At 55.5% G+C, this 56,509-nt stretch carries 56 protein-coding genes (2 of these 56 only partly in view); 38 read left to right on the top strand and 18 right to left on the bottom strand.

The window, feature by feature from the left end; genetic code table 11:
* The 4 genes in view from J2125_RS04495 to mlaA are tightly spaced (at most 34 nt apart) and all read left to right on the top strand, a layout consistent with a single transcriptional unit that may run on beyond the window.
* A protein-coding gene (locus tag J2125_RS04495; RefSeq protein WP_017803366.1) for a DsbE family thiol:disulfide interchange protein crosses the window boundary here: on the top strand, nt 1-355 show its 3' portion. It extends 203 nt beyond the left edge of the window; the window shows 355 of its 558 coding nt (coding positions 204-558); its start codon lies beyond the left edge, outside the window; the stop codon is at nt 353-355.
* A complete protein-coding gene (locus J2125_RS04490; protein ID WP_017803367.1) occupies nt 352-816 on the top strand; it encodes a cytochrome c-type biogenesis protein in 465 nt (154 codons plus the stop codon). The genes J2125_RS04495 and J2125_RS04490 overlap by 4 nt, the downstream gene beginning before the upstream one ends.
* On the top strand, nt 813-2,024 hold the full coding sequence (gene ccmI, locus J2125_RS04485) for a c-type cytochrome biogenesis protein CcmI (protein ID WP_017803368.1): 1,212 nt from the start codon (nt 813-815) through the stop codon (nt 2,022-2,024). Before J2125_RS04490 ends, ccmI begins: the two co-directional genes overlap by 4 nt.
* A gap of 34 nt (nt 2,025-2,058) precedes the next feature.
* Entirely contained in the window at nt 2,059-2,820 is a 762-nt protein-coding gene (gene mlaA / locus J2125_RS04480; protein WP_017803369.1) for a phospholipid-binding lipoprotein MlaA, read from the top strand.
* A 68-nt stretch (nt 2,821-2,888) separates the two neighbouring features.
* Here the strand turns inward: mlaA and fadL are convergent, their stop codons facing one another.
* The gene (fadL, locus tag J2125_RS04475) at nt 2,889-4,172 is read right to left on the bottom strand and encodes a long-chain fatty acid transporter FadL (protein ID WP_209499468.1); all 1,284 of its coding nucleotides are present in this window, start codon (nt 4,170-4,172) and stop codon (nt 2,889-2,891) included.
* Nucleotides 4,173-4,569: 397 nt separating this feature from the next.
* Here fadL and J2125_RS04470 point away from each other — a divergent pair, with 397 nt between their 5' ends.
* The 4 genes from J2125_RS04470 to sixA all read left to right on the top strand — a co-directional run bounded on the left by J2125_RS04470 (nt 4,570) and on the right by sixA (nt 9,141).
* The gene (locus J2125_RS04470) at nt 4,570-4,854 is read left to right on the top strand and encodes a YfcZ/YiiS family protein (RefSeq protein WP_026112022.1); all 285 of its coding nucleotides are present in this window, start codon (nt 4,570-4,572) and stop codon (nt 4,852-4,854) included.
* A gap of 165 nt (nt 4,855-5,019) precedes the next feature.
* Nucleotides 5,020-6,330, top strand: coding sequence for an acetyl-CoA C-acyltransferase FadI (gene fadI, locus J2125_RS04465; protein ID WP_017803372.1), 1,311 nt, complete (start codon nt 5,020-5,022; stop codon nt 6,328-6,330).
* Entirely contained in the window at nt 6,330-8,489 is a 2,160-nt protein-coding gene (gene fadJ / locus J2125_RS04460) for a fatty acid oxidation complex subunit alpha FadJ (RefSeq protein ID WP_017803373.1), read from the top strand. The genes fadI and fadJ overlap by 1 nt, the downstream gene beginning before the upstream one ends.
* Nucleotides 8,490-8,658: 169 nt before the next feature.
* A complete protein-coding gene (gene sixA, locus J2125_RS04455) occupies nt 8,659-9,141 on the top strand; it encodes a phosphohistidine phosphatase SixA (RefSeq protein WP_017803374.1) in 483 nt (160 codons plus the stop codon).
* A gap of 87 nt (nt 9,142-9,228) precedes the next feature.
* Here sixA and smrB read toward each other — a convergent pair whose 3' ends face one another.
* Entirely contained in the window at nt 9,229-9,780 is a 552-nt protein-coding gene (gene smrB / locus J2125_RS04450) for an endonuclease SmrB (RefSeq protein WP_017803375.1), read from the bottom strand.
* Between the two features lie 178 nt (nt 9,781-9,958).
* On the opposite strand from smrB, the gene prmB reads away from it, so the two are divergent.
* From prmB to J2125_RS04420, 6 genes are read left to right on the top strand one after another with little or no spacing between them, the layout of a single operon-like run.
* Complete coding sequence (gene prmB / locus J2125_RS04445; RefSeq protein WP_017803376.1) at nt 9,959-10,891, top strand: 50S ribosomal protein L3 N(5)-glutamine methyltransferase; 933 nt, start codon at nt 9,959-9,961, stop codon at nt 10,889-10,891.
* A 3-nt stretch (nt 10,892-10,894) separates the two neighbouring features.
* The gene (gene aroC / locus J2125_RS04440) at nt 10,895-11,980 is read left to right on the top strand and encodes a chorismate synthase (RefSeq protein ID WP_017803377.1); all 1,086 of its coding nucleotides are present in this window, start codon (nt 10,895-10,897) and stop codon (nt 11,978-11,980) included.
* A 4-nt stretch (nt 11,981-11,984) separates the two neighbouring features.
* Nucleotides 11,985-12,809, top strand: a complete 825-nt coding sequence (gene mepA, locus J2125_RS04435; RefSeq protein WP_017803378.1) for a penicillin-insensitive murein endopeptidase — start codon at nt 11,985-11,987, stop codon at nt 12,807-12,809.
* An 8-nt stretch (nt 12,810-12,817) separates the two neighbouring features.
* On the top strand, nt 12,818-13,621 hold the full coding sequence (locus J2125_RS04430; RefSeq protein ID WP_017803379.1) for a sulfite exporter TauE/SafE family protein: 804 nt from the start codon (nt 12,818-12,820) through the stop codon (nt 13,619-13,621).
* An 11-nt stretch (nt 13,622-13,632) separates the two neighbouring features.
* The gene (locus tag J2125_RS04425; protein ID WP_017803380.1) at nt 13,633-14,181 is read left to right on the top strand and encodes an elongation factor P hydroxylase; all 549 of its coding nucleotides are present in this window, start codon (nt 13,633-13,635) and stop codon (nt 14,179-14,181) included.
* 34 nt (nt 14,182-14,215) lie between these two features.
* Entirely contained in the window at nt 14,216-14,497 is a 282-nt protein-coding gene (locus J2125_RS04420) for a YfcL family protein (protein ID WP_017803381.1), read from the top strand.
* Nucleotides 14,498-14,564: 67 nt separating this feature from the next.
* On the opposite strand, the gene mnmC is transcribed toward J2125_RS04420, so the two are convergent.
* Nucleotides 14,565-16,574, bottom strand: a complete 2,010-nt coding sequence (mnmC, locus tag J2125_RS04415; RefSeq protein ID WP_017803382.1) for a bifunctional tRNA (5-methylaminomethyl-2-thiouridine)(34)-methyltransferase MnmC2/FAD-dependent 5-carboxymethylaminomethyl-2-thiouridine(34) oxidoreductase MnmC1 — start codon at nt 16,572-16,574, stop codon at nt 14,565-14,567.
* Nucleotides 16,575-16,730: 156 nt separating this feature from the next.
* Here mnmC and fabB point away from each other — a divergent pair, with 156 nt between their 5' ends.
* Nucleotides 16,731-17,951: a beta-ketoacyl-ACP synthase I gene (gene fabB / locus J2125_RS04410; protein ID WP_017803383.1), complete on the top strand. Its 1,221-nt coding sequence runs from the start codon at nt 16,731-16,733 to the stop codon at nt 17,949-17,951.
* A 57-nt stretch (nt 17,952-18,008) separates the two neighbouring features.
* Here fabB and J2125_RS04405 read toward each other — a convergent pair whose 3' ends face one another.
* The 6 genes from J2125_RS04405 to J2125_RS04380 form a co-directional block, all read right to left on the bottom strand.
* Nucleotides 18,009-18,623 (bottom strand): KpsF/GutQ family sugar-phosphate isomerase, encoded by a 615-nt coding sequence (locus tag J2125_RS04405; RefSeq protein WP_017803384.1) that lies wholly within the window; start codon nt 18,621-18,623, stop codon nt 18,009-18,011.
* A complete protein-coding gene (locus J2125_RS04400) occupies nt 18,620-20,257 on the bottom strand; it encodes an FGGY-family carbohydrate kinase (RefSeq protein WP_017803385.1) in 1,638 nt (545 codons plus the stop codon). The genes J2125_RS04405 and J2125_RS04400 overlap by 4 nt, the downstream gene beginning before the upstream one ends.
* 18 nt (nt 20,258-20,275) lie before the next feature.
* A complete protein-coding gene (locus J2125_RS04395) occupies nt 20,276-21,229 on the bottom strand; it encodes an ABC transporter permease (RefSeq protein ID WP_017803386.1) in 954 nt (317 codons plus the stop codon).
* A 1-nt stretch (nt 21,230) separates the two neighbouring features.
* The gene (locus J2125_RS04390; RefSeq protein WP_017803387.1) at nt 21,231-22,217 is read right to left on the bottom strand and encodes an ABC transporter permease; all 987 of its coding nucleotides are present in this window, start codon (nt 22,215-22,217) and stop codon (nt 21,231-21,233) included.
* Nucleotides 22,210-23,709, bottom strand: a complete 1,500-nt coding sequence (locus J2125_RS04385; protein WP_017803388.1) for a sugar ABC transporter ATP-binding protein — start codon at nt 23,707-23,709, stop codon at nt 22,210-22,212. Before J2125_RS04385 ends, J2125_RS04390 begins: the two co-directional genes overlap by 8 nt.
* Before the next feature lie 115 nt (nt 23,710-23,824).
* Nucleotides 23,825-24,811, bottom strand: coding sequence for an autoinducer 2 ABC transporter substrate-binding protein (locus J2125_RS04380; RefSeq protein WP_026112023.1), 987 nt, complete (start codon nt 24,809-24,811; stop codon nt 23,825-23,827).
* A 565-nt stretch (nt 24,812-25,376) separates the two neighbouring features.
* On the opposite strand from J2125_RS04380, the gene J2125_RS04375 reads away from it, so the two are divergent.
* Nucleotides 25,377-26,555 (top strand): MFS transporter, encoded by a 1,179-nt coding sequence (locus tag J2125_RS04375; RefSeq protein WP_017803390.1) that lies wholly within the window; start codon nt 25,377-25,379, stop codon nt 26,553-26,555.
* 91 nt (nt 26,556-26,646) lie between these two features.
* On the opposite strand, the gene flk is transcribed toward J2125_RS04375, so the two are convergent.
* Both flk and J2125_RS04365 read right to left on the bottom strand, forming a co-directional pair.
* Nucleotides 26,647-27,687: a flagella biosynthesis regulator Flk gene (flk, locus tag J2125_RS04370; protein ID WP_017803391.1), complete on the bottom strand. Its 1,041-nt coding sequence runs from the start codon at nt 27,685-27,687 to the stop codon at nt 26,647-26,649.
* A gap of 102 nt (nt 27,688-27,789) precedes the next feature.
* Nucleotides 27,790-28,701 carry a DMT family transporter gene (locus J2125_RS04365; protein WP_017803392.1) on the bottom strand — a complete coding sequence of 304 codons (912 nt, stop codon included), beginning with the start codon at nt 28,699-28,701 and terminating at the stop codon, nt 27,790-27,792.
* A gap of 112 nt (nt 28,702-28,813) precedes the next feature.
* On the opposite strand from J2125_RS04365, the gene J2125_RS04360 reads away from it, so the two are divergent.
* The 15 genes from J2125_RS04360 to hisP all read left to right on the top strand — a co-directional run bounded on the left by J2125_RS04360 (nt 28,814) and on the right by hisP (nt 42,861).
* On the top strand, nt 28,814-29,599 hold the full coding sequence (locus J2125_RS04360) for an AraC family transcriptional regulator (protein WP_017803393.1): 786 nt from the start codon (nt 28,814-28,816) through the stop codon (nt 29,597-29,599).
* A 22-nt stretch (nt 29,600-29,621) separates the two neighbouring features.
* On the top strand, nt 29,622-30,833 hold the full coding sequence (pdxB, locus tag J2125_RS04355) for a 4-phosphoerythronate dehydrogenase PdxB (protein WP_198510915.1): 1,212 nt from the start codon (nt 29,622-29,624) through the stop codon (nt 30,831-30,833).
* A gap of 107 nt (nt 30,834-30,940) precedes the next feature.
* Nucleotides 30,941-31,951: an aspartate-semialdehyde dehydrogenase gene (locus J2125_RS04350; RefSeq protein ID WP_017803395.1), complete on the top strand. Its 1,011-nt coding sequence runs from the start codon at nt 30,941-30,943 to the stop codon at nt 31,949-31,951.
* Nucleotides 31,951-32,772 (top strand): tRNA pseudouridine(38-40) synthase TruA, encoded by an 822-nt coding sequence (gene truA / locus J2125_RS04345; protein WP_017803396.1) that lies wholly within the window; start codon nt 31,951-31,953, stop codon nt 32,770-32,772. Before J2125_RS04350 ends, truA begins: the two co-directional genes overlap by 1 nt.
* Nucleotides 32,773-32,799: 27 nt before the next feature.
* Nucleotides 32,800-33,459: a DedA family protein gene (locus J2125_RS04340; RefSeq protein WP_017803397.1), complete on the top strand. Its 660-nt coding sequence runs from the start codon at nt 32,800-32,802 to the stop codon at nt 33,457-33,459.
* Between the two features lie 154 nt (nt 33,460-33,613).
* The gene (accD, locus tag J2125_RS04335; RefSeq protein WP_017803398.1) at nt 33,614-34,525 is read left to right on the top strand and encodes an acetyl-CoA carboxylase, carboxyltransferase subunit beta; all 912 of its coding nucleotides are present in this window, start codon (nt 33,614-33,616) and stop codon (nt 34,523-34,525) included.
* Nucleotides 34,526-34,608: 83 nt separating this feature from the next.
* Nucleotides 34,609-35,877, top strand: a complete 1,269-nt coding sequence (gene folC / locus J2125_RS04330) for a bifunctional tetrahydrofolate synthase/dihydrofolate synthase (protein WP_026112024.1) — start codon at nt 34,609-34,611, stop codon at nt 35,875-35,877.
* The gene (gene dedD, locus J2125_RS04325) at nt 35,867-36,601 is read left to right on the top strand and encodes a cell division protein DedD (RefSeq protein ID WP_017803400.1); all 735 of its coding nucleotides are present in this window, start codon (nt 35,867-35,869) and stop codon (nt 36,599-36,601) included. The genes folC and dedD overlap by 11 nt, the downstream gene beginning before the upstream one ends.
* A 215-nt stretch (nt 36,602-36,816) precedes the next feature.
* Nucleotides 36,817-37,302, top strand: coding sequence for a colicin V production protein (cvpA, locus tag J2125_RS04320; protein ID WP_017803401.1), 486 nt, complete (start codon nt 36,817-36,819; stop codon nt 37,300-37,302).
* A gap of 36 nt (nt 37,303-37,338) precedes the next feature.
* Nucleotides 37,339-38,856: an amidophosphoribosyltransferase gene (purF, locus tag J2125_RS04315; RefSeq protein WP_017803402.1), complete on the top strand. Its 1,518-nt coding sequence runs from the start codon at nt 37,339-37,341 to the stop codon at nt 38,854-38,856.
* Between the two features lie 111 nt (nt 38,857-38,967).
* Nucleotides 38,968-39,537: a UbiX family flavin prenyltransferase gene (locus J2125_RS04310; protein WP_017803403.1), complete on the top strand. Its 570-nt coding sequence runs from the start codon at nt 38,968-38,970 to the stop codon at nt 39,535-39,537.
* Nucleotides 39,538-39,813: 276 nt separating this feature from the next.
* Nucleotides 39,814-40,596 (top strand): histidine ABC transporter substrate-binding protein HisJ, encoded by a 783-nt coding sequence (hisJ, locus tag J2125_RS04305; protein ID WP_017803404.1) that lies wholly within the window; start codon nt 39,814-39,816, stop codon nt 40,594-40,596.
* Between the two features lie 79 nt (nt 40,597-40,675).
* A complete protein-coding gene (locus J2125_RS04300) occupies nt 40,676-41,362 on the top strand; it encodes a histidine ABC transporter permease HisQ (protein ID WP_017803405.1) in 687 nt (228 codons plus the stop codon).
* On the top strand, nt 41,359-42,075 hold the full coding sequence (locus J2125_RS04295) for an ABC transporter permease (RefSeq protein ID WP_017803406.1): 717 nt from the start codon (nt 41,359-41,361) through the stop codon (nt 42,073-42,075). The genes J2125_RS04300 and J2125_RS04295 overlap by 4 nt, the downstream gene beginning before the upstream one ends.
* Nucleotides 42,076-42,087: 12 nt before the next feature.
* Nucleotides 42,088-42,861: a histidine ABC transporter ATP-binding protein HisP gene (hisP, locus tag J2125_RS04290; RefSeq protein WP_017803407.1), complete on the top strand. Its 774-nt coding sequence runs from the start codon at nt 42,088-42,090 to the stop codon at nt 42,859-42,861.
* Nucleotides 42,862-42,885: 24 nt separating this feature from the next.
* Here the strand turns inward: hisP and J2125_RS04285 are convergent, their stop codons facing one another.
* A complete protein-coding gene (locus J2125_RS04285) occupies nt 42,886-43,779 on the bottom strand; it encodes a TIGR01777 family oxidoreductase (protein WP_017803408.1) in 894 nt (297 codons plus the stop codon).
* 88 nt (nt 43,780-43,867) lie between these two features.
* On the bottom strand, nt 43,868-44,494 hold the full coding sequence (gene yfcG / locus J2125_RS04280; RefSeq protein WP_017803409.1) for a GSH-dependent disulfide bond oxidoreductase: 627 nt from the start codon (nt 44,492-44,494) through the stop codon (nt 43,868-43,870).
* Nucleotides 44,495-44,696: 202 nt separating this feature from the next.
* Between yfcG and yfcF the strand changes: the two genes are divergently transcribed.
* From yfcF to J2125_RS04265, 3 genes are all read left to right on the top strand, one after another.
* A complete protein-coding gene (gene yfcF, locus J2125_RS04275; RefSeq protein ID WP_026112025.1) occupies nt 44,697-45,338 on the top strand; it encodes a glutathione transferase in 642 nt (213 codons plus the stop codon).
* Between the two features lie 100 nt (nt 45,339-45,438).
* Nucleotides 45,439-45,960: an NUDIX hydrolase YfcD gene (gene yfcD, locus J2125_RS04270; RefSeq protein ID WP_017803411.1), complete on the top strand. Its 522-nt coding sequence runs from the start codon at nt 45,439-45,441 to the stop codon at nt 45,958-45,960.
* A gap of 523 nt (nt 45,961-46,483) precedes the next feature.
* Nucleotides 46,484-46,669 carry a hypothetical protein gene (locus J2125_RS04265; protein WP_017803413.1) on the top strand — a complete coding sequence of 62 codons (186 nt, stop codon included), beginning with the start codon at nt 46,484-46,486 and terminating at the stop codon, nt 46,667-46,669.
* Between the two features lie 63 nt (nt 46,670-46,732).
* Here J2125_RS04265 and pta read toward each other — a convergent pair whose 3' ends face one another.
* Both pta and ackA read right to left on the bottom strand, forming a co-directional pair.
* Entirely contained in the window at nt 46,733-48,862 is a 2,130-nt protein-coding gene (gene pta / locus J2125_RS04260; RefSeq protein WP_017803414.1) for a phosphate acetyltransferase, read from the bottom strand.
* A gap of 84 nt (nt 48,863-48,946) precedes the next feature.
* Nucleotides 48,947-50,149: an acetate kinase gene (ackA, locus tag J2125_RS04255; RefSeq protein ID WP_026112027.1), complete on the bottom strand. Its 1,203-nt coding sequence runs from the start codon at nt 50,147-50,149 to the stop codon at nt 48,947-48,949.
* Nucleotides 50,150-50,489: 340 nt separating this feature from the next.
* Between ackA and yfbV the strand changes: the two genes are divergently transcribed.
* The 4 genes from yfbV to J2125_RS04235 all read left to right on the top strand — a co-directional run bounded on the left by yfbV (nt 50,490) and on the right by J2125_RS04235 (nt 54,176).
* Entirely contained in the window at nt 50,490-50,942 is a 453-nt protein-coding gene (gene yfbV / locus J2125_RS04250; RefSeq protein WP_017803416.1) for a terminus macrodomain insulation protein YfbV, read from the top strand.
* A 153-nt stretch (nt 50,943-51,095) separates the two neighbouring features.
* On the top strand, nt 51,096-51,590 hold the full coding sequence (locus tag J2125_RS04245) for a YfbU family protein (RefSeq protein ID WP_017803417.1): 495 nt from the start codon (nt 51,096-51,098) through the stop codon (nt 51,588-51,590).
* A gap of 13 nt (nt 51,591-51,603) precedes the next feature.
* A complete protein-coding gene (locus tag J2125_RS04240) occupies nt 51,604-52,263 on the top strand; it encodes a sugar phosphatase (protein ID WP_017803418.1) in 660 nt (219 codons plus the stop codon).
* Between the two features lie 77 nt (nt 52,264-52,340).
* Nucleotides 52,341-54,176 (top strand): SLC13 family permease, encoded by a 1,836-nt coding sequence (locus J2125_RS04235; protein ID WP_209499467.1) that lies wholly within the window; start codon nt 52,341-52,343, stop codon nt 54,174-54,176.
* 36 nt (nt 54,177-54,212) lie between these two features.
* On the opposite strand, the gene yfbR is transcribed toward J2125_RS04235, so the two are convergent.
* From yfbR to J2125_RS04220, 3 genes are all read right to left on the bottom strand, one after another.
* Nucleotides 54,213-54,812 carry a 5'-deoxynucleotidase gene (gene yfbR / locus J2125_RS04230; protein WP_017803420.1) on the bottom strand — a complete coding sequence of 200 codons (600 nt, stop codon included), beginning with the start codon at nt 54,810-54,812 and terminating at the stop codon, nt 54,213-54,215.
* Nucleotides 54,813-54,910: 98 nt separating this feature from the next.
* Nucleotides 54,911-56,128 (bottom strand): pyridoxal phosphate-dependent aminotransferase, encoded by a 1,218-nt coding sequence (locus J2125_RS04225; protein WP_017803421.1) that lies wholly within the window; start codon nt 56,126-56,128, stop codon nt 54,911-54,913.
* Nucleotides 56,129-56,442: 314 nt separating this feature from the next.
* Nucleotides 56,443-56,509, bottom strand: partial view of a hypothetical protein gene (locus J2125_RS04220; protein ID WP_017803422.1) — the 3' end only. 95 nt of this gene lie beyond the right edge of the window; only the last 67 of its 162 coding nucleotides appear in the window; its start codon lies beyond the right edge, outside the window; it ends in the stop codon at nt 56,443-56,445.

The raw sequence follows: 56,509 nt of genomic DNA, 5'->3' as shown, positions 1-56,509 counted from the left end.
CCAGCCGATTCTGCTGAATGTCTGGGCGACCTGGTGCCCGACCTGCCGCGCTGAGCACCAATATCTTAATACGCTGGCGCAACAGGGGATCCGCGTGGTGGGGCTTAACTATAAAGATAACCGGCAAAAAGCGGTGAACTGGCTGAACACGCTGGGGAATCCGTATGCGCTGAGTCTGTATGACGGCAACGGTATGCTGGGGCTGGATCTCGGCGTCTATGGTGCACCGGAAACCTTTCTGATCGATGGCAACGGCATTATCCGCTATCGCCATGCGGGCGATATGAATGAGCGCGTCTGGCAGCAGGAAGTCAAACCGCTATGGGATAAATATCGCCAGGAGTCAGTTAAATGAAAGCCATAATGACCCTGCTGGTGGCGATGGTGTTGAGCTTCAGCGCCTTTGCCGCTATCGATACCCTGCAGTTTGATTCGGTGGAGCAGGAGCAGCAGTATCGCCAGCTGACCGAATCGCTGCGCTGCCCGAAATGCCAGAACAACAGTATTGCCGATTCCAATGCGATGATCGCTGGTGACATGCGCCTGAAAGTCTATCAGCTAATGAAGCAGGGACAGAGCAAGCAGCAGATCACCGACTATATGGTGGCGCGCTATGGCAATTTTGTTACTTATCAGCCGCCGCTGACCGCGTCCACCCTGATTCTGTGGGCCGGCCCGGTGCTGTTTGTGCTGCTGGGCGCGCTGGTGATTATTTTGCGCAGCCGCAGACCGCAACCGACGCAACAAGCGCAGTTTGATGCTGCAGAACAGCAGCGTCTGGACAGATTACTGAAGAACAACAGGAAGCAATCATGAGCGGGTTTTGGCTAACTCTTATCGCGCTGTTACTGGCTGCCAGCGCGCTGCTGCTGATCGCCGGCTGGCGCAGCCGTAACGCCAGTGCAGCAGAGCGCGATAAGCTGAATACCGCTTTCTACCATCAGCGTTTACAGGAGCTGGAACAGGATGAAGCGCAGGGCGTGGTAGCGGAACGGCCTGAGATGGTGCGGGAACTGCAACAGACGCTGTTAACCGATATTCCGGATGGCGCTTATCCGCAGGCGCGCAGCGTCAGCCGCTGGGTGTTGTTGCCAGGCGTGCTGCTGATTTTTATCGTCAGCCTTGCACTCTATTTTAACGTTGGCGGCCTGCCGCAGTTAATGGCCTGGCAGCAGGTGAAAAACGATTTGCCGGCGCTGCGTGGGCGGGTGATGGATCCTGATGGCAGGCCGTTATCAATGGAAGAGCTGGCGCGCCTCGGTCTGGGTATTCGCAGCGAACTGCAAACCGATCCCACGAATCTTGATGACTGGATGATGCTGGGACGCATCGGCATGGTGCTGAATAACCCCACCACTGCAGGCCAGGCATTTCAGCACGCATTGCAACTGTCGCCGGGCAATCAGGAAGTTAAACTCAGCTATGCTGAAGTACTGACGCGTTCCGGCGATGCGCAGGACAATCGTGAAGCTGAAGTGATGCTGCTGGCGATGCAGAAAGAGGATAGCCAGAATCTGCGGGTGCTGGGCCTGTTAGCTTTCAATGCTTACCAGCAACAGCATTACGATCGCGCTATCGCCGGATGGCAGCAGATGCTGACGCTGTTGCCAGCCGGAGACCGTCGCATTGAGATGATCCAGCGCAGCATTGAGCAGGCGAAAACTGATTCAGGTGAGCAAAATAGCAAGCTGGCGCTGACCGTTAAGCTGTCAGCGGCGGCAGAAAAAATGTTACCCGAAGGCGGAGTATTGTATATTTCTGTTTCTGACGGGGTTTCACCGGTACCGGTGGCGGTGAAAAAACTGCCGCTGAGTCATTTTCCGTTATCGCTGACGCTGGATGACAGCAACGCCATGATGCCGGATCGCCTGCTTTCGGCGCAGCATCAGGTCAGGGTACGGGTTCGCATTTCGCGCAATGGCAGCGCCAATCCTCAGTCGGGCGACTGGCTGGGTGAAAGTGCAGCGACGCCATACGATGGTCATCAGCAGCTGTCTGTTGCCATCGATCGGCAGCAGCCCTGAAGCGCCTTAAAATAGAGAATACAGGGAGAACAACATGAATTACCGCCTGACGGGGTTGGCACTGGCAAGTGTGCTGTTAATGGGTTGCGCCAGTTCCAATGATGCGAACGAGCCACAAGGGCGTTCCGATCCGCTGGAAGGTTTTAACCGCACCATGTTTAATTTCAACTATAACCTGTTGGATCCCTATGTTTTGCGTCCTGTGGCGGTGGCCTGGCGTGATTATGTGCCGACGCCTGCGCGTACCGGACTGGGCAACTTCCTTGGTAACCTGGATGAACCGGCGGCGATGGTGAACTCCTTCCTGCGTGGCGACCCGTATCGCGGGGCGATCCACTTTAACCGCTTCTTCCTGAATACCCTGTTAGGGATGGGCGGCTTTATTGATGTCGCCGGAATGGCGAACCCGAAACTGGCGCGTGAAGAGCCGCAACGCTTTGGTGGCACACTGGGTTCTTACGGTGTTGGTTATGGCCCTTATGTGGTGTTGCCTGCCTATGGTAGCGTCACGCCGCGTGAAGATGGCGGCGACTATGTGGATAATCTCTATCCGGCGCTGAGCTGGCTGACCTTCTGGATGTCGGCAGGGAAATGGGTGTTTGAAGGGGTTGAAACGCGCGCCCAGCTGCTGGATTCCGATGCGATGCTGCGTAATACCAAAGATCCTTACGCCTTTGTGCGTAATGCTTATTTCCAGCGCCATGACTTCCTGGCGAACGGCGGTAAGCTGCAGCCGCAAGAGAACCCGAATGCTTCGGCGATTCAGGGTGAGCTGAACGATATCGACGCTGAGTAAATAAAAATGGCGGCGAGAACGCCGCCACTACAGGGCCGGTAGCGGCGGCGTTCCCGCCGCCATTAAACTCAGAACTTGTAGTTAAAGCCTGCGCCGTACAGCCAGGCTTTGCCCTCAGATTCAAAGGTATAATCCCCTTCCTGCACCGTCACATGCTGACCATGCATATAAGAGATCCCCACATCCACAGATGCATCCTGGTTCAGCGCGTAAGAAGCCCCGGCGCTCAGCCACAGACGATCCTGATCCGGAATTGAGATGGAGCGTTTATCCGCAGGCACCGGGCTGTCATCAAAGGCGATACCGCCACGGAAAGTCCAGTTATCGTCATAGTAGTAGCTGGCGCCAAGCGCGATGCGGTATGCATCTTTAAAGCCTTCATCTTTATAGAACAGCGTCTGGCCGTTGCTGCCCGTCGCTTTCAGCTCCTGGAACTGACTCCAGCTGGTGTAAGCCATGCTGTAATGCACCGCCCACTGTGGCGCCACCTTATGATAACCGGACACTTCCCACATTTCCGGCAAGTTCAGGGTCAGCGCGCCCGGAATGGTATTGCCGTCGGTGCCGTAAGGCAGGCCAAAGGCGCTGGAGGCTGGCGTACCGTTAAGTGCTGAAGGCAGGCTGCTCTTATAGTCGCCGTCAAAGTCGATTTTCACTTCTGAACGGTAGGTGAAACCGAAGCGGTTGTTATCGTCCACTTCATACAGGATGCCGGCGTTCCAGCCGTAGCCCCATTCATCACCTTTCAGATGGGCAATTTGCGTATCTGCCGGTACACCCAGCAACGCCCCGGATTCACCGGCGTAACGTTCGATTTTCGCTCTGGCGTAGACGGCATCAAAACCGATACCAAAACTGAAGTGCTGATTAAGGCGGTACGCCGTACTGACGTTAAAGTTACCGGTCATCAGGTCGGTTTTACCGGCGTAACCGCCTGCGGTATAACCGTCATTAAATTCGGTGGCCAGGCCATAATTGCTGGTGATCGAGGCGCCGACCCACCACTGATCGTTAATTGGCTGCACATAGTGAATATTGGGAATCCACTGGGTTGGCGCAATATTATCCGAATTGAGGCTGTTGCCGGAATTACTCTCACCCGAAATATTGACATCGGGATCGATAAATACGGCGCCAATACTAAATTGTGGACGATCCATTAACGCCATGGTAGCCGGGTTACGGCTGGCTGAGGCTGCGGTATCGCCGATTGCGCCTTCGCCGGAATAAGAGCGACCTAACCCAATTGAAGAGAACTCATTAAGCTGAAAGCCCGCAGCATAAACTTGTGAAGAAACGAGAGCCATTGCAGCTGCCACAGCTGACTTTGCAAACAGGTTTTTATGGTTCATGACCATAACCTCATTATCTGATTTTATTAAACTCTGTTACATAGCGTAACAAGGATCGCGGATTGTAGGGACTGACAGACGGCTAACAAATCAGACCAGTGCGCCAAGTATAGGTCTGACCTCTACACATGTTGCAATATTGTTTTTAAAATATTGCCAAATTGATACTAAAAATAAGATCCGCTTAACAAAAAATGCACTCTTTCATGACGGATAAAATTGTAGCAAATATTCTAATTTGTTCTGGATCAATTTTAACTGTGATATTCGTCACTTAACGGCTTCATAGCAGGGTAATGGTAGTGTGGTAAATAACGCAGGCGTAAACTATTACGAGTTGAATTAGTTTGCCCGCCGCAGCGGCGGCATGAATCAGGAGATCACCATGACCGATGCCATTAATAAATGTAGCGCGAATGAAACAGCAGCCTGCTGTTGTGTCGATGTTGGCACCATTATGGATAACACCGACTGCACCGCTTCCTACAGCCGGGTGTTTGCCGATCGCGCAGCAGCTGAAGCGACGCTGGCGGCATTAACCAGCAAAGCGCGTGCAACAGAATCTGAACCTTGTGAGATTAATGCCCGCTTTACTGAACTGCCGGATGGCGTGCAGCTTGATATCGACTTTATCTTTGCCTGCCAGGCGGAGACGATGATTTTTCAGCTCGGCCTGCGTTAATCCCCACGGGAGCCGGTTTCGGCTCCCGCATCGCCAAATTCGTGTCTCCACTCTCATTTTTCTCACCCTGTGCTTGGCGCAATGTAACATTGTGGTTAACACTGATGATCAGGTCTGACCTCTTTTGGCAATGATGCCTCCGATCTCGGTTAACAGGTGACAATAATGAGCAAAGCGCTACCTTTGCTGACGCGTCAGGGCGAACGCATCGCGATAACACACGGATTACGCACTCCTTTTGCCCGCCAGGCCACAGCGCTGCATGGTATCCCGGCGGTGGAACTGGGAAAGATGGTGATTGGCGAGTTGCTGGCGCGCAGCGATATTCCGCCGGAAATTATTGAACAGCTGGTATTTGGCCAGGTGGTGCAGATGCCGGAAGCGCCAAATATTGCGCGCGAGATTGTGCTGGGGAGCAGCCTGAGTGTGCATACCGATGCTTATAGTGTCAGCCGCGCCTGCGCCACCAGTTTCCAGGCGGTGGCGAATATCGCTGAAAGCTTGCTGGCGGGCGCCATTCAGGCGGGGATCGCCGGTGGCGCCGACTCTTCCTCGGTGCTGCCGATTGGCGTCAGTAAAAAGCTGGGACGCGTGCTGGTCGACCTCAGCAAAGCGCGCAGCCTGTCACAAAAAATTAAGCTATTCAGCCAGCTGCGACCCCGCGATCTGCTGCCGGTGCCGCCGGCAGTGGCCGAATACTCCACCGGCCTGCGGATGGGCGATACCGCCGAGCAGATGGCGAAATCCCATGGTATTACCCGTCAGCAACAGGATGCGCTGGCGCACCGCTCGCATCAGCGCGCCGCCAAAGCCTGGGATGAAGGCAAGATGGCGGATGAAGTGATGACCGCATTTGTGCCGCCATGGCGCGGCGCGTTGCAGCAGGATAACAACGTGCGTGGCGATTCTAAGCTGGAAGATTACGCGAAGTTGCGTCCCGCCTTTGACCGTCAACACGGTAGCGTCACGGCCGCCAACAGCACGCCATTAACCGATGGCGCCGCCGCGGTGATCATGATGACCGAATCGCGCGCGCGCGAGCTGGGTATCGTGCCGCTGGGCTATCTGCGCAGCTATGCCTTTACCGCTATTGATGTCTGGCAGGATATGTTGCTCGGCCCCGCGTATGCTTCTCCGCTGGCGCTTGACCGGGCGGGCATTACGCTCGACGATCTGACGTTAATCGATATGCATGAAGCCTTTGCCGCCCAGACGCTGGCTAATCTGAAAATGTTCAGTGACGAACGTTTTGCCCGCGAGGTGCTGAAACGTCCCCATGCGCTGGGCGAAGTTAATGAAGAGAAATTTAATGTGCTGGGCGGGTCGATCGCTTACGGCCACCCTTTTGCCGCCACCGGCGCGCGCATGATTACGCAAACTCTGAATGAACTGAAACGACGCGGCGGCGGACTCGGGCTGGTGACGGCCTGTGCTGCCGGAGGCTTAGGTGCGGCAATGGTTCTGGAGGCCGAATAATGGATCAGCCATCTGCATTTCACTTACAGATGCGTCTGGATAATGTCGCGGTGATCACCATCGACGTGCCGGACGAGAAAATGAATACGCTGAAAGCGGCCTTTGCCGGGCAAATTCGCCAGGTTATCCAGCGCGCGCGGGAAAATCCGCATCTTGCCGGCATAGTGCTTATCTCCGGCAAACCGGACTCGTTTATTGCCGGGGCCGATATCAGCATGATTGCCGCCTGTCACAGTGCGCAGCAGGCGGAAACGCTGGCGAAGCAGGGGCAAAAAGTGATGAGCGATATTGCGGCGCTGCCTTTTCCGGTGGTGGCGGCGATTCATGGCGCCTGTCTTGGCGGTGGTCTGGAGCTGGCGCTGGCCTGCGGCCAGCGTGTCTGTACGCTGGATGATAAAACGCGGCTGGGACTGCCGGAAGTTCAACTTGGCCTGCTGCCCGGCTCGGGCGGAACACAGCGTTTACCACGACTGGTTGGCGTATCGAATGCGCTGGATATGATGCTGACCGGCAAAACGCTGCGTCCGCGTCAGGCGGTGAAAATCGGTCTGGTGGATGAGGCGGTGCCACACAGTATTCTGCTGGAAACCGCGATTGCGCGGGTATTACAGGGACAGAAGCCACGCGGGCGTCTGCCGGTGCGCGAACGGCTGATTAACGGTCCGCTGGGACGCGCGCTGCTGTTTACGCTGGCCACGCGCCAGACGCGGGCGAAGACCAGAGGCAACTATCCGGCCACCGAGCGTATTTTAGCGGTGGTGCGCAGCGGACAGGAACAGGGCAGCAGCAGTGGTTATGCGGCGGAAGCGAAAGCCTTTGGCGAGCTGGTGATGACGCCAGAATCCAGGGCGCTGCGCAGCCTGTTCTTTGCCACTACCGCCATCAAAAAAGAGCATGGCGCAGAGGCTGAACCGCATAAGCTGCGCGCGACTGGCGTGCTTGGCGGTGGTCTGATGGGCGGTGGTATCGCCTGTGTTACCGCCACGCGTGCGGGTCTGCCGGTGCGGATTAAAGATATCAATGCTGAAGGGATTAACCACGCGCTGAAGTACAGCTGGGATACGCTGGGTAAAAAGGTGAAAAGAGGCCATATCAGACCGGCCGAACGCCTGCGGCAGATGGCTTTGATCAGTGGTGATACGCGCTTTCGCGGCTTTCAGCATCGCGATGTGATAATTGAAGCGGTATTTGAAGATTTGGCGTTAAAACAGAAAATGGTGGCCGAGGTGGAGCAGCACTGCTCAGCGGATACCATTTTTGCTTCCAATACTTCATCGCTGCCGATTGCGGATATCGCCGCTCAGGCGCAACGTCCGCAGAATGTGATCGGTTTGCACTACTTCAGCCCGGTCGACAAGATGCCGCTGGTGGAAGTGATCCCGCACGCCGCCACCAGCGCGCAGACCATCGCCACCACCGTGGCGCTGGCGAAAAAACAGGGTAAAACCGCGATTGTCGTGGCGGATCGCGCCGGGTTTTATGTTAACCGCATTCTGGCGCCTTATCTGAATGAAGCGGTGCGCTGCCTGCTGGAAGGCGAGCCGATCGACGTGATTGATAATGCGCTGATGGAGTCTGGCTTTCCGGTCGGGCCGATTCAGCTGGTGGATGAGATCGGCATTGATGTCTGCCTGAAGATTATGCCGATTCTTGAGCAGGCTTACGGTGATCGCTTTACCGCTCCGGCGGCGTTCAGCGCAGTGTTGCAGGACAACCGTAAAGGGCGCAAAAACGGGCGCGGTTTCTATCGCTATGCAGGCGCGTCGTGGTTGCATAAAAAACAGGTCGACAGCAGCATCTATCCGCTGATAAAGGTGAAACCGAAAGCCCGGCTGGAAGGGGCGCTTATCGCCCAGCGCTGTGTGATGATGATGCTGAATGAGGCGGTGCGCTGCCATGATGAACAGGTGATCCGCAGCCCACGCGATGGCGATATCGGTGCGGTAATGGGCATCGGCTTCCCGCCGTTTCTGGGTGGGCCATTCCATTATATCGACACGCTGGGCGCCACCATGGTGGTAAATACATTAGTCAGTTTAATGCATCAGTATGGCGAACGTTTTGCCCCCTGCGATGCGTTACGACGGATGGCGGAGCAGGATGACAAATTTTACAAAACAGAGCCGGTTACTGATACCCATATTGATTCAGTGGCTTAGCAGAGGGCGGTTACAGCGTCAGTGATGGCGCTGTTCTGATAAGCGCTTATTAAATGCACAATCGGTTGACTATGCTCAGGGCATTGCGGTACAACACAGCGTTCATTCGCAGAATGAAGAGTCAGCGAACCTCTGTTCGCGGCGATTTTTTTAACAACAGCGGTGCATTATGCAAGTTTTTATTATGCGTCACGGCGATGCGGCATTAGATGCAGCCAGTGATTCAGTCAGACCTCTTACTCATTGCGGCTGTGATGAGTCTCGCCAGATGGCGAGCTGGCTTAACGGCCAGGCGCTGGATATCGAGCGCGTTCTTGTCAGTCCCTACCTCCGCGCCGGGCAGACGCTTGCCACGGTTCGCGAAGCACTCCCGCTGCCAGAAGAGCAGGACGTGTTGCCGGAGCTGACCCCTGGCGGCGATCCGGGCTTAGTCGCCTGCTATTTGCAGACGCTGGCAAACGAGGGAGTAAAATCGGTGCTGGTGATTTCACATCTGCCGCTGGTGGGATACCTGGTTTCCGAACTCTGTCCGCAGGAAGCGCCGCCAATGTTTGCCACCTCGGCGATTGCCTGTATCACTTTTGATGCGGCGAGCTGCGAAGGGAAACTGGAGTGGCAGGTTAGCCCGAAGAAATTAGCGAAAGCGATGTGATTTAACCCCTCGGGCGGCGAGAACGCCTTGCATACTGTAGGGGCGGCGTTCTCGCCGCCCGCGCAGATGTTTTGTACAAGCCTCAACCTAAGGCAACTCCGGCGGCTGCCACTCTTCCACTTCAATCAATACCAGCACCGCGGCATCGCCGCCAAACGCTTTTGGCGCCTGATGAAAGGCCATCACATACGGATGCTGCGCCAGCCACAGCGGTGTCTGCTGCTTCAGAATATGTTTGCCATGACCGTGCATCACGCTGGCGCAAAAGATATGCTCGCGGCGACAGGCGGCCAGCAGCGCGCCCAGTTCCTGCTTTGCCTGATTCTGCGTTAAACCATGCAGATCGAGAAAAATCTCCGGCGTATAATCACCGCGACGTAACTTCTTCATTTCATAATGGCTGACATCGCTGCGTACATAGCGCACCGGGCCTTCCGTCGCCAGTAACGGCTGAAATTCATCAGAAAAGTAGTGGCTGTTGTCCGCCTGCTCCGAAAGCAACCGTTTCTGCGGCACTTCGCTGATTTTTTTGCGTTGCGGCGCATGCACAATGGTGTCCTGCTTCAGTTTACGCGTGCCACTCATTAGCTGACGAAACAATGCCTTATCGTCCGCGCTAAGTTTCTCTTTGCTGGTCATTAGTCTTCACAGTGATGTTAATTTAAGGCGAGCCTGTTTACCGGCCGCGACTCGTCAGATCCCTACCTTAACGCGCAGCCGCAACAAAAGTCAGCTTTTTCGCCTCTCTGCGCTGAATTATTGGCGGCTTCGTGGCAAACTAGCGCCCGGGTTTTCAGAACCGCCTGCGGAGGGCAACTTGGATAAAATTTTCGTCGATGAGGCAGTGAACGAACTGCATACCATTCAGGACATGCTGCGTTGGGCGGTAAGCCGTTTTAGCGCTGCCGATATCTGGTATGGTCACGGCACCGACAACCCGTGGGACGAAGCCGTTCAGCTGGTTTTGCCAACGCTGTATCTGCCGTTGGATATTCCGGAAGATATGCGCAATGCGCGCCTGACGTCCAGCGAGCGCCACCGTATCGTTGAACGCGTGATTCGCCGCGTTAACGAGCGTATTCCGGTCGCTTATCTGACCAACAAAGCCTGGTTTTGCGGCCACGAATTCTATGTCGATGAGCGCGTGCTGGTACCGCGTTCGCCTGTTGGCGAGCTGATAGAGAGCCACTTTTCCACGTTGATCGACCATCAGCCTGAGCATATTCTTGATATGTGTACCGGCAGCGGCTGTATTGCCATTGCCTGCGCTTACGCGTTCCCGGATGCGGAAGTGGATGCGGTCGATATCTCTGTCGATGCGCTGGCGGTAGCTGAGCAGAATATTGAAGCACACGGCATGATTGACCATGTTACGCCGATGCGTTCCGATCTGTTCCGCGATCTGCCAAAGATTCAGTACGACCTGATCGTCACCAATCCGCCGTATGTGGATGAGGATGATATGGGCGATCTGCCGAATGAATATCGCCATGAGCCGGAACTGGGTCTGGCGGCCGGTCGTGATGGTCTGAAACTGGCGCGCCGTATTCTGGCCTGCGCCCCGGATTATCTTACCGATAACGGTATTCTGATCTGCGAAGTGGGCAACAGCATGGTGCATATGATCGATCAGTATCCGGATGTGCCTTTCACCTGGCTGGAATTTGATAACGGCGGCGACGGTGTGTTTATGCTGACCAGACAGCAGATTATCAATGCTGCGGACCACTTCAAAATTTACAAGGACTAGAGCATGGCGGGTAATACTGTTGGACAACTGTTTCGGGTCACGACTTTTGGTGAATCCCATGGTATTGCACTGGGCTGTATCGTCGATGGCGTGCCGCCCGGTATGCCACTGACGGAAGCCGATCTGCAACATGATCTTGACCGTCGCCGTCCCGGCACCTCGCGCTATACCACCCAGCGCCGCGAACCGGACCAGGTGAAGATTCTGTCGGGCGTATTCGAAGGTGTCACCACCGGCACGCCGATTGGGCTGTTGATCGAAAATACCGACCAGCGTTCCCAGGATTACAGCGCAATCAAAGATGTGTTCCGCCCGGGTCATGCTGACTATACCTACGAACAGAAATATGGCCTGCGCGACTATCGTGGCGGAGGCCGTTCTTCTGCGCGTGAAACCTCGATGCGCGTGGCGGCGGGGGCGATTGCCAAGAAGTATCTCGAGCTGAAACACGGTATCAAAGTGCGCGGTTACCTGGCGCAGATTGGTGATGTCGCCTGTGAACTGAAGGACTGGGATCTGGTTGAGCAAAACCCGTTCTTCTGCCCGGATGCGGATAAGCTGGACGCGCTGGATGAACTGATGCGCGCGCTGAAGAAAGAGGGCGACTCTATCGGCGCCAAAGTTACGGTGATGGCGGAAAACGTCCCTGCCGGCTGGGGCGAACCGGTATTTGACCGTCTGGACGCTGATCTGGCGCATGCGCTGATGAGCATCAATGCGGTGAAAGGGGTGGAGATCGGTGATGGCTTTGCGGTGGTGAACCAGCGTGGCAGCCAGCATCGCGATGAGATCCGCGCCAGTGGTTTCCAGAGTAATCACGCCGGTGGCATTCTTGGCGGTATCAGCAGCGGTCAGACAGTTATTGCTAACCTGGCGATGAAACCGACCTCCAGCATCACCGTGCCGGGCAAAACCATTAACCGCTTTGGTGAAGAGGTGGAGATGATCACCAAAGGACGCCACGATCCCTGTGTTGGTATTCGTGCGGTGCCAATTGCCGAAGCGATGATGGCGATTGTGCTGATGGATCATCTGATGCGTCAGCGCGCCCACTGTGCTGACGTTAACAGCGACATTCCGCGTTGGTAAGCCGATGAAAAAACTGCTCTTCACTCTGTGCGCGCTGCTGATCTCCGTGTCGGCGCTGGCCGCGACGCCGTGGCAAAATATTGTCCAGCCGATCAGCGGTAGCCCGCTGTCGATTGGCGGTTTTTCCAATGGCTGTATTGTCGGTGCGCAACCGCTGCCGCTGGATGCCGCTCACTATCAGGTGATGCGGCAGGATCAGCGCCGCTACTTCGGCCATCCCGATCTGATTCTGTTTATTCAGCGCCTCAGCACTCAGGTGAATAACCTGGGGCTGGGTGAAGTGCTGATTGGCGATATGGGCATGGCGGCGGGCGGTCGCTTCAGTAGCGGTCACGCCAGCCACCAGTCCGGCCTTGATGTCGATATCTGGCTGCAGTTGCCGAAAACCCGCTGGACCTCGCAGATGCTGCTGAAGCCGCAACCGCTCGATCTGGTGAGCGCCGATGACCGCAACGTGGTGGCGCGTCACTGGAAGCCGGAGATCGACAGCCTGATCAAACTGGCGGCGAAAGATGACGAGGTTACGCGGATCTTCGTCAATCCGGCGATTAAAAAGCAGCTTTGTGCCGATGCTGGCGTCGATCGTGACTGGTTACGCAAAGTGCGTCCGTGGTTTGCCCATCGCGCCCATATGCATGTACGTCTGCGTTGTCCGCCGGAAAGTCTGGAGTGTGAAGAGCAGGCGCCACCACCGCCAGGCGATGGCTGCGGCGCTGAGCTGCAAAGCTGGTTTGCGCCGAAGAAACCAGGCAGTGGCGCGCCAGTGAAGCGTGAACCACCGCCGTTACCCCCTTCATGTCAGTCTTTGCTGGATAAGCATTTACTTTAGGAACAGAGATGGATTGGTTTGTTGTCAGCCCGCTTGTGGTCGGGCTGCTGTTTTTTGTGGCGGTACTGGCGGCATTTATCGATTCCATCGCCGGAGGCGGCGGACTGCTTACCGTTCCGGCGCTGCTGGCCGCTGGCATGTCACCGGCGCAGGCGCTGGCGACCAATAAGTTGCAGGGGGTAGGGGGATCGTTCTCCGCCAGCCTCTATTTTGTGCGGCGTAAAGCGGTCAGTCTGCGTGAACAGAAGCTGAATATCGCCATGGCTTTTGGCGGTTCGGTAGTCGGCGCGACGCTGATTCAGCATATTGAGCCTGGTCTGCTGCGGCAGGTGTTGCCGCTGCTGATTATCGCCATCGGCCTCTATTTCCTGCTGATGCCACGCCTTGGCGAAGAAGACCGCGTGCGCCGTCTGCATGGCCTACCCTTTGCGCTGGTGGCCGGTGGCTGCGTCGGTTTCTATGACGGCTTTTTCGGCCCCGGCGCGGGTTCGTTCTATGCCCTGGCTTTTGTCACCCTGTGTGGCTATAACCTTGCCAAGTCTACCGCTCATGCCAAAGTACTGAACTTCGCCTCCAACTTTGGTGGTCTGCTGTTCTTTATTTTTGGCGGTAAAGTGGTGTGGGGCACAGGGCTGGTGATGCTGCTGGGCGCTTTCTGCGGTGCGCGACTCGGCGCCAGCCTGGTATTAAGTCGCGGCCAGACGCTAATCCGTCCGATGGTGGTGATTGTCTCGGCAGTGATGAGCAGCAAGCTCTTGTACGACAGCCATGGCGCGCAGATCGGCGCATGGTTCCACTCGATTTTTTCCTGATGATAACTTCAATGACCACGACACACGATTATCAGCAACTGATTAGCCTGTTTGACGACTGCTTTATGCAGGACTTTCAGACCCGCCTGATTAAAGGCGACGACGAACCGATCTATCTTCCTGCCGATGAGGCGTCGCCATGGAACCGGGTGGTGTTTGCGCATGGCTACTATGCCAGTGCGCTGCATGAAATTTCGCACTGGTGTATTGCCGGTGCGGAGCGCCGCAAGCGGGTGGATTTTGGCTACTGGTATTGTCCGGATGGCCGTGACGCCACCACGCAACATCAGTTTGAAGCAGTGGAAATTAAACCGCAGGCGCTGGAATGGTTGTTTTGTGTTGCGGCAGGGTTTCCCTTCAATGTAAGTTGTGACAATCTCAGCGGAGATTGTGAACCTGATCGCATTGCATTTCAGCGTCAGGTGCATGCTCAGGTGATGACTTACCTGGAACAGGGCATTCCAGCCCGTCCGGCACGCTTTATTGCAGCACTTCGTTCGTATTACTCCATGCCCCCGTTGACGGCAGCCCAGTTTCCCTGGCCGGAAGATCTGAGCTGAGCGGGGGAGTGAATTTTGAAGAAGAGGAAGAGACATGATCGCAGAATTTGAATCGCGTATTCTGGCCCTGATTGACGATATGGTTGAACACGCCAGTGACGACGAGCTGTTTGCCAGCGGTTATCTGCGCGGTCACCTCACGCTGGCGGTTGCCGAAGTGGAGCTGACCGGGGAGCATACGGCGGAAGCCTTACAGATTCAGGTGCAGAAAAGCCTGCATAACGCCATTGACGCCGGTGAACTGTCGCCACGCGATCAGGCGCTGGTGATTGGGATGTGGGATAACCTCTACCTGCAAGCCCGCCAGTCAGCATAGTGCCCCTCCCCGATAAAATGGGGGAGGGACGGGGTGGGGGAACCACGACTTCGCTTCCCTCACCCTGTCACACCACCGCTTTTCCCTTCAGTAACTTTCTTACCCAGTAGCGATTCGGATTCAGTGCGGCCAGCGTGGCGGCATCCAGCGGTATCGGTTCGGCGCACAGCTGCGCCGCCAGAATTTCCGCCGCCAGCGGCGCGCTGCACAATCCGCGCGAACCCAGCGCACCCAGCACAAACAGCTGTGGCCACAGTGGCGCACTGACGATCTCCTCGCCCGCCGCCAGCCGATCGCGTAACCCGGCATATTCGGTTAACGTCTGCTGATAATCCGCCAGCGCACCGGCCATCGGCAGATGATCGCGGGTGGCGCAGCGTACGCCGCAACGGGCTTCGGCAGCGCTGACATCCACCTGTTGCGGCCAGTGGCAATCTGGCAGGCAGCGGATTAAACGCTCGCGGTTTTCCTGCTGATCGGCGTCACGGTAGTCAGTGGTAACTTCGCCACGACGGTAGCTGGCGCCAATGCAGTGGGTGCCAAATTGCGCACTGCGCGGCGTGAGATAACCGTCGTAGCACAGCACCTGTTTCAGCGCGCTAAGTTCGCCCTGTGAGGGAATATGGCTGACCTGGCCGGCAACGGCATACACCGGCAGCTGGGCGCTCTGCGGCAGCGAGGTCAGCGCATGGCCGGTAGCCAGCACCACATTCTGGTGCGTGACGCTTTTGCCATCGGCAAAGGTCAGCTGCCAGCCCGGCTGTAACCGGTCAAGCTGCGCCAGCCGGTGCAGCCAGTGAATGCGCAAACCCTGCTGGTTAGCGAGATCAAATAGCGTGGCGGTGAGTTCCGCTGGCGACAGCCAGCCGCCGTCAGGATAAGTGATACCCCCGCAGCCGGTGGTTACCCCTGCCAGCGCTTCAGCCTGCTGCCGATCAATAATCTGCGCCAGTTCAGCGGGAAGCCCCATCGCCGCCATCTGCGCAATTTTCTCCCGGCTTTTCTCATCCCAGCCAAGCTGAGTGACGCCGCACCACTGGTGTTCAAAGGTCTGCGGTAAAGCATCATACAGACGACGGGCGAAGGTAAAGGCTGCCGGGAAAAACTGTTTCAACGCCTCGTCATGATGATTTAGCAGCGGATAGAGCGCTCCCTGGCGATTGCCAGACGCGCCGAGCGCCGGCGCTTCATCGGCGCAATAGAGCGTGACGCGTTTGTTACGACGCAGCAGCGCCAGCGCCAGTACCGCGCTGGCCACGCCGCCGCCAATAATCGCAATATCCTCACCGACCGCCGCCGGACGCGCATACCAGGGCGCAGTAGCGGCAATCTCCGGCGCGTCGTTCAGCGTACCGATCAGCATATGGCGTTTTTCACCAAAGCCTTTGTGGCGCACGGCGGCGAAACCAGCGTCAATCAGGCCGCGGCGCACAAAACCGGCGACGGTAAAGGTGGCCATGGTGCCCCCCGGACGCGCCAGCCGCGCCATGGTGGCAAACAGCTGCGGCGTCCACATCTCCGGGTTTTTTGACGGCGCAAAACCATCAAGAAACCAGGCATCCACCTGACGATTCAGACTGTCATCAAAATGGTCAATTAACTGGTTAATATCGCCAAACCACAGATCGAGCGTGATGCGCCCGCCGTCAAGCAGCAGACGATGGCAGCCCGGCAGCGCCATTGGCCACTGCGCCTGTAACTGTTGCGCCCAGGGCGCCAGTTCCGGCCAGTGCGCCTGCGCGGCAGCCAGATCGGCGCGGGTCAGCGGATATTTTTCAACGCTGATAAAATGCAGGCGTTGCAGTGTCGCTTGCGGCTGCTCGCGGCGAAACTGGTCAAAGGCCTGCCACAGCACCAGAAAGTTGAGTCCGGTGCCGAAACCGGTCTCGGCGGTAATAAAAAGTTCACGTGGGTGATCGGAGAAGCGAGCCGGTAAATTATTGCCCGCCAGAAACACATAACGCGTCTCTTCAAGGCCGTTCTGATTGGAAAAATAGATGTCGTCAAATGCTCGGGATACAGGTGTACCCTGATCATTCCAGGACAACTCGGCATGTTCAACCGGGGATAATTTCACGGCAAGGGCTCATTAATCAGGCAGTGGCGCGATTTTAGCGATGTCACCGGGATGACGCAAATTTACAAAAGTTAAAAGCTGATCGGACTTGTTCGGCGTACAAGTGTAAGCTAGAGTGCTCGTCGTATCCTAATTTGAAGTGGAAGAGGTATTTGAATGAAACGTGCAGTGATTACTGGCTTAGGGATCGTTTCCAGCATTGGCAATAACCAGGAAGAAGTCCTGGCTTCTCTGCGTGAGGGGCGTTCAGGCATTACCTTCTCACAAGAGCTGAAAGATTCCGGCATGCGTAGTCACGTCTGGGGTAACGTTAAGCTGTCTAAAGACGAAATCACCAGCCTCATTGACCGTAAAGTGTTGCGCTTTATGAGTGATGCATCAATCTACGCTTATATCTCGATGCTGGAAGCGATCAAAGATTCCGGCCTGACGGCAGAACAGTACCAGAGCAACCCGCGTGTCGGTCTGGTTGCCGGTTCCGGCGGCGGCTCTCCATTCTACCAGGCTGCCAGCGTTGATGGCATGCGCGCCAAAGGCCTGCGTGGCGTTGGCCCATACATGGTGACCAAAGCGATGGCATCCGGTGTTTCTGCCTGTCTGGCAACGCCGTTTAAAATCCACGGTGTGAACTACTCCATCAGCTCCGCTTGCGCGACGTCTGCACACTGTATCGGTAACGCGGTTGAGCAGATCCAGCTGGGCAAGCAGGATATCGTGTTTGCTGGCGGCGGCGAAGAGCTGTGCTGGGAAATGTCCTGTGAGTTCGACGCGATGGGCGCACTGTCGACCAAAAACAACGAATCACCAGAAAAAGCGTCCCGTACCTATGATGCAGGCCGTGATGGCTTTGTTATCGCAGGCGGCGGCGGTATGGTGGTGGTTGAAGAACTGGAGCATGCACTGGCGCGTGGCGCGCATATCTATGCTGAAGTGGTTGGCTACGGCGCGACCTCTGATGGCGCGGATATGGTTGCACCATCTGGTGAAGGTGCTGCACGCTGTATGCGTATGGCGATGGAATGTGTTGATACCCCAATCGATTACCTGAACACCCATGGTACTTCCACGCCGGTTGGTGATGTGAAAGAGCTGGGTGCGATTCGCGCGGTATTCGGTGATACCACGCCAGCAATGTCTGCTACCAAAGCCATGACCGGTCACTCGCTGGGTGCGGCAGGCGTGCAGGAAGCGATCTACTCACTGCTGATGCTGGAAAACAGCTTTATTGCGCCAAGCATTAACATTGATGAGCTGGATCCGGCGGCAGAAGGTCTGAATATTGTGACCAGACCGACCGAGCAGCAGCTGACGACGGTTATGTCGAACAGCTTCGGTTTTGGCGGCACCAACGCCACGCTGGTCATGCGTAAATTGTAGGAGCGGCGTTCTCGCCGTCCGTATTGCTGATTTGCACGGGAGCCGATAACGGCTCCCCTACAAATCTCCACCCCCTTCCCGCAGCTGCTTACCGACATTTCCCCCCGGATGGAGCGCCAGTAACGTCGCCTGATCGAAACCACTCTGCGTCATTAACGCCGTCATCATGGTGTCAAACAGCGCCAGCACGGTAATAATCGAGGTGGTTGCCAGCATCCTGAGCGGGTCAATTTCCTCACTTTCTGGCATCAACAGTAATTGCCCGGCGTTAAGCGCCAGTGCCGAAGCCGGATTCTCACTTACCACCACCAGCCGCGTGCCCTTACTTTTTACCGTTGGCAGCAGACGCGTCAGCTCATCCGAATTGCCGCCGCGCGACAGCATAATCAACAAATCATCGGCGGTGAGAAAACCGATATCGCCATGGGCGGCATCGGTGGCATTCAGGTAAACAGCAGGACGCTCGATACAGGAAAACATATGTGCAATTTTACGCGCGGCAATGCCCGAGGTGCCGACGCCGGTGACTGCCACTTTGCCACGGCAGCCCGCAATCAGCGCCAGCACAGCCAGCCACTGCTGACGGTCAATATGCTGATCCAGCTGCGCCAGCGTGCGCGCATAGATCTGCCAGCCCGTTTGCGCCTGCCGCCAGGCCTGTTCCGCACTCATTGATCCTCCTGCATCATCTGCCGGTATTTCATATGGTCGTGGTACATCTCACGGAATACACGGTATTTACGATCGTAATAACGTTTAATTTCATTGGTCTGCGGCGTGACGGTTTTGCCAATGCGGCTCATGGCGTTCATCGCCTCAGGCAGCGACTCATAGACGCCAGCCGCCACGGTGCCCATCATCGCGCCACCGAGCAGCATCGCTTCACTCTCTTCCGGCAGCAGCATCGCACAGCCGGTGGCGTTGGCATGCTCCTGCACAAAAATCGGATTTTTGCTGCCGCCGCCGCTGGCCATAATGGTATCGATGCTGTAACCGCTCTGATTCATGGTTTCGATAATATGGCGGGTGCCCAGAGCGATGGCCTGAATGGTGGCGAGATAGTGCAACGCCATATCATCCGGCGTGCGCGACAGTTTTAATCCGGTCAGGGTGCCGGTTAAGGTCGGATTGGCGCGCGGCGAGCGGTTGCCGTGAAAGTAGGGCAGCATATGAATATCCCGCGACAGAAAGGCGATTTTCTCCGGTTCGCCAGCCAGCTTGCGCAGCCGTTCATTCAGTACTTCATAGATGGTTTTACCGCGTGCACTGGCCTGCTGAAGCAGCGTGTCATAGCAGGGATGCGACTGGATCATATGGTCGATAAGCGCGCCAGTCGCCGACTGACCGCCTTCATTGAGCCACAAGCCCGGCAACACCGCCGAATAGTAAGGTCCCCAGACCCCTTTGATAAAGCGCGGCCCTTGCGAGATCGCCATATGACCGGTGGAGGTGCCGCCAATCAGCGCGATACGCCGGTCAAAGTCTGCGTGTTCCCCGGAAGGCCCGGAGGCGCCCAGCGTGCCAAGGCTGCCGGCATGAGCGTCAATAATTGACACGCTGACTGCGGTACCTGGCAGCAGGCCGAGCTCGCTGGCGGCGCGCTGCGTCAGGCCGCGGCCCAGCGGCTCGCCCATGGTTTTCACCTCGCGACCAATTTTCTCCGCATCATGCGCCAGCAGATCTTCCAGCCCGATTTGACGGAAATAGCTGTCGTCCCAGCGATTCTCATGGCCCATATAGGTCCATTTACACACCGTCGAACAGAGCGAGCGGGTCTCATCCTGGGTGGCGCGCCAGGTAAGGAAGTCCGGCAGGTCAAACAGATGACCGATATTCTGCCAGGTGTTCGGCATATGCTGTTTCAGCCACAGCAGCTTGGGCGTCTGCATCTCCGGCGAAATAATGCCGCCGACATAATCCAGCACCGGATGCTGGCTGGCGTTGATGCGCTCGGCCTGCACAATCGCCCGGTGATCCATCCACACAATGATATTCTGCTCATCGCGTCCCGAGGGGCTGATGGTCAGCGGCTTGCCCTGCTTATCCAGCACCACCAGGGAACAGGTAGCGTCAAATCCCAGCCCCTTAATTTGCACCGGGTTGATATTGCTCTGGTTGATGGCGTCACGCACCGCCTGGCATACCGCCAGCCAGATATTGTCGGAGGACTGTTCGACAAAATCGGCCTGCGGACGATAAATTTCAATGGTGCGGCTGGCCTGGCCCATCATACGGCCGGTGATATCAAAGATGCCTGCGCGTGCGCTTCCGGTGCCAACGTCAATGCCAATGTAATAGCTCGCCATCTGTTATCCCTCGAAAATTTAACTTCTGCGATTCTGAAGGGCGATAAACAGGATCAGCACCGCACCCCATAATGCCATGGTCAGATAACTGCTTACGCCCAGTAAATTCAGCCCGCTCTCCAGCATCTGTAACACGATAAGCGCCAGTACCAGACCAATAATGCGGCCAAAACCGCCGTCGGGATTAATCCCGCCCAGTACCGACGCCAGAATGGTAATCAGCAGCCACGATTCGCCGTAACCCGCTTTCGCCGAGTTAAACATCGCCATCATTAACAGCGCCGCCACCCAGCTCAGTACTGCGGAGAGAATATAGACGGTAATCTGCACGCGATGGGTGTTGACGCCGCTGAAGCGGGTGGCCTGTTCATTGGAGCCCATCAGATAGATGCTGCGGCCCAGCGTGGTTTTTTCCAGCAGCACCCACAGCAATAAAGCGACCAGCAGAAACAGCAGCATGGCGACCGGAATCCCGAATAGATCGCCATTGCCGAGAAACTGGATCAGCGGCGGGAAACCGGAAATCACCGTGCCATTGGAGAGCAAAATATTCAGCCCGCCAGTCAGCGTCATGGTGCCGAGCGTCGCCAGAATCGGCGACACGCCAATCACTGCGATCAGCAGGCCGTTAAGCGCACCAATGACGATTGCCAGCAATAATCCGGCCAGCAGCGCCAGCAGCAGAAACAGCGGCTGTTCGGGATGGGCGACAATAATCGCCGCCATCAGCAGCGAGCAGGCATTGGCGCTGGCAATAATTGACAGATTAATCCCGCCGGTAAGCATGGTCAGTCCCATCCCCAGCGCCAGCATGCCGAGCACCGGCAACTGCGTGGCGATTGACTGGAAATTGCCGAGGCTGAAAAAGCGCGCGCCAAGGGTTAATGAGAATAGCGCCAGCACCACGGCAATCATCACCAGCTGCAGACGGATAATGCGGTCGCCAGGTAAAATGCGCGTTAAGCTGTTCATATTACAATCCCCTCGCCAGTTTGCGTTTTTCGTTCCACGCCGTGGCGCTGACGCTGACCAGAATAATCAGGCCACTAAATACCATATGCCAGTATGATGACACCGCCAGCAGAGTCAGGCCGTTTTGTAAAAAGGCCAGCAGCAGTACGCCGAGCAGGGTGCCGGTCAGCGAGCCGCGTCCGCCGGTCATACTGGCGCCGCCCAGCACGACCGCTGCCAGCACCGTCAGTTCATAGCCGACCAGCGAGTTAGGCGCCACCGACTGGGTGATTTGCGCCTGCACCACCGCCGCAATCCCGGCCAGCAGGCCCATATAGCCGTAGACATAAAAATGCAGCGCCATCAGGTTAATGCCGAGGCGTGACGCCGATTCGCGATTACCGCCCATCGCATAAATCTGGCGGCCCAGCCGGGTGTAATTCATCATTACGCCGGTGAGGATAAACACCGCCAGCAGGCACAGCAGTGGCAGGGTGACGCCATATTCGTAGCCATCGGCGGCGGTAAATGACAGCCAGTTGATGCCATTCATAAACCACTCGGGAAAACCGTACAGCCAGGTGCCCTGGGTAAACCACACCAGCAGACCGTAAAACAGGTTCAGGGTGGCGATGGTGATAATGATCGCCGGTACGCGCAGCATATAGACCAGAAAGCCATTCAACAGCCCGAGCAGCAAACCGCAGGCCATGGAGAGGGCAAACGCCAGCAGGAAATTGCCGCCGTGGGCGATCATATAGCTGGCCATCAGGTACTGGGCGATGGCGGTCATCGCCGGAAACGAAATATCGATGCCACCGGCAATCAGCACCACAAACAGTCCGCAGGCGAGAATGCCGAGAATGGCATAGCTGGTGGCGACATCGGTAAGATTGCCCAGCGTCATAAACTCTGCGGTGCGCATGCTGAGGAATACCGCCAGCAGCAGGATCAGCAGCCCGAGCCAGAACTCGTGATAAGTCATTAAATGGCGCAGTCGGTTATTCATTTACCACCCCGGCAATCTGTTGTTGCTCACTGTTATGCGGCGCAAAGCTGGCGACCAGCTCCCCTTTACGCATCACCAGCACGCGATGGCTGTTAAAATACGCCTCCGGGATCTCATCACAGATCATCAGTACGGCCATACCGCTCTCCGCCAGATTGCGCGCGATGCGGTAGATACCTTCTTTATTGGCGATATCAACGCCAACGGTGGGCGAATCGAGGATTAGCAGACGCGGCGCGGTTGCCACCCATTTGGCAATTGCAATCCGCTGGGCATTGCCACCGGAGAGAGTTTGCACCGGCAGCTGGCTGTCGGAGACTTTAATATTCAGCTCGCGGATTAGCGTTGCCACGGTAGCGCGCGCTTTCTGCTGATTAAGCAGGCCCAGCGGCGTACGCAGGCGGTTAAAAATCGCCACCAGCGTATTATCAAAAATCGACTGCTGCATAATCAGCCCCTGGCTCTGCCGATCTTCTGACAAATAGGCAATGCCATGGGCGATGGCGTCGCGGTTGCTGCGCAGTCTGACCGTTTTGCCGTCCAGCACGATCTCACCGCTGTCGGGCTGCGTCATACCGAATAGCGACAGGCAGAGCTCGGTGCGTCCGGCGCCCAGCAGACCGACGATAGAGGTGATTTCGCCGTTACGCAGTTGCAGACTGATATCATGATACTGTCCGGCCCGTGACAGGTGGCGCAACTCCAGCAGCGGGGTTTCCGCGTTGTCGGCCAGCTGCGGCAGATGACTAAAAGTAAAGCGCTGGCCGGTCATCAGGAACGCCAGCTCGTCGCTATCCAGCTCGCTGGCGGGCCAGGTGCCAACCAGTTTGCCGTCGCGCATCACACTGATATGGTCGGCCACTTCCATTACTTCATCCAGCTTATGGCTGACAAACACTACGCAGATCCCGGCGGCTTTCAGTTCATTGACCACCCGTAACAGACCGTTGACCTCAACGCGGGTCAGCGAAGCGGTCGGCTCATCCATAATCACCAGGCTGGCATCGGCGGCCAGCGCGCGACAGATGGCCACCAGCTGGCGGTCAGCGATCGATAGTTTTTCCACTTTGCGTTGTGGATTGAGGTGGATACCGATCCGCGCCATGGTTTCCAGCGCCAGTTTGCGCAGCGCCGAACGCTTTACCCAGAAGCTGTTACCGGGCAGCAGACGATAAGCGGCGATATTCTCGGCGACACTCAGATTGGGGAACAGCGACAGATCCTGATAGATCACCTGCACGCCGTACCAGGCCGAAAGCTGTGGCGACAGATGGTGAAACAGCTTGCCGTCAACCGTGATCCGCGCGCCTTTATCGGCCTGATACACGCCGGAGATAATCTTGATCAGGGTGCTTTTGCCACATCCGTTTTGCCCCGCCAGGCAATGCACCTCGCCTTTTCTTAACGTCAGCGCGATATTGTCCAGCGCCTTGACGCCGGGGAAGGTTTTGCTGATTTTTTCCAGCGTGATAAAGACATCTTGCATTGCCATCGCCGCATTCCTCTCAGGGGCCGAACGCGTCGGCCCGGATGGTTCCGCAAAATAATTCCAGTGGCAGGAAGGCGGCAAGCCCGCGCATCTGCCGCTTGAATTATGATGCGGAAAGTTAGAAACCTAAGGATTTGGCATTATCTTTGGTCACTTCGAGAATGCGGTTAAAGCGAATGACATGATGCTCCGTATCCACATCCGCTTTGCCAAAGCCCTCGATGGTGAAATCTTTATCAACCTGCTTGCCGTCAAGCAGTTGATCGGCGAGGGCAACCAGCGCAAAACCGGCGTCTTTGGGATCCCATAACAGCACTTTCTTAATATCGCCGCTCGCCAGGTAAGGTGCGGCCTGCGCTGGCATGGCGATACCGACCACCGCTATTTTGTTTTTCGCCCGTTTACTTTTCACCGCCTGACCGGCGCCAATCGGACCCAGCGAGCCGAAGCCAATAATGCCTTTCAGATCGGGGTAAGTGCGCATCAGATCGAGGGTGGTGGCGTAGGATTTATCGATACTTTCCGCCACCGGCAGGCGCGAGGTGACTTCATGCATTTCCGGGTATTTTGCTTTCTGATATTTGATTGCCGCATCGGCCCAGGCATTGTGCAACGGCACGGTCAGTGAGCCGACATAGATGGCATAGCCGCCTTTGTTGCCCATCGCCGCCGCTAACTCATCCATATTTTTTTGCGCATATTTTTCGCTATCAATGGTTTCTACATCCCATTGCGCAACCGGCTGGTCCGGTGACTCATGGGTCAGCACCACGATGCCCTGCGCGCGGGCTTTTTTCAGCACCGGTTCCAGTACTTTGGCGTCATTTGGCACCACGATGATGGCATCCACTTTCTTGGCAATCAGATCTTCAATTACTTTAACCTGTTGCGCCGGATCCGGCGTAGAGCCGCCAACCTGATAAGCATTAACATCGAACTTTTTCGCTGCCTCGTTAACGCCGACTTCCATCCGTGAGAACCATGGAATGCCGGTTACTTTGGCCACCACGGCGATATCATGTTTTTCCGCTGAGTAAGAAGGGGTTGATAACAGCATGCATGCTGAAACCACACATGCATTGAGTAATGCGAGGTTAAATTTCATAGCAGTACCTTTGTCGTAGGGCTTTGTTATAGGTGTTGGTGACGACCAACTTATTGTCGGGGGCAGGGCAGATATCCCGATATCACGATAGCAATCAGCTGGGCAGGAAATGGCGGAATTTGATGCGAAATGTGACCGCTGACTTTTTATGTTAATTTATATCGCTTGTATGGTTAAATTTATGTGTAACTAACGTTCAGTGAAGGAATAATCCGTCTTGTTAATGTTATTACAATGTTAATTAATATCGGTTTGCGTCCATTTAATTAACAATGATGTGAACTGCGTGGTTTTATAAGCCTCTTTTGCCGCTTGCACTGACGCTTTATCTGTACTTTTGCGATTTTCTGCGAGATATCGCGCATTTTTTCCGCGCTCTGTGGCGTTGAAGACGTGGTGAAAGCGTTACCGACTAACGTAATTTATTTACATCCTGCTGTTTCGCTGTCACAGCCTTTACAATTCGGCATAAAATTGCCATTGTTTTTATGTTTAAAATATCCATTCCGAAATGTAGTCATGATATTGCATAAGTCTTTATGTAAGTCAGGGAGAGTCGTGACCGATGTCCAGTTCAGAAAGCATCGCCAGTGCGCAGAGCAACACTCCATCGCTGGCCACTATCGTTTTTTCCGCATTTTTAACTTATCTGACGGTCGGTTTGCCGTTGCCGGTGATCCCGCTGTATGTCCATCACGAACTGGGTCTGAACAATGTGATGGTCGGTGTGGCGGTCGGTATTCAGTTTCTGGCGACACTGCTGACCCGTGGCTACGCCGGGCGGCAGGCGGATCAGCGCGGCGCCAGACGTACCACGCTGCAGGGTATGGCTTCCTGCGCGCTGGCCGGTTTTGCTTATCTGCTGGCGGCGCTGTTGCCCGTTGATGTGATGGCGAAATTTGCTCTGCTGGTGGCTGGCCGCCTGATCCTCGGTTTTGGCGAAAGCCAGTTGCTGACCGGTAATCTGACCTGGGGAATGGGATTAGTCGGACCGAAGCGTTCCGGCCAGGTGATGTCATGGAACGGGATGGCAATTTATGGTGCGCTGGCGACTGGTGCGCCGCTGGGATTGCTGCTTAACAGCCGGTGGGGCTTTGTCGCGCTTGGCGTCAGCACCATGTTGCTGCCGCTCTGTGCGCTGCTGTTTAGCTACCGGGTCCGTGCGGTGCCCACTCATCAGGGGGAGCGTCCGTCGCTATGGCGGGTGGTGGGACAGATCTGGCAGCCCGGGCTTGGCCTGGCGCTTCAGGGCGTCGGTTTTGCGGTGATCGGCACCTTTGTCTCGCTCTATTTTGCCGCGCAAAACTGGGGTAACGCCGGTTTTGCGCTGACGGCATTTGGCCTGTCATTTGTGATGATCCGCGTGCTGTTTGGCTGGATGCCGGATCGTCTTGGCGGCGTACGCGTGGCGCTAATTTCGCTGGCGATTGAAACCTGCGGTTTGCTGCTGCTCGGCGGTGCGCCCAATGCCATGCTGGCGCTGCTTGGCGCGGCGCTGACCGGCTGCGGCTGTTCACTGGTATTCCCGGCGCTGGGGGTTGAGGTGATCAAACGGGTAGCGCCGCAGGTGCGTGGCACTGCGCTGGGTGGCTACTCGGCTTTCCAGGATATCGCTTACGGCATCAGCGGCCCGTTGACCGGTATGCTGGCGACCTCGGCGGGTTATGGCGCGGTGTTTATCGCCGGCGCGCTGGCGGCAGCCAGTGGTCTGCTACTGACACTGCTGTTTTTCCGCGATCGGTAATCGAGCTGCGCCAGTTTCCCGACGGCCTGCATAATCTCCGCGCGTGTCAGTGCGGAGAAGCCTAAAATCCAGCCAGGCCGCGGCAGTTCAATCAGAGAATAATCCACAGCAGCACAATCACCAGCATCACTACCGCAAACGCAGTAAACGCCGGACGGCTGGCCAGCGGTTGCAGTACTGAAGGTATCGAACCCGCCAGCGGATTATAAATCGGCTGCGGGTTGATTTCGCTGTCCGCCAGCGGCTGTTCCAGCAGTTTATCGGCACGGCGCGTAAACAGATAATTCAGCACATCCTGCACCTGCGCGGCAGTGAGGATCATTTGCGGCGTCGCCTGAAAACGCTGCTGACTGTACTGTTCCAGCATCTGATGTTCTGCATGGTTTGGCGGCTGCTTTAGCGCGGTCTCCAGCATAATCAGCGTTGGCGCGCTGTGCTGGCTTAAGGTCTGGCTGGCCTGCAAATATTGCGTCAGTAGCGGGAAGTGGCGCGACGGTATTGGGTCGCCGCTCTTCAGGCTGATTAACTGTAGCATTGACGCCCAGATTTTAACCGGCTGTTCGCCGGTGGCTGCCGCCAGCCGGGCGACCTGCTGATTAAGACTGTGGTGCTCGGCAGGTAACAGCGTGCGGTCGGTGGTGCTGCTGCGTTGCAGCTGCGGGATCGCCAGCTGTCCATTCTGCAACATGGTCAGCACCTGACGCATCTGATCCTGTGTCAGCGAGCTTAATACCGTATGGCCAAACTGCTGACGGATAAAGTCACTGACCGCCTGACGGTTATTGCCCTGCGGCAGCAGATCGGTAAGTTGCTGAAACAGCTGACGGGTGGAATGGGTATTCTGTACCTGCGCCAGGCGGGTATTCAGAAACTGTTCAGCCGCCGGGAAGTGGCGCGACAGCAGTTCACCATCACTTTTGACCCCCACTTCATGACGTAATCCCGCCCAAATCTCCGCTGATTTCAACGGGCTGAGCGACATAATCCGTACGATAAGACGCTCAAGCGTGGTGCGCTGAGCGGGCGACAGCGGTTGATCGCCTGCGCCGCCTGGACGTTGCTGACCTGGTTGTGTCGCTAATGCGGCACGATCGCCGGGAAGCGGCGCACCTGGGCCACTGATAGGTTGCATGGCGTAATCCTTCAAACAGGTCAACATCCGGGGCGCGCCGGAACAGGATAGTAATCCGCTATGATAACAATCCCGTGGCTGAATCGGTAGAGGCCAGCAAAATTAACTACTGCCTCCGACTGATGGGGGAGTGGCCGCGCTGGCGCGGCGCAGTGGCGTGCGCAGGCGCTGCGCCAGCAACACGCCAGCCAGCGTGATGCCGCCGCCGATATAGTGATAACCGGACAGCGATTCATGCAGAAACAGCACGGCAATCAGCGCAGTAAAGAGTGGCGTCAGATTCATAAACATCGAGGTAGTGTTTGCGCCGAGACGATGCACGCCTTCAATCCACAGGAATGGCGCAATAATCGAAGCCGGGATCCCGGCAAAAATCACCAGTGGAATATTATGCAGCGTCAGGGATACATCTCCGGCGGCAAGAAACTCTGGCGTCAGCAGCAGCACGCCAAATACGATTTGCATATACAGGCTCTGCCAGCGCGGCAGCGGGATCGCCCAGCGTCTGGTCAGCACGCCATATAGCGCGTAAGAAATGGAGGCGGCAAGCATCATCAGTTCACCACTGCCCAAGCCGTGACTCAGCAGCGACCGCGGTTGCCCCTCGCTGACCAGCCATACCAGCCCGCCAGACGACAGGATACTGCCGAGCAAAATCCCCAGCGTGGGCGCCAGCCGCAGCAGCACCAGACTGATTAATACGGTAAGCAACGGGATCAGCGCGCTGATAATGCCCATAAAGGTGGCGCTGACGCTGTGCGCGGCATAGTAGGCGAGGCTCTGATACAGCACCATGCCCAGCAGGCCAAGCACTAATAGTTTCCAGCCGTACTGTTTAATCTGTTGCCGATTACGCCAGACGCCCGGCAATACAAACGGCGTCAGGGTCAGCAACGCCAGCACCCAGCGATAAAAGGAGATAGCTGCCGGATCGATCGCCGTGGCCGACAATTTGCTTACCACCGCATTAATCGACCAGATCAGTACGGCAAACAGGGGAAACAGGAAATTCATGCTGAGACTCTTCTCACTTTTGCTGTGCAGTAACGCGAAGCGTGCAGTGTACGCTTGTCGGCTTTTCTCCATATAGTTAAAATCAGACAATATTAATCGCGGAGCGGACAGAATGATCCAGCAAATTACTTACCAGGATCCGCTACATGCCAGAGATGCGCCTTTTTTCTTTCGTTATGAACTGGCCAATGCGCGAACCGAATATCTGCCGCATGCCCATCACTGGGGGCAGGTGATTTTTGTTAAAAGCAGTGTGCTGGAGATGATGGTGGAAGATCAGCGGCTGCTGACACCGGCGGAATTCCCGATCTGGATCCCGCCCGGTAAGCAGCATGCCAGCTATAACAATAAGCAGGCGAACTTCCGCACCTTTAATATCGCCGCCGACCTCTGTCAGGGAATGCCCGACAAAGCCTGCCTGCTGGCCGTGGGGCCAATTGTTCATGCGATTATCGATGACTGCGCCCGGCGTCAGCTGCTGGCGCCGCAGGCCAGCGCCGATCTCCGCTTATGTGAAGTGCTGCTCGATCAGCTGCGCAATGCAGAGGTGCAGGAGAGCTATTTACCCCGTTCGCAGGATAAGTATCTGGCGCCGGTTCTGCAGGCGCTGGAACTGAACCCGGCGGATAACACCACGCTGGCGCAGTGGGCGCAGCGGGTCTATACCACCGAACGCACGCTGTCGCGTCGTTGTCAGGCGCTGCTCGGCATGTCGTTTAGCGAATGGCGTCAGCGTCTGCGCTTTTTACATGCCATCGCCAGGTTGCAGCAGGGAATGTCGGTGCAGAATGTGGCGCTGGATCTCGGCTACAGCTCCTCTTCGGCGCTGATCGTGATGTTTCAGCAGCAGAGCGGCATGACGCCGGAGCGTTATCGTCAGCGGCTGGGCCAGGCGTGACGCTGTATCGAATGACGACAATATGGCAGAATATTGCCCCTCACTCTGTGAATGCAGGAAACAAAGCGTGAAAATCCTCGTAGATGAAAATATGCCCTACGCCCGCGAGCTGTTCAGCCGTACCGGCGATGTGGTTGCGGTACCCGGACGTCCAATCCCTGAAGCCGAGCTGAACGACGCTGAGGGTCTGATGGTGCGCTCGGTCACTAAAGTGAACGCCGCGCTGCTGCATGGCAAAGCGGTGAAATTTGTTGGCACCGCCACTGCTGGCACCGACCATATTGATGAAGATTTTCTCGCTGCGCAGGGCATTGCCTTCTCGGCGGCGCCAGGTTGCAACGCCATTGCGGTCGTAGAGTATGTCTTCTCCGCGCTGCTGCTGCTGGCCGAACGCGACGGTTTTCAGCTCACCGACCGTACCGTGGGGATTGTCGGCGTTGGCAATGTCGGCGGTCGTTTGCAGGCGCGGCTGGAAGCCTGGGGCGTACGCACCCTGTTATGCGATCCGCCACGCGCCGATCGCGGTGACGCCGGAGAGTTCCATTCGCTGGATAAGCTGGTGGCCGAAGCCGATATTCTTACTTTCCATACCCCGCTGTTTAAAGATGGCGTGTATAAAACCCTGCATCTGGCCGATGCTGCGCTGTTGCAGGCGCTCAAACCGAATACCATTCTGATTAACGCCTGCCGCGGCGAAGTAGTGGATAACAGTGCGCTGCTGGCGGTACTCAATCAGCGCGACGATCTCAGTGTGGTGCTGGATGTCTGGGAGCCGGAGCCGGAACTGTCGCTGCCGCTGCTGGCGAAAGTCGATATCGGCACCGCCCATATCGCCGGTTACACGCTGGAAGGCAAAGCGCGCGGCACCACCCAGGTGTTTGAGGCCTGGACGCAGTTTATTGGCCAGCCGCAGCAGGTGGCGCTGGATACGCTGTTACCGGCGCCGGAGTTTGGTCGCATTACGTTGCATGGCGGGTTAAATCAGGCAACGCTGAAACGTTTGGTGCATCTGGTGTATGATGTGCGCCGCGATGACGCGCCACTGCGTCATGTCGCCGCGATTGCCGGTGAGTTTGACCGTCTGCGCAAGAATTATCAGGAGCGCCGCGAATGGTCGTCGCTGTACGTGCAGTGCGATAACGCCGCTGCCGCTGAAATGCTGACGAAGCTCGGTTTTAATGCGGTGCATCATGATAAAACGGGCGGCGATAACGCCGCCCCTGCATGGGAATAATGGCGTAGGGGTGGCGTTATCGCCACCCGTGATGCGGAAAAATCTGAATCAACGGGCGGTGTCATCACCGCCTTCTGTTTTTGTGTCATTGTCTGGAGTAAACCAACATGTCTGACGGCTGGAATATTGCGCTTTTAGGCGCAACAGGCGCAGTAGGGAACGCTTTACTGGAATTGCTGGCGGAACGCCAGTTCCCGGTTGGTGAATTATATTTGCTGGCCAGCGAACGCAGCGCAGGTGAAAACAAGCGCTTTGAAGGCCGAACGTTATTGGTCAATGATGCCGCCGACTTTGACTGGTCGCAGGCACAGCTGGCGTTTTTCGTTGCCGGTCGCGAAGCCTCCGCACGTTACGCCGAAGAGGCCGCCAGCGCCGGTTGTCTGGTGATCGACAGCAGCGATCTGTTTGCGCTGGAAGCGGATGTGCCGTTAGTGGTGGCGGATGTTAATCCCCAGGTGCTGGCCGATTACCGTAACCGCAATATTATCAGCGTGGCAGACAGCCTGACCAGCCAGCTGCTGTGCGCGATTAAACCGCTGGTCGAGCAGGCCGGTCTCAGCCGTCTGCAGGTGACCAATCTGCTGTCAGCGTCGTCGCATGGCAAAGCGGGCGTGGACTCGCTGGCCGGTGAAAGCGCGCGCCTGCTTAACGGTCTGCCAGCGGAAGCGCACTACTTTGGCCGCCAGCTGGCGTTCAACATGTTGCCACTGCTGGCGGACAGCGAAGGCAGCGTGATGCAGGAGCGTCGTCTGGTCGATCAGGTGCGTAAAGTGATGCAGGACGAAGGCTTGCCGGTTGCGGTCAGTTGCGTGCAGTCGCCGGTGTTTTACGGCAATGCGCAGATCGTGCATATGGAAGGTTTACGTCCGTTATCGGCGGAAGAGGCGCGCGATGAACTGGCGCGTGCGGAAGATATCGTGCTGTCAGACGAGGATAATTATCCGACCCAGGTTGGTGATGCTTCTGGTAACGATCTGCTGAATCTCGGCTGCCTGCGTAATGATTACGGCGTACCGGAACTGTTGCAGTTCTGGACGGTAGCCGACAATATCCGCTTCGGCGGCGCGCTGATGGCGATCAAAACTGCTGAGAAGCTGGTGCAGGAGTATATGTACTGATGTCCGCAGGAGCTTTGCCGCAGGCTGCCAGCACCATCAAGCTGGCGCTCGGCGTGGAATATGATGGCAGCCGTTATTACGGCTGGCAGCGGCAGCAGGAGGTGCGCAGCGTGCAGGCGCGCCTTGAGCAGGCGCTGTCAAAGGTCGCGGATCATCCGGTCAGTGTGTTCTGTGCCGGACGTACTGACGCCGGCGTACATGGCACCGGCCAGGTGGTGCATTTTGAAACCACCGCCGCGCGCAAAGATGCCGCCTGGACGCTGGGGGTGAATGCCAATTTACCGGATGATATCGCCGTACGTTGGGTGAAGCAGGTGCCTGATGAGTTTCATGCGCGTTTCAGCGCTACCGCACGCCGCTATCGCTATATGATCTATAACCAGCGGCTGCGCCCGGCAATTTTAGGCGCAGGGGTCACGCATTTTTATCATCCGCTGGATGCCGATAAAATGCAGCGCGCCGGACAGTGTCTGATTGGCGAAAATGACTTTACCTCATTTCGCGCCGTGCAGTGCCAGTCGCGCACGCCATGGCGCAATGTGATGCATCTGAATGTTGCCCGTTATGGCAGTTACATTGTGGTGGATATCAAGGCCAACGCCTTTGTTCATCATATGGTGCGCAATATTGTAGGTAGTCTGATGGAAATTGGTTGCGGCAATCAGCATGAAGGCTGGATGGCTGAACTGCTGGCGGCGAAGGATCGAACCCTGGCTGCGGCAACCGCGAAAGCGGAAGGTTTGTATCTGGTTGCGGTCGATTATCCTGACTGTTTTGCCTTACCACGTCCGCCGATGGGGCCATTGTTCCTCGGTGATTAAACTGAGCTGAAGGGTTTAGGGAGAGTTATGGATTTAATTCGTTTCGTTGTCGATTTTATCCTGCACATTGATGTTCATCTGGCGGAGCTGGTGGCGCAATACGGCATCTGGATTTACGCCATTCTGTTTTTGATTCTGTTCTGTGAAACCGGATTAGTGGTGACGCCGTTCCTGCCGGGCGACTCGCTGCTGTTTGTCGCTGGCGCGCTGGCAGCGTTGCCGGGGAACGATCTTAATGTTCACGTGATGGTTGCCCTGCTGGTGATTGCGGCTATCCTTGGCGATGCGGTGAATTACACCATCGGCAGACTGTTTGGTGAACGGCTGTTCAGTAATCCGGACTCCAAAATTTTCCGTCGCAGCTATCTGGATAAAACCCATGCGTTTTACGCGCGCCATGGCGGAAAAACCATTATTCTGGCGCGTTTCGTGCCGATTGTGCGTACATTTGCGCCCTTTGTTGCCGGTATGGGCCATATGTCCTATCGTCACTTTGCGCTGTTTAACGTCAGTGGCGCACTGTTATGGGTGTTACTCTTCTCCTATGCGGGCTATCTGTTCGGTGATTTACCGATCGTGCAGGAGAACCTGAAATTGCTGATTGTGGCGATTATTGTGGTGTCGATTTTACCCGGCGTTATCGAAGTGATCCGCCATCGCCGCGCCGCGCGTCAGCAGAAACAATAACGCTTAAAAAACCCTCACTGAGCCGGACGGACCAGATTTCTATCCACAGCGCCGGCAGGTTATGGTTTAATGAGCCACATTTACGGCCTGCTGAAGTCGCTTTCAGCAGCAACAAGAAAACTGGTTTCACCAGGTTCAAACAGAAAGGTCATCAATGAGCTGGATTGAACGAATTCTCAACAAGAGCACCATCACCCCTTCGCGCAAGGCAAGTATTCCTGAAGGGGTCTGGACAAAGTGTGACAGCTGTGGTCAGGTTCTCTACCGCGCCGAGCTGGAACGCAATCTGGAAGTCTGCCCGAAATGCGATCACCATATGCGTATGCATGGACGCGATCGTCTGCACAGTTTACTGGATGAAGGTACGCTGGTAGAGCTGGGTAGCGAGCTGGAGCCAAAGGATCTGCTCAAGTTCCGGGATTCAAAAAAATATAAAGATCGCCTGGCGGCTGCACAGAAAGAGACAGGCGAGAAAGATGCCCTGATTGTGATGAAGGGTACGCTGCATGGCAACCCGATTGTCGCAGCGGCCTTTGAGTTCTCCTTTATGGGCGGCTCAATGGGTTCCGTGGTCGGTGCGCGCTTTGTGCGTGCGGTTGAGCAGGCGCTGGAAGATAACTGTCCGATGATCTGTTTCTCGGCCAGTGGCGGCGCACGTATGCAGGAAGCGTTACAGTCGCTGATGCAGATGGCGAAAACCAGCGCAGCGCTGGCGAAATTGCAGGAACGCGGTCTGCCGTATATTTCGGTACTGACTGACCCTACCATGGGTGGGGTTTCCGCCAGTTTTGCGATGCTGGGCGATCTGAATATCGCCGAGCCAAAAGCGCTGATCGGCTTTGCCGGCCCGCGTGTAATTGAGCAGACCGTGCGTGAAAAACTGCCGCCGGGCTTCCAGCGCAGTGAGTTCCTGATTGAGAAAGGCGCGATTGATATGATCGTGCGTCGTCCGGAACTGCGTCTGAAGCTGGCCAGTATCCTCGCGAAATTGATGAATCTGCCACAGCCGCAGCCAGATGTGGAAGAGGTTGCCGCTGAGGCGTCCTCCGAGAGCCACGAGGCCTGACAGATGATGGAGAGGTGCAGTGTTTGTCGATACGGCGATGCTGTACCTTTCACCAATGAACCGTAACGTTGTGAACGGGACACATGGATAATCTTCACCTTCCTCAAGCCACGTCGCCTTTGGCCACGTGGCTTTATTATCTTGAGCATTTACATGCTCAGGCTATCGAACTCGGGCTGGATCGTATTCAGCGCGTCGCGCAACAACTCGACCTGTTAAAACCTGCGCCGATGGTGTTTACCGTTGCCGGGACTAACGGCAAAGGCACCACCTGCCGCACCCTGGAAACCCTGCTGATGGCCGCGGGCTATCGCGTTGGCGTCTACAGCTCGCCGCATCTGCTGCGTTATACCGAGCGCGTGCGCATTCAGGGCGCAGAGCTGGCTGAATCAGCGCATACCGCCAGTTTTGCCGCTATCGAAGCCGGGCGCGGTGAAACCTCCTTAACCTATTTTGAGTACGGCACCTTGTCGGCATTAATGCTGTTTAAGCAGGCGGCGCTGGATGTGGTTATTCTCGAAGTCGGGCTGGGCGGGCGTCTTGACGCCACCAATATTGTCGATGCCGATGTGGCGGTGATCACCAGTATTGCGCTCGACCACACCGACTGGCTGGGACCGGACCGTGAAAGCATCGGCCGTGAAAAAGCCGGTGTGTTTCGTGCTGGCAAACCGGCGGTCGTTGGCGAGCCGGAGATGCCGCAGTCCATTGCACAGATTGCCGCCGATGTTGGCGCTAACTTATTGCAGCGCGATCGTGACTGGCATTACACGCGGGAGAGCAATAGCTGGACCTTCAGTGACCGCCATGGCAGCCTGGCGAATCTGCCGTTGCCGCAGGTGCCGCTGCCGAATGCCGCCACTGCCTTAGCCGCGCTGCGTGCTTCGGCGCTTAACGTGGATGAAAGCCTGATCCGTAACTGGCTGGATAAAGCGATTCTGCCGGGGCGTTTTCAGACCGTCGCCACTGAGCCGCGCGTCATCCTTGATGTGGCCCATAACCCCCATGCCGCCAGCTATCTCGCCGCTCGTCTGGCGGAGTTGCCGCAGCAGGGCAAAGTGCATGCGGTCGTCGGCATGCTGCATGATAAAGATATTGCCGGAACCCTTGCGTGTTTAATGCCGCAGGTGGATAACTGGTACTGTGCGCCACTTGAAGGGCCGCGCGGCGCCACTGCCGCGCAGCTGATGGCGCATCTGCCGGCAGCGCAGGGCTTTGCCAGCGTCACGGATGCCTGGCAGGCGGCGCTTCAGCAGGCGCAGAAACACGATATTGTGCTGGTGTGCGGGTCGTTCCACACCGTGGCACAGGTAATGGAAGCGATGGAAACGGAGAACGGAAGTGGCAAGTAAGTTTCAGAACCGTTTAGTCGGAACCGTAATTCTGGTCGCCGTGGGCGTAATTGTGTTGCCCGGTTTGCTGGACGGCAAGAAAAAGCACTACAAAGAGGAGTTTGCGGCGATCCCGCTGGTGCCAAAACCGGATGATCAGCAGGATACCGATATGGTGCCACCGGTAAGTCAGTCATTGCCTGCCCAGCCGCCGGAAGGTGCGGGCGACGCAGTGGCTGGCGATAGCGACGAAGCGTCGCAACCGGCGGACAGCGGCGCCACTATGCCGCAGAGCCACAGTCAGCCGACGGTGGTTTCGCCACCGCCGATGCAGTCTTCGCAGCAGCAGCAACAGCCGAAACCGCTGACGCCGCCGAAGCCGAAGCCGGTGGAGCAGCCAAAACCTCAGCCGCAGCCTAAACCTCAGCCGCAGCCTAAACCGGTTGAGCAGCCGAAACCGGAAACTAAACCGGAAACGAAGCCGCAGGAGCAGGCGCCGGGCGGTCAGGCATATGTGGTGCAGCTGGGGGCGCTGAAAAACGCCAGCAAAGTGAATGAGATTGTCGCGCAGCTGCGTTTATCGGGATATCGTGCTTACACCGTGCCATCAACGCCGGTGCAGGGGCAGATTACCCGCATTTATGTCGGCCCGGATGCATCGAAAGCGAAGATGCAGGCGGCAGTCGGCGAATTGCAGGGGATTTCCGGGCTTGGCGGGGTTGTAAAACCCTACAGCGCGCGTTAACAACGGGAGCCGATAACGGCTCCCCTACGGTGTTCCAGATATGCTGGTCGCAGGGGCGGGTTATCGCAGTTGTGCCGATAATTTGCACTAAATGCGCTTTTTTTCACCGCTCCTTTTTATTTGGCCTGGCAAAGGAAAACGCTACGCAAACGTTTTCTTTTTCTGTTAGAATTCGCCCCGAACTGGATGCAGGGGCATTGTCACTGGAAGAGTTCATGGTCTGGATAGATTACGTCATTATTGCGGTTGTCGGTTTTTCGGCTCTGGTTAGCCTGATCCGTGGGTTTGTTCGGGAAGCGTTATCTCTCGTCACCTGGGGATGCGCATTCTTTGTCGCCAGTCATTACTACTCCTTTCTTGCCGTCTGGTTCACAGGTTTTGAAGACGAACTGGTTCGCAATGGAATTGCCATTGGCATACTCTTTATCGCTACGCTGGTTGTAGGTGCGATAGTGAACTATGTGATTGGCTCCCTGGTCGAAAAGACCGGCCTGTCAGGTACCGACAGGGTGTTGGGCGTCTGTTTCGGGGCACTGCGTGGCGTACTGATTGTATCTGCTATGCTGTTCTTCCTCGACACATTCACCGGGTTCTCCAAAAGCCCGGACTGGCAACAGTCTCAGCTGGTTCCCCAGTTCAGTTACATCATCAGGTGGTTCTTTGACTACCTGCAAAGCACGTCGAGTTTTTTACCCCGGTAATCGCACCGGGAGTGCGGCTTATGAGGATATGACAACATGTGCGGTATTGTCGGTATCACCGGTTTCGCGCCGGTAAACCAGTCGATTTATGACGCGTTAACGGTGCTTCAGCACCGTGGCCAGGATGCGGCAGGCATCGTTACCATCGATGCACTGAACTGCTTCCGTCTGCGTAAAGCTAACGGTCTGGTCAGCGATGTATTTGAAGCGCGTCATATGCAGCGCCTGCAGGGAAATATGGGTATCGGTCACGTCCGTTATCCGACCGCCGGAAGCTCCAGTGCTTCTGAAGCGCAGCCCTTCTACGTTAACTCCCCTTACGGCATTACCCTTGCACATAACGGCAACCTGACTAACGCACATGAACTGCGTAAGCAGCTGTTTGAGAGCGGTCGTCGTCACGTCAACACTACTTCTGATTCAGAAATTCTGCTGAATATCTTTGCGCAGGAACTGGATCGCTTCCAGCACTACCCACTGGAAGCAGAAAACATTTTTGCAGCGGTGGCGGCTGTGCATCAGAAGGTGCGCGGCGCTTACGCTGTGGTGTTAATGATTATCGGCCACGGCATGGTGGCTTTCCGCGATCCAAACGGCATCCGCCCGCTGGTGATCGGTAAGCGCGCGATGAACGATGGACGCGTTGAGTATATGGTCGCCTCCGAAAGCGTGGCGCTGGATACGCTGGGCTTTGAATTCCTGCGCGATGTTGCGCCAGGTGAAGCGGTGTACATCACTGAGAAAGGCCAGCTCTCAACCCGTCAGTGCGCGGAAAACCCGAAAAGTAATCCGTGTCTGTTCGAGTATGTCTATTTTGCGCGTCCGGACTCCTTTATCGACAAAATTTCCGTCTACAGCGCCCGTGTTCGCATGGGCACCAAGCTGGGCGCGAAGATTGCGCGTGAATGGGAAGATCTGGATATCGATGTGGTGATCCCGATTCCGGAGACCTCCTGCGATATCGCGCTGGAGATTGCCGGAATTCTGAATAAGCCCTATCGTCAGGGCTTTGTGAAGAACCGCTACGTTGGCCGTACCTTTATTATGCCGGGTCAGCTGCAGCGTCGCAGCGCGGTTCGCCGTAAGCTGAACGCCAACCGTGCAGAGTTCCGTGATAAGAACGTGCTGCTGGTGGATGACTCCATTGTGCGTGGCACCACTTCTGAGCAGATTATCGAGATGGCGCGTGAAGCTGGCGCGAAGAAAGTCTATCTGGCCTCTGCGGCGCCGGAAATTCGCTTCCCGAACGTCTATGGTATCGATATGCCCAGCGCCACCGAGCTGATTGCTCATGGCCGTGAAGTGGAAGAGATTCGCCAGATCATCGGCGCTGATGCGCTGATTTTCCAGGATCTTAGCGACCTGATTGACGCGGTGAGTGAAGAGAACCCGGATATCGTGCAGTTTGAGTGCTCGGTATTTAACGGAATCTACGTCACCAAAGATGTCGATCAGCAGTATCTTGAGTATCTCCAGTCCCTGCGTAATGACGATGCCAAAGCGATGGCGCGTCAGAATGAAGTGGAAAACCTTGAGATGCACAACGAAGGTTAATTTTGTACAGTTGTAGGGGCGGCGTTCTCGCCGCCCTTTTTTTTGGCTTGCACCATGCTCGCCAGCTAAACGGGAGCCGAAAACGGCTCCCCTACAATACAAGGCAATACTATGAAGCGACTCATTATTGGCATTTCCGGCGCCAGCGGTGTGATTTATGGCGTGCGCATGTTGCAGATCCTGCAGCAGGTCGCGGAAGTGGAAACCCATCTGGTGATGAGTCAGGCGGCGCGGCAGACGCTGGCGCTGGAAAGCGACTATTCAGTGCGTGATGTGCAGGCGCTGGCCGATGTGGTGCATGATGTGCGTGATATCGCCGCCACTATCTCTTCCGGTTCGTTTAAAACCGATGGCATGATGATCCTGCCCTGTTCGATAAAAACCCTCTCCGGCATTGTCCACAGTTATACCGACGGCTTACTGACGCGTGCAGCGGATGTGGTGCTAAAAGAGCGCCGTCGGCTGGTGCTGTGCGTGCGTGAAACGCCGCTGCACCTTGGCCATTTACGCCTGATGACCAGCGCGGCGGAACTGGGCGCGATTATTATGCCGCCGGTGCCGGCGTTTTATCACCGGCCGGAAAATGTGCAGCAGATTATTGACCAGACGCTTAATCGGGTGCTCGATCAGTTTGATATTTCCCTGCCACAGGATCTGTTTACGCGATGGCAGGGAGCATAGTGGTGCAACGCCTGCATCATTTCAGTGCAGTATTTTGGGGTGGATCACTTTTCGTGCATCGCACGCACCAAAATGCAACATAATTCCCTTTTCATGATTACAACCCTGTTATATTTTTCTCGACATACTAAGCGTTTGAGCCATTTTCTCGCCTTACGCTGAGTTGAAGCTCTTTGTACCGCGTCAAGCCACAGAACTGGCATGAAATCTGCAAAACAAAGAGCGCAAACACATCACGTAAACCATAACAAAAAGCACTTTACTTGAGGGTAATCTATGAAAAAGCAGGTCCTGGCTCTTTCTCTGTTGCTGGCCTTCTCCAGCGCAAGCAGTGTTTTCGCTGCCGTGCCAAAAAATCTGCGTATCGGAACCGATCCGACCTATGCGCCGTTTGAATCAAAAAACGCGCAGGGTCAGCTGGTCGGTTTTGACATCGATCTGGCCAACGAGATTTGCAAACGCATTGCAACCAAATGTACCTATGTCGAAAGCGATTTTGACGCGCTGATCCCCTCACTGAAAGCGAAGAAGATCGATGCGATTATCTCTTCACTGTCGATTACCGAAAAGCGCCAGCAGGAGATTGCCTTCTCAGAAAAACTGTACGCGGCTAACTCGCGTCTGATTGCGCCGAAAGGTTCGCCAATTCAGCCGACTATCGAGTCGCTGAAGGGCAAAAATGTCGGTCTGCTGCAGGGCACCACGCAGGAAACCTACGCGAATCAGTACTGGCGTCCAAAAGGCATCACAGTGACTCCTTATGCCAACCAGGATCTGGTGTATCAGGATCTGACCGCCGGTCGTATCGACGCCGCATTCCAGGATGAAGTCGCCGCCAGCGAAGGCTTCCTGAAACAACCAGTGGGCAAAGACTATGCGTTCGCCGGTCCGGCAGTAAAAGATAACGCCATCTTCGGCGTGGGTACCGGTATGGGCATGCGTAAAGATGATACCGAGCTGAAAGCGGCAATCGATAAAGCGTTTGCTGAGATGCGCAAAGACGGTACTTACGACAAGCTGGCGAAGAAGTATTTTGATTTTGATGTATACGGTGGCTAAGTAACACCTGTCGTCAAAGTGATGGCTGCGCAGCAGCCGTCACTTTGCATCTCCGACTTAATACGACAGGATCATATCCATGCTGTATGGTTACTCCGAAGTAATTTTGAAAGGCGCAGCGGTAACGCTGGAGCTGGCGCTCAGTTCGTTGCTGATTGCCGTGGTGCTGGGACTGATTGGCGCCGGCGCCAAACTGTCGAAAAACCGTCTGGTTGCACTGATTTTTGAAGGCTACACCACGCTGATCCGCGGTGTTCCCGATCTGGTACTGATGCTGCTGATCTTCTACGGTTTGCAGATCGCCCTCAACCAACTCACCGATGCATTAGGTCTGTCGCAATTTGATATTGACCCGATGGTGGCCGGTATTATTACCCTTGGCTTTATCTATGGCGCCTACTTTACCGAAACCTTCCGTGGCGCCTATCTGGCGGTGCCGAGAGGTCAGATCGAGGCGGCAACCGCGTTTGGTTTTACCGGTTCACAAGTGTTCCGGCGCATTCTGTTTCCGGGGATGATGCGCTTTGCGCTGCCGGGCATCGGTAATAACTGGCAGGTTATCCTGAAAGCGACGGCGCTGGTGTCATTACTCGGCCTCGAAGATGTGGTGAAAGCTACGCAGCTGGCGGGGAAAAGTACCTGGCAACCGTTCTGGTTTGCGATTGTCGCCGGGGTGATCTATCTGGTGTTTACCACGCTGTCTAACGGCGTGCTGTGGTGGCTTGAACGTCGCTACTCGGTGGGTGTAAGAAGGGCTGAGTTATGATCGAAATTATCAATGAGTACTGGAAAGCCCTGCTCTGGACCGACGGTTACCGCTTTACCGGCGTCGCCATCACCCTGTGGTTGCTGATTATCTCGGTGGTGCTCGGCGGCTGTCTGGCGGTATTGCTGGCGATTGCGCGCGTGTCGTCTAATCGCGCGGTGCAGTTTCCGGTATGGCTGTTTACCTATGTGTTCCGCGGTACGCCGCTGTATGTGCAGTTGCTGGTGTTCTATTCCGGCATGTACACGCTGGAAGTGGTGAAGGGCACCGAGTTGCTCAACGCCTTTTTCCGTAGCGGCCTGAACTGTACGCTGCTGGCGCTGACGCTAAACACCTGCGCCTATACCACCGAGATTTTTGCTGGCGCGATCCGCGCGGTGCCGCACGGTGAGATTGAAGCGGCGCGCGCTTACGGCTTCTCAACCTTTAAACTCTATCGTTGCATTATTTTGCCTTCCGCGCTGCGTACCGCGCTGCCGGCATACAGTAACGAAGTGATTCTGATGCTGCACTCCACCGCCCTGGCGTTTACCGCCACCGTGCCGGACTTGCTGAAAGTGGCGCGCGATATCAACTCGGCGACCTATCAGCCGTTTACCGCCTTTGGTATCGCTGCCGTGCTGTATCTGATTATCTCTTATGTGTTAATCAGCCTGTTCCGCCTGGCGGAAAAGCGCTGGCTGGCGCATGTTAAACCCTCATCGACCCATTGAGTAAGTATCACTATGGCCGAAAATAAATTACAGGTAACTGAACTCCATAAACGTTATGGGGAACATGAGGTGCTGAAGGGCGTTTCGTTGCAGGCGCAGGCCGGTGACGTCATCAGTATTATTGGTTCATCAGGATCCGGGAAAAGTACGTTTTTACGCTGCATTAATTTCCTCGAAAAACCGAGCGAAGGCACCATTTCGGTGAATAACCAGATGATCACGCTGGTGCGTGACCACGATGGTCAGCTGAAAGTGTCGAATAAAGAGCAGTTGCGGATGCTGCGCACCCGTCTGACCATGGTGTTTCAGCACTTCAATCTCTGGAGCCATATGACGGTGCTGGAGAATGTGATGGAAGCGCCGATTCAGGTGCTGGGCCTGAGCAAGCAGGAAGCGCGCGATCGTGCTATCCGCTATCTCGATAAGGTCGGCATTGACGAGCGGGCGCGTGGCAAATATCCGGCGCATCTGTCGGGTGGACAGCAGCAGCGTGTATCAATTGCGCGTGCGCTGGCGATGGAGCCTGAAGTGCTGCTGTTTGATGAGCCGACCTCAGCGCTGGATCCGGAGCTGGTGGGCGAAGTGCTGCGCATTATGCAGAAACTGGCGGAAGAGGGTAAAACCATGGTGGTGGTCACCCACGAAATGGAGTTTGCGCGCCATGTTTCCAGCCATGTGATTTTCCTGCATCAGGGGAAAATCGAAGAGGAGGGCCCGCCGGATGAAGTGTTTAATAATCCGAAGAGCACCCGTCTGCAGCAGTTTTTATCCGGCGCACTAAAGTAATTCTGCGGGGCGGGCACACCGCCCCTAAACGACATCGGCTAACGCCCGATCCAGCTCAAACCAGCGAAAACCAAATCCCGACTCCTCCAGCCGCTTTGGCAGCACATGCTGACCACCCAATACCAGCACGGCAGATTCACCCATCATCAGCTTAATCGCGCTGGCAGGGGTGCGCATAAAGGCCGGGCGGTGCATTACATGACCGAGGGTGGCGGCAAACTGTTCGTTGCGCACTGCATAAGGCGCAACCATATTAAACGGACCGCGCAGCTGCGGATTATCCAGCAGCCAGAGAATAGCGTTCAGCATATCGTCGAGATGAATCCACGGCATATACTGCTTGCCGCTGCCGAGCGGGCCGCCAATGCCGAGCTTAAACGGCAGCTTAATTTTCGCCAGCGCGCCACCATGTTTTGCCAGCACCACGCCGGTACGCAGCAGGCAGACGCGGGTGCGTTCGCTTTCTGCGGTTAACGCCAGCGCTTCCCAGCGTGCGCAGAGCTGGTGGGTAAACTCATCATGCCCCGGATCGTCTTCCGTCAGCACCAGTTCGCCGGTATCGCCATAAAAACCGGTGGCGGAGCCGGAGATCAGCACCGCAGGCGGCTGGCTGCTGGCCTTAATCAGCGTGGCCAGCCGTTCGGTGATCTGCCAGCGGCTGTCACACAGCAGCTGTTTTTGTTGATCACTCCAGCGCTTATCGGCAATAGGTTCGCCTGCCAGATTGATTACCGCGTCGATGCCATTAAGATCCTGTTGCTGCGCCAGGCCCGACCACAGCGTCACCGCCGCATCGAGCTTCGCGCGTGCAGCGGCCACATCGCGCGTCACCACGCTGACCTGATGGCCGGATTGCAACAGACGAGGTATCAGATGGCTGCCGATTAAGCCGGTACCGCCAGTCAGTAAAATATGCATGCTGAATATCCTTATGCGTTGTTTGACAGCATGTTTTCAGCATAGAAGAGAACCGCCAGAAGAGTGTGATATTCGTCAGAGATGGCTATTAAATCCGGGCAAGCGCCAGTGCGCGCTGTGTCGCCGGACGGATGCGGATGCGCTCAAACCAGTTGCGAACCGCCGTATAGTCCGCCAGATCGATGCGCTGGCGCTCGTGCGAGTTAACCCATGGCCAGATAGCCATATCCGCGATGCTGTAGTGTTCTCCGGCGATCCACGGCTTTTTCTCCAGCTGGCTGTTCAGTACGCCATACAGGCGCTGTGTCTCAACCTGGAAACGTTCAATCGCGTAAGGTACCGGTTGTGGTGCGAAATGGTTGAAATGGTGGTTCTGACCGAGCATCGGACCAAAGCCGCCCATCTGCCAGAATAACCATTGCAGGGTGGCGGTGCGTTCACGCAGTTCGGCGCTGAGGAACTTGCCGCTTTTCTCGGCGAGATAGAGCAAAATCGCGCCGGATTCAAACAGATTAATCGGGGCGCCGCCATCAACCGGCTGATGATCGACGATGGCCGGTATTTTGTTGTTTGGGGCGATAGCCAGAAATTCGGGCGTAAACTGCTCGCCTTTGCCAATATTCACCCGATGAAGCTGGTAAGGCAGGCCCGCTTCTTCAAGAAAAAGGGTGATTTTGTGGCCATTAGGCGTGCCGGCATAATAGAGGTCAATCATATTCACTCCGAATAAAATCAGACGTTAACGGTTCTTTCTTCAGCAATATAGAGCAATTATCCGCGGGTTTAAAGGCGCGTTTGTGCGGCTTGCAGACGCTGAAAATTCACCTTAATGCTGATTGCCTTCCGGGCTAAAAATCGGTAAACAGGTGTGACAAATGCGTCAGTCATCAGTTATCAGTCAGCGTAAAGGAAGCGAAATGGATCATCCGAATATTACCCTGTGGTCAGATGCCAGTTTCTTCAGCCCCTATGTTATGTCGGTGTATGTGGCTTTAACCGAGAAGGGGATCCCCTTTTCTTTGCAAGCTGTCGATCTGGCTGCTGCCGAACATCTGGGTAGTGGTTATCGTCAGATCTCGCTGACCGCCCGCGTGCCGACTTTGCAGCTGGACCACTTCCTGTTAAGCGAGTCCTCGGCGATTGCGGAGTATCTGGAAGAGCGTTTTCCGGCGCCGGAGTTTGATCGGCTCTATCCGCGTGATGCTGAGAAACGGGCGCGGGCGCGTGAGATTCAGGCGTGGTTACGCAGTGATTTACTGGCGTTGCGCGCGGAACGTCCGACCGAAGTGCTGTTTGCCGGCGAAAAATTTGCCCCGCTTTCCGCTGCGGGCAGCCATGCAGCGCAGAAACTGATTGCTGTCGCAGAGCGTCTGCTGGTGGACGGACAGCAGAATCTGTTTGGCGAATGGTCCATTGCCGACACCGATTTAGCGATTATGATCAACCGTCTGGCGCTGCACGGCGACGCTTTACCTGAAAAGCTCGCCGACTACGCCTTTTTCCAGTGGCAACGTGCCTCTGTGCAGCTGTGGTTGGCGGAATCGGGCAAAACACGCTAACTCAGTGCATCGCATATTGCGTCCGGAAAGATTAGCCATTATTTTAGGCGGTTGCGACAATGATACGCGCAACAATGCGCAGAACAGAAAAGGGTTACTGATGGTGGAGCAAAGTCAGGCTGCCGGAACAGAGTGGGTCGATATCGTTAACGAAGATAACGAGGTTATTGCCCAGTCAAGTCGGGCTCAGATGCGTGCACAATGTTTGCGTCATCGTGCGACCTACATCGTGGTTCACGATGGTATGGGTAAAATACTGGTGCAGCGCCGTACCGAAAGCAAAGATTTTATGCCGGGGATGCTGGATGCTACCGCCGGTGGTGTGGTGCAGAGTGGCGAAGTACTGCTGGAGTCTGCACGTCGTGAAGCAGAAGAGGAGCTTGGCATCGCTGATGTGCCTTTTGCCGAGCATGGTCTGTTCTATTTCGAAGATAGCCATTGTCGCGTCTGGGGCGGGCTGTTCAGTTGTGTTTCTCATGGCCCCTTTGCCATGCAGGAAGAAGAAGTGGCGGAGATCTTCTGGATGACGCCGGAAGAGATCACCAGCCGCTGTGATGAGTTCACCCCGGATTCACTGAAAGCGCTCGCATTATGGCTCAGCCGTAATAAAGAGCAAAACTAGCCGCGCAGGCTTTATCCCTCCGCTGGAGGGATAAGGTCGGGTAATATTATTATCCTGATAATTGTAAATTAAATAACGTTACTTCCCTCGCTCAATCGTTTATCAATAACCCTCTTTTTTAATTAACTAAATATTGCCAGCATATAAAGGCTGGATTATGGTTGCGTGGTAGGGATAGTGGTATTCACAATATTTAATATTATAGGGATGATAAATATGACACGCAAAATTATCGGCCTTTTTCTGGTACTGATGGCCGGCGCAGCCAGCTTCAGCAGCGCTTATGCATGTAATCTGACCTGGCCTCATGCGGCGGATTACTGCCACGAACACTGTAAATATAATACGTCGGATATTTCCCGCTTTATTTGCGAGTTGGGTAGTAAACCCTCACATCAATAAAATTTACCCGACGTAAGGTCTGCCCTTGCGTCGGGGTATTTGTGGGCGATTTATATGTCGTCAATCATAATAACGATAAGTATTTTTATTTTTCATTTTACATCAGCCAAGGATAAACATTATGAACAGAAAAATAATTGCACTAATGCTGTTGGGAATCAGTGGACTGGCAGGTACCGGCAATGCACTTGCCTGTATGGTGTTACCGACAATTGCTGCTGAAATCTGTATTAAACTTTGTGACAATGTGCCCAATCCGGTGGGGAAAGCGATTTGTAAGTTAGGGCAGAGCGAGCATAAAGCATAACTACGCCAGGACAGGAATAACGAATAAAACCGCCTGCGGCGCCGCAGGCGGTTTTTTTACAACTTAGCCTTCAGCCTGGGCAGACTGAATCGCCGTCAGAGCGATGGTATAGACGATATCGTCAACCAGCGCGCCGCGTGACAGATCGTTGACCGGTTTGCGCATACCCTGCAACATCGGACCGATGGAGATCAGATCCGCAGAGCGCTGCACCGCTTTATAAGTGGTGTTACCGGTGTTGAGGTCCGGGAAGATAAACACCGTAGCACGACCGGCAACCGGTGAGTCTGGCGCTTTTGATTTGGCGACATCCGCCATAATCGCCGCGTCATACTGCAACGGACCGTCAATCACCAGATCCGGGCGTTTTTCCTGTGCGATACGCGTGGCTTCACGCACTTTTTCCACATCGCTACCGGCGCCAGAGGTGCCGGTTGAGTACGAGATCATCGCAACGCGTGGATCGATACCAAATGCCGCTGCGGAGTCAGCAGACTGGATCGCAATCTCGGCCAGCTGTTCAGAGGTCGGATCCGGGTTGATGGCGCAGTCGCCATATACCAGAACCTGTTCCGGCAGCAGCATAAAGAACACCGAAGAGACCAGTGAACTGTTTGGCGCGGTTTTGATCAGCTGCAGCGGTGGACGGATGGTGTTGGCGGTGGTGTGGATAGCGCCTGACACCAGGCCATCAACTTCGCTCTGCTCCAGCATCAGAGTGCCCAGCACAACGTTATCTTCCAGCTGCTCACGGGCAACCACTTCGGTCATCCCTTTGCTCTTACGCAGCTCGACCAGGCGGGCAACGTAATTTTCACGCACCGCTTCCGGATCGACGATATCGATGCCGACGCCCAGTTCGACACCCTGCAGGGTGGCGACACGCTGAATCTCTTCCGGATTACCCAGCAGCACGCAGTGGGCGATACCACGTTCCGCACAGATCGCGGCGGCTTTCACGGTACGCGGCTCTTCACCTTCCGGCAGCACAATGCGTTTACCGGCTTTACGCGCCAGCTCGGTCAGCTGATAGCGGAAGGCTGGTGGCGACAGGCGACGGCTGCGCTCGGAAGCGGCGGTCAGAGATTCAATCCAGTCGGCATCGATATGGCTGGCAACATACTCCTGCACGCGCTCGATACGCTGAGTGTCGTCGCTCGGCACTTCCAGGTTAAAGCTTTGCAGGCTCAGTGAGGTCTGCCAGGTATTGGTATTCACCATAAATACCGGTAAACCGGTCTGGAACGCGCGCTCACAGAGTTTATTAATACGGTCGTCAATCTCATAACCGCCGGTCAGCAGAATCGCGCCGATCTCCACGCCGTTCATCGCCGCCAGACAGGCGGCAACCAGCACGTCCGGACGATCCGCCGAGGTCACCAGCAGTGAACCCGGGCGGAAATGTTCCAGCATATGCGGAATGCTGCGGGCGCAGAAGGTCACTGATTTTACACGGCGGGTGTTGATATCCCCTTCATTGATAATGCGCGCATTCAGATGGCGGCACATATCAATAGCGCGGGTAGCAATCAGCTCAAAGCTCCATGGCACGCAGCCAAGAATTGGCAGCGGGCTGTTGGCAAACAGCTGCTTGGGATCGATATTCGCGACGCTGGCTTTGTTGGAGTCATCAAAAATTTCTGACAGATCGGGGCGGGTGCGACCCTGCTCATCGACCGGTGCATTCAGTTTGTTGATGATCACGCCGGTAATACTTTTGTTTTTGCTGCCGCCAAAGCTGCTTTGCGTCAGTTCGATACGCTCTTTCAGTTGAGCAGGTGAATCGTTACCCAGTGCGGTAACAAACACAATTTCCGCATTCAGGGTTTTAGCGATTTCATAGTTCAGCGCGCTGGCGAACTGATGTTTACGCGTTGGCACTAAACCTTCAACCAGTACCACTTCCGCATCTTTAGTATTTTCATGATAGCGGGCAATGATCTCTTCCATCAGCACGTCTTGCTGGTTCGAGCCCAGCAGGGATTCCACACGTGACATCTGCAGCGGTTCGGCTGCCGGGATAGAGGAGTTGCGGCGGATAATGGTGGTGGTCTGGTCTGGTGCATTGCCACCGGTGCGCGGCTGCGCGATAGGTTTAAAGACGCTGAGACGAACGCCCTTACGTTCCATCGCGCGGATAACGCCAAGGCTGACGCTGGTCAGGCCGACGCTGGTGCCGGTTGGAATCAACATAATAGTACGTGACACGGTTAACCTCTCAGGTGTTGCGTGGTGTTCAAAACAACTCCGTCAGCCTGGGCTGACGGAGGAGAAGCATTAAGCAGTCAGACGCGCGGCGTCCTGAGCGATGACCCACTCTTCGTTGGTTGGGATCACCACCGCAGGGCGGGTGCCCTCTTTATGGATAAAGCCGGATTTGCCAAAGCGTGCGGCCAGGTTGCGTTCATGATCGACTTCGAAGCCCAGCAGCGCCAGTTTCGCCAGTGACAGTTCACGCACCATCGCGGCATTTTCACCGATACCACCGGTGAATACCACCGCATCAAGACGACCATCCATCAGTGCGCTGTAAGAACCGATATATTTTGCCAGGCGGTGGCAGAATACGTCCATTGCACGTTTAGCATCTTCTTTGGTGGTGTAGTTATCTTCGACATAACGGCAGTCGCTGGTGACTTCAGTCAGGCCCAGCAGGCCAGACTCTTTGGTCAGCAGCTTGTTGATCGCATCCACGCTCATACCCAGCGTATCATGCAGGAAGAAGATAATCGCCGGATCGATATCGCCACTGCGGGTACCCATCACCAGACCTTCCAGCGGCGTCAGACCCATTGAGGTGTCCACACATACGCCGTTGCGAATAGCAGAAACCGAACCGCCGTTACCGAGGTGGCAGGTGATCACGTTCAGCTCTTCAATCGGCTTGTTCAGCATTTTGGCTGCTTCGTGTGACACATAGTAGTGGCTGGTGCCGTGTGCGCCGTAGCGACGTACGCCATGCTCTTTGTATAGTTTGTACGGCAGGGCGTAAAGGTACGACTCTTCCGGCATAGTCTGATGGAAAGCCGTATCAAAAACTGCGACATTCTTATCAGAGAGGTGCGGGAAGTTTTTCATCGCTTCGTCGATACCAATCAGATGCGCCGGGTTATGCAGCGGTGCAAAAGAAGAAGCGTCTTTGATGCCCTGAACCACAGCGTCAGTAATGACGACAGATTGCGTCAGTTTTTCGCCGCCATGAACGATGCGATGACCAATTGCAGCAATTTGTGCAGAAAGCTCAGGTTTTTGTGCCAGAATAGTTTTAACCATGAAGTTGAGTGCTTCGCTATGTGCTGCACCCGCTCCCAGAGCCGCTTCTTGTTTAGCGCCGTCCATTTTCCACTTGATACGTGCTTCAGGCAGGTGGAAACATTCGGCGAGGCCAGACAAATACTCTTCGCCGTCTGCCGGGTTGAGAATAGCAAATTTCAGGGAAGAACTACCGCAGTTCAGAACCAGTACTAACTTACTCGACATGGAAGTACCTATTGATTAAAAGTGGCTAAAATAAACTCGATCAGACTATCAGCGTAGCGCATGAAAGCTGGTAGATTAATGATTAAAATCATATTGACGGGAAAAGAAGGGCTGTCCCGTTAAAAAAACTTGGTGATTTTGCAATTTTTTTTGAAATCGGGCTTAACTAATGATGGCTTTGCCATCGGCAGACATGGATTGCTCACTATCCAGGGTGCGAAAATTCGCGCTCAGAATACCTGACAGTCACTCTTAAAGACAAAATATTTTGAAGTGTGTAATGTAAAGTTGTTTGGTTACGTGATTTTTTTAAACTTTATCGATGAAGTTGAGGTTTGCCATGGCTAATCAATCCGAGTCCGTCAGCTGGTTCAAGGTGTTCCAGCTAGGCCAGCACTATATGAAAACATGGCCTGCTGATAAGCGTCTGGCGCCAGTGTTTCCGGAAAACCGTATCAGCCGGGCAACGCGCTTTGCGATTCGCTTTATGCCTGCACTGGCGGTGTTTACCCTGACCTGGCAAATCGCACTCGGTGGCCAGCTTGGCCCGGCGGTGGCGACGGCGCTGTTCGCCTGTACCCTGCCTATGCAGGGACTATGGTGGCTCGGTAAACGCTCCGTAACGCCATTGCCGCCAACCCTGCTGAACTGGTTTCATGAAGTGCGCAGCAAATTACAGGAAGCCGGGCAGGCGATTGCGCCGGTCGAAGGTAAACCCACCTATCAGTCGCTGGCTGAAGTGCTGAAACGTGCTTTTAAGCAGCTCGACAAAACCTTTCTTGACGATCTTTGAGCTGCAGCAGGGGTCTCCACCGTTAAAAAAAGGTGGAAACCCCGCGCCAAATCAAAGAAGCATCGGCTTGCGATACCGCGTTTTTCTCCGTTGTGCGATCCTTGGTCATCTCTCATAAATTTACTACTGTCCCCGGTGACACAGGAGTTAAAAATGGAAATGACCAATGCCCAGCGTTTGATCCTCTCCAATCAGTACAAGATGATGACCATGCTCGATCCTGATAATGGCGAGCGCTATCGCCGCCAGCAGACGATTGTTGAGCGTGGATACGGTTTGCAGATGCGCGAGCTGGATCGCGAGTTCGGTGAACTGAGCGAAGAGGTGTGTCGCACCATTATCAATATTATGGAAATGCATCACGCGATGCATGTTTCCTGGACCAATCTGAAAGACAGTCGCGAGCTGGAAGAGCGTCGTCTCGCTTTCCTCGGTTTTGATGCGGCGACAGAAGCGCGTTATCTCGGCTATGTGCGTTTTATGGTCAACGTCGAAGGGCGCTATACCCAGTTTGATTCCGGCACCCATGGCTTTAATGCACAAACCCCGATGTGGGAAAAATACCATCGTATGCTGACGGTATGGCAAACTTGTCCTCGTCAGTACCATCTGAGTGCGAACGAGATCGCGCAAATCATTAACGCCTGAGAAGGAAACGCAAGTGAAGTGTAAAGGTTTTCTGTTTGATTTAGACGGCACCCTGGTTGACTCATTACCTGCTGTCGAACGCGCATGGAGCAACTGGGGCAAAAGACACGGAATTGATGCCGCAGAGATTCTGAATTTTATCCATGGTAAACAGGCGATTACCTCACTGCGTCACTTTATGGCTGGTGCGTCTGAAGACGAAATCCAGAAAGAGTTTCTGGCACTGGAAAAAATTGAAGCGGAAGACACTGACGGTATCGTAGCGCTGCCGGGGGCGCAGCAGCTGCTGGCGACGCTGGATGAGCTGGCGATCCCGTGGGCGATTGTCACCTCGGGTTCAGTGCCGGTGGCCTCTGCGCGCCGTGCCGCCACCGGTTTACCAGAACCGGAAGTGTTTGTTACCGCTGAGCGTGTGCTGCGCGGTAAACCGGAGCCGGATGCCTACCTGCTCGGTGCGCAGCTGCTCGAACTGGAGCCGGAAGAGTGTGTGGTAGTGGAAGATGCTGGCGCCGGTATTCTCTCCGGTCTGGCTGCAGGCAGTCATGTGATTGCGGTAAATCCACCGGCGCATGCGCCGCGTCTGGAAGATGTCGATATGGTGCTCGCCTCGCTGGAGGAGCTGATTATCAACAAAAATGCTGACGGCACGGTAGATGTCTACCGCAAGCACTAAGCATGATTTAACCCCGCACCAGCGGGGTTAATTTTATGGCATCCTCTGCATAACCTCCCTCCATTGCAGAGATTGAAGTGAATAACCAACTTATCTGGGTGCTTGCGCTGTTGATCGTCACCATCCTGCTGTTTGTCAGCGGCAAATTGCGCATGGATGTGGTGGCGCTGCTGGTGATTATCGTGTTTGTGCTGAGTGGCACCCTGACGCTGCAGGAAGCTACCGCCGGTTTTAGCGATCCCAATGTGATTCTGATTGCTGCGCTGTTTGTGATTGGTGAGGGACTGGTGCGCACCGGGGTGGCGGTGCAGATGGGGGAGTGGCTGGTTAGAATGGCGGGCAGCAGTGAAAGTAAAATGCTGATCCTGCTGATGTTTACCGTCGCCGGACTGGGAGCGTTTATGAGTTCCACCGGCGTGGTGGCAATTTTTATCCCGGTGGTGCTGAGTGTGGCGGCGAAAATGGGCGCTGCGCCAGGACGCCTGATGATGCCGCTAAGCTTTGCTGGTTTAATTAGCGGCATGATGACGCTGGTGGCGACGCCGCCCAACCTGGTAGTTAACAGCGAGCTTCAGCGCGAAGGTTTGCCGGGTTTTGGCTTTTTTGCCGTTACGCCGATTGGGCTGGTGGTTTTACTGCTGGGTGTGGCGTATATGCTGGTGGCGCGCTGGTGGCTGGTACTGCCGTCGGAACAGCATCAGCAGAGCGCCGCCCGTCATCGTCGCACCTTCCGCGATCTGATCCGGGATTACAAACTTACCGGACGCGCGCGACGCCTGTCGGTTCGTGTCGGTTCCCCGCTGATCGGGCACCGGCTTGACGATCTGCAACTGCGCGAGCGCTACGGCGCCAATGTGGTGGGGCTGGAGCGCTGGCATAAATTCCGCCGGGTGATGGTGGCGGTTACCGGCAGCACCGAGTTCCGCGCGCGTGATGTACTGCTGATTGATATGTCCGCTGCCTATATCGATCTGCGCGAGTTCTGCGCCGAACAGCTGCTGGAGCCGCTGGTGTTACGTGGTGACTATTTTTCCGATCGCGCGCGCGATGTCGGTATGGCCGAAGTCTCGCTGATACCGGATTCAGAATTGCCAGGCAAAACTCTGCGCGAGCTGGCGTTCCGCAGCCGCTATGGCGTCAGCGTGGTGGGTATTCGTCGTCGCGGCGAGGTGCTGGACGGTTCGCTGGTCGATGAGACGCTGGAGCTGGGCGATATCTTGCTGGTGATTGGCGACTGGAAACTGATTATGCAGTTACAGCAGCAGAAGCGTGATTTTATTGTGCTGAATCTGCCAGCAGAAGTCGACGATATGGCACCGGCCAGCAGTCAGGCGCCCCATGCGCTGTTCTGTCTGGCGCTGATGGTGGCGATGATGCTGACAGAGTCGATCCCCAATCCGATTGCTGCGCTGATTGCCTGCCTGCTGATGGGACGCTTTCGCTGTATCGATATGGAGAGTGCGCTGCGCGCTATCCACTGGCCGGGCATTATTCTGATTGTCGGTATGATGCCGTTTGCCATTGCGCTGCAGAAAACCGGCGGCGTGGCGCTAATCGTGCAGGGGTTAATGGATATTGCAGGCGGCAGCGGCCCGCATATTATGCTGATCTGTCTGTTTATACTCTGCGCCACCATCGGGCTGTTTATCTCCAATACCGCCACGGCGGTACTGATGGCGCCAATTGGTATTGCCGCCGCGCACCAGATGGCGCTGTCGCCTTATCCGTTTACCATGATTATCGCCATCGCTGCGTCGGCCGCCTTTATGACCCCGGTATCCTCGCCGGTGAATACGCTGGTGATGGCGCCAGGCGGCTACCGTTTTAGCGATTTTGTTAAAATTGGCGTGCCTTTTACGCTGCTGGTGCTGGTGGTAAGCGTGTTGCTGGTGCCGCTGCTGTTTCCGTTTTGATTAAGAAGGCGGGCGGCGAAAACGCCGCCCATAATATCAGAGCGGGGTATCCTGGCTAATCTCATCCAGCGACAGGTTAAAGCTCGGCACAAACACCTCAATAAAATAGTCCATCTCCGGACTGCGGCGCTGCTCAAGGGTCTTCTCCAGGCGTGCTTTAGCCTGACGGAACTCATTATTGCCCGCCGACAGCTCCTCCAGACACTTCAGATAAGCGCAAAGGGCATCGGCCTGTTTCACGATGGCGGTCTCTTCCGGCGCATGCCGATGCTCATCCAGTAATGGCCGAAACGCCTCCTGCAAATCATCCGGCAGCATCTCAATCAGCTTTTGCTGGGCAATTTTCTCAATCTTTTTATATTCATGCGCAATCTGCGCATTGTAATACTTCACCGGGGTAGGCAGGTCACCGGTTAACACTTCGCTGGCGTCGTGATACAGCGCCAGCAGCACGATGCGTTCGACATTCAGCTGACCGCCAGACTTCTGATTTTTAATCAGCGCCAGTACATGGGCGACCATCGCCACCTGCAAACTGTGCTCAGAGACATTTTCGGTGCGCACATTGCGCATCAGCGGCCAGCGATTGATTAATTTCAGGCGGGAAAGGTGGGCGAAAAAGTGGCTTTGATGCATAAATATCTCTCCTGTTAAGCAGAAGGGCGGCGTAATCGCCGCCCCTACAGGAATTTTCCACGGGAGTCGGTATCGGCTCCCATCCCGTTGCAGATCGGTTACTGACGATAGCCTTCCAGGAAACGGCCAAATTTACCGACGGCCATTTCCAGTTCATCCACGCGCGGCAGGGTGACGATACGCACATGATCCGGCCACGGCCAGTTAAATGCGCTGCCCTGCACCAGCAGCACTTTTTCCTGTAGCAGGAAATCCAGCACCATTTTCTGGTCATCGTGAATATTAAAACGCTTCGCATCGATGCGCGGGAACATATACAGCGCGCCCTGCGGTTTCACGCAGCTGACGCCAGGAATCTCGTTAATCAGCTCCCAGGCGCGCTGGCGCTGCTCATACAGGCGGCCACCCGGCACGATAAACTCACTGATGCTCTGATAGCCACCGAGTGCGGTCTGGATAGCGTGCTGTGCCGGTACGTTGGCGCACAGGCGCATCGACGCCAGCATCTCCAGCCCTTCAATATAGCCTTTGGCGTGTTTTTTCGGTCCGTTAAGCACCATCCAGCCCTGACGGAAGCCCGCCACGCGGTAGGTCTTCGACAGTCCGTTAAAGGTAATGGTCAGCAGATCCGGCGCCAGTGCGGCAATAGAGTGATGTTGCGCCGCATCATAAAGAATTTTGTCATAGATCTCGTCGGCGAAGATGATCAGATTATGCTGGCGCGCCAGCTCGACCACTTCCATCAGCAATTCTTTGCTGTAGACCGCACCGGTCGGATTATTCGGGTTAATAATCACAATGCCGCGGGTGCGCGGCGTGATTTTGCTGCGGATATCGTCGAGATCCGGGAACCAGCCCGCCGACTCATCGCACAGGTAATGCACCGCTTTGCCACTGGAAAGGGAGACCGCAGCGGTCCACAGCGGATAGTCAGGCGCAGGCACCAGCATTTCATCGCCGCTGTTCAGCAACGCCTGCATGGACTGCACAATCAGTTCTGACACGCCGTTACCGATATAGATATCTTCCACGGTAATCTCACGCATGCCGCGCGCCTGATAGTGCTGCATTATGGCTTTACGGGCGGAGTAGAGACCTTTCGAATCGCAATAACCCTGTGCGCTGGGCAGGTTGCGAATCACATCGACCAGGATTTCATCGGGCGCTTCAAAGCCGAAGGGGGCCGGGTTACCGATATTAAGTTTGAGGACTTTATTGCCTTCCTCTTCCAGACGTTTTGCTTCTTTTAACACCGGGCCGCGAATGTCGTAACAGACGTTATCCAGTTTTCCTGATTTATCAATTTGAAAGTTCATCTACATCGCCTTAACTGGCAGAGCCGCGTTCCTGCCGTGGAAAATAACTCGCACAATTTACTCTTCTGTTCAGCGCTTTTGAAGGGCTGTGTTCGGTTTTGGCGTGATAGCGATTTATTTATCAGCGCAGCGGCATGCATCATTAGCCGCTGTACTTTGCCTGGCGTAATACACTGGCTGTCGCCGCCTTATCAGGATTACCTGCTGCCACGTATCTTGTGCTGTAAAGCAGGCTATCCATAATTTTGTCGGGCTCAGCAATGTTTTTTTACTATTTTTGATAGAAAAAGGTGGATAGATGAGTAGAGAAATAGTCAAATGATTCTTATAGAAATGGCATAATTGTCATCTGGTGCGACCAGCGCTGGCGTGAGATTGGTG

The organism is Winslowiella toletana (genome assembly GCF_017875465.1).
GTDB classification, from domain to species: Bacteria; Pseudomonadota; Gammaproteobacteria; order Enterobacterales; family Enterobacteriaceae; genus Erwinia; species Erwinia toletana.
Note: the sequence above shows the minus strand (reverse complement) of the source record. Positions and strands in the feature narration are given on the sequence as shown.

What these genes read in the sequence shown, in the direction of transcription:
- J2125_RS04350 (WP_017803395.1), top strand. Translation starts at nt 30,941, where the DNA reads ATGTCTGACGGCTGGAATATTGCGCTTTTAGGCGCAACAGGCGCAGTA.
- mepA (WP_017803378.1), top strand. Translation starts at nt 11,985, where the DNA reads ATGAAAAAACTGCTCTTCACTCTGTGCGCGCTGCTGATCTCCGTGTCG.
- yfbR (WP_017803420.1), bottom strand. Translation starts at nt 54,812, where the DNA reads ATGCATCAAAGCCACTTTTTCGCCCACCTTTCCCGCCTGAAATTAATC.
- fadI (WP_017803372.1), top strand. Translation starts at nt 5,020, where the DNA reads ATGAGCAAAGCGCTACCTTTGCTGACGCGTCAGGGCGAACGCATCGCG.
- J2125_RS04405 (WP_017803384.1), bottom strand. Translation starts at nt 18,623, where the DNA reads ATGAGTGCGGAACAGGCCTGGCGGCAGGCGCAAACGGGCTGGCAGATC.
- folC (WP_026112024.1), top strand. Translation starts at nt 34,609, where the DNA reads ATGGATAATCTTCACCTTCCTCAAGCCACGTCGCCTTTGGCCACGTGG.
- J2125_RS04310 (WP_017803403.1), top strand. Translation starts at nt 38,968, where the DNA reads ATGAAGCGACTCATTATTGGCATTTCCGGCGCCAGCGGTGTGATTTAT.
- hisJ (WP_017803404.1), top strand. Translation starts at nt 39,814, where the DNA reads ATGAAAAAGCAGGTCCTGGCTCTTTCTCTGTTGCTGGCCTTCTCCAGC.
- J2125_RS04265 (WP_017803413.1), top strand. Translation starts at nt 46,484, where the DNA reads ATGAACAGAAAAATAATTGCACTAATGCTGTTGGGAATCAGTGGACTG.
- yfcF (WP_026112025.1), top strand. Translation starts at nt 44,697, where the DNA reads ATGGATCATCCGAATATTACCCTGTGGTCAGATGCCAGTTTCTTCAGC.
- hisP (WP_017803407.1), top strand. Translation starts at nt 42,088, where the DNA reads ATGGCCGAAAATAAATTACAGGTAACTGAACTCCATAAACGTTATGGG.
- ccmI (WP_017803368.1), top strand. Translation starts at nt 813, where the DNA reads ATGAGCGGGTTTTGGCTAACTCTTATCGCGCTGTTACTGGCTGCCAGC.
- purF (WP_017803402.1), top strand. Translation starts at nt 37,339, where the DNA reads ATGTGCGGTATTGTCGGTATCACCGGTTTCGCGCCGGTAAACCAGTCG.
- J2125_RS04390 (WP_017803387.1), bottom strand. Translation starts at nt 22,217, where the DNA reads ATGAATAACCGACTGCGCCATTTAATGACTTATCACGAGTTCTGGCTC.
- smrB (WP_017803375.1), bottom strand. Translation starts at nt 9,780, where the DNA reads ATGACCAGCAAAGAGAAACTTAGCGCGGACGATAAGGCATTGTTTCGT.
- fabB (WP_017803383.1), top strand. Translation starts at nt 16,731, where the DNA reads ATGAAACGTGCAGTGATTACTGGCTTAGGGATCGTTTCCAGCATTGGC.
- J2125_RS04385 (WP_017803388.1), bottom strand. Translation starts at nt 23,709, where the DNA reads ATGGCAATGCAAGATGTCTTTATCACGCTGGAAAAAATCAGCAAAACC.
- J2125_RS04285 (WP_017803408.1), bottom strand. Translation starts at nt 43,779, where the DNA reads ATGCATATTTTACTGACTGGCGGTACCGGCTTAATCGGCAGCCATCTG.
- ackA (WP_026112027.1), bottom strand. Translation starts at nt 50,149, where the DNA reads ATGTCGAGTAAGTTAGTACTGGTTCTGAACTGCGGTAGTTCTTCCCTG.
- flk (WP_017803391.1), bottom strand. Translation starts at nt 27,687, where the DNA reads ATGCAACCTATCAGTGGCCCAGGTGCGCCGCTTCCCGGCGATCGTGCC.
- J2125_RS04245 (WP_017803417.1), top strand. Translation starts at nt 51,096, where the DNA reads ATGGAAATGACCAATGCCCAGCGTTTGATCCTCTCCAATCAGTACAAG.
- yfbV (WP_017803416.1), top strand. Translation starts at nt 50,490, where the DNA reads ATGGCTAATCAATCCGAGTCCGTCAGCTGGTTCAAGGTGTTCCAGCTA.
- sixA (WP_017803374.1), top strand. Translation starts at nt 8,659, where the DNA reads ATGCAAGTTTTTATTATGCGTCACGGCGATGCGGCATTAGATGCAGCC.
- fadJ (WP_017803373.1), top strand. Translation starts at nt 6,330, where the DNA reads ATGGATCAGCCATCTGCATTTCACTTACAGATGCGTCTGGATAATGTC.
- J2125_RS04400 (WP_017803385.1), bottom strand. Translation starts at nt 20,257, where the DNA reads ATGGCGAGCTATTACATTGGCATTGACGTTGGCACCGGAAGCGCACGC.
- accD (WP_017803398.1), top strand. Translation starts at nt 33,614, where the DNA reads ATGAGCTGGATTGAACGAATTCTCAACAAGAGCACCATCACCCCTTCG.
- J2125_RS04225 (WP_017803421.1), bottom strand. Translation starts at nt 56,128, where the DNA reads ATGAACTTTCAAATTGATAAATCAGGAAAACTGGATAACGTCTGTTAC.
- fadL (WP_209499468.1), bottom strand. Translation starts at nt 4,172, where the DNA reads ATGAACCATAAAAACCTGTTTGCAAAGTCAGCTGTGGCAGCTGCAATG.
- yfcG (WP_017803409.1), bottom strand. Translation starts at nt 44,494, where the DNA reads ATGATTGACCTCTATTATGCCGGCACGCCTAATGGCCACAAAATCACC.
- cvpA (WP_017803401.1), top strand. Translation starts at nt 36,817, where the DNA reads ATGGTCTGGATAGATTACGTCATTATTGCGGTTGTCGGTTTTTCGGCT.
- J2125_RS04365 (WP_017803392.1), bottom strand. Translation starts at nt 28,701, where the DNA reads ATGAATTTCCTGTTTCCCCTGTTTGCCGTACTGATCTGGTCGATTAAT.
- J2125_RS04375 (WP_017803390.1), top strand. Translation starts at nt 25,377, where the DNA reads ATGTCCAGTTCAGAAAGCATCGCCAGTGCGCAGAGCAACACTCCATCG.
- J2125_RS04300 (WP_017803405.1), top strand. Translation starts at nt 40,676, where the DNA reads ATGCTGTATGGTTACTCCGAAGTAATTTTGAAAGGCGCAGCGGTAACG.
- J2125_RS04420 (WP_017803381.1), top strand. Translation starts at nt 14,216, where the DNA reads ATGATCGCAGAATTTGAATCGCGTATTCTGGCCCTGATTGACGATATG.
- J2125_RS04295 (WP_017803406.1), top strand. Translation starts at nt 41,359, where the DNA reads ATGATCGAAATTATCAATGAGTACTGGAAAGCCCTGCTCTGGACCGAC.
- mlaA (WP_017803369.1), top strand. Translation starts at nt 2,059, where the DNA reads ATGAATTACCGCCTGACGGGGTTGGCACTGGCAAGTGTGCTGTTAATG.
- J2125_RS04360 (WP_017803393.1), top strand. Translation starts at nt 28,814, where the DNA reads ATGATCCAGCAAATTACTTACCAGGATCCGCTACATGCCAGAGATGCG.
- J2125_RS04490 (WP_017803367.1), top strand. Translation starts at nt 352, where the DNA reads ATGAAAGCCATAATGACCCTGCTGGTGGCGATGGTGTTGAGCTTCAGC.
- J2125_RS04395 (WP_017803386.1), bottom strand. Translation starts at nt 21,229, where the DNA reads ATGAACAGCTTAACGCGCATTTTACCTGGCGACCGCATTATCCGTCTG.
- J2125_RS04425 (WP_017803380.1), top strand. Translation starts at nt 13,633, where the DNA reads ATGACCACGACACACGATTATCAGCAACTGATTAGCCTGTTTGACGAC.
- J2125_RS04380 (WP_026112023.1), bottom strand. Translation starts at nt 24,811, where the DNA reads ATGAAATTTAACCTCGCATTACTCAATGCATGTGTGGTTTCAGCATGC.
- pdxB (WP_198510915.1), top strand. Translation starts at nt 29,622, where the DNA reads ATGGCAGAATATTGCCCCTCACTCTGTGAATGCAGGAAACAAAGCGTG.
- truA (WP_017803396.1), top strand. Translation starts at nt 31,951, where the DNA reads ATGTCCGCAGGAGCTTTGCCGCAGGCTGCCAGCACCATCAAGCTGGCG.
- yfcD (WP_017803411.1), top strand. Translation starts at nt 45,439, where the DNA reads ATGGTGGAGCAAAGTCAGGCTGCCGGAACAGAGTGGGTCGATATCGTT.
- J2125_RS04430 (WP_017803379.1), top strand. Translation starts at nt 12,818, where the DNA reads ATGGATTGGTTTGTTGTCAGCCCGCTTGTGGTCGGGCTGCTGTTTTTT.
- J2125_RS04340 (WP_017803397.1), top strand. Translation starts at nt 32,800, where the DNA reads ATGGATTTAATTCGTTTCGTTGTCGATTTTATCCTGCACATTGATGTT.
- pta (WP_017803414.1), bottom strand. Translation starts at nt 48,862, where the DNA reads ATGTTGATTCCAACCGGCACCAGCGTCGGCCTGACCAGCGTCAGCCTT.
- aroC (WP_017803377.1), top strand. Translation starts at nt 10,895, where the DNA reads ATGGCGGGTAATACTGTTGGACAACTGTTTCGGGTCACGACTTTTGGT.